The organism is Streptomyces sp. NPDC031497, assembly GCF_055580905.1.
Map to the genome: position 1 here is coordinate 1 of NZ_JBVIKO010000043.1, position 56,998 is coordinate 56,998.

The window sequence follows — 56,998 nt, forward strand, 5'->3', positions numbered from 1 at the left end:
AACCAGCTGGTGCCCCACGGAGCACCCCACCGGGCGCCCACCTCGATCGGTCCGGGCTCGGCCGCGAGCCCTTCGTCGACCGGCACGGGCTCGCCTGGCGCGTGCCACACGGCGACGTCGAGCGGCACGGACTCGGGGTACACGGCGGGACGGATGCGCTCGTCGAGGACGCGCTTGAGGCGGGCTTCAACCAGGCTACGGTCGTCATGCATGCGGGAAGCTCCACGGGTTGTACATGAGCGGGTGGTTACCAGAGTGGTGGACAGGCAGGGGCCGGGTCACTCCCGGCCGTCCCGGACCGGTGTGCGCAGCACCTGTTCGGCCGTGACGACCTCGGTGATGCCACGCGCGCGCAGCTGGCCGGGGTCTTCGGCACGGGCGTCGAGGACGGTGGTGGGGCGGGCGCCGTCGGCGGTCAGCCGGAAGAAGGCGTCGTACACTGAGCCTCCCGGGGCCAGCACCGAGCGGTGGGCCGGATCGGCGGGGACGACCAGTGCGGTGGTTCGCGGCGGCGGGGCGTAGGTGTTCTGGCGTGCGGCCCGGCCCAGGGCGTGCGCCAGCTCCTTGGGCTTGCGGTCGTTGGTCAGCAACCCCAGGCCGTACTCCAGCTCGGGGAAGTCGGCGAGGCCTCGGGAGACGTCGTGGGAGCACCACCAGGTCACGCCCCACAGGCCGGGGCAGTCCAGGACGTTCGCGACGGTCGCCTCGGTGAAGGCGGCGGCGTGTTCGGCCGGGATGAGCGGCGCTGGTGCGCCGACTTCCTGCAGCCACACCGGCCGGTGCGGATCGTCTGCCCAGGCTTTGCTCAGCTCGACCAGGTAGGCGGCGTGGTGCTCGGTGGGGACCGAGGTCCGGCCGTGGCGCTGTGCGGTGCCGTTGAACACCCAGGAGTGCACGGCGGTGACATCGCCGAGACGGGCGGAGTGAGCGGGGGTGAAGGGCTGGTCGTGCTGGTACCAGGCGGCGTCGTACTCGGCGTGCAGGTGCAGCCGGCCGGGCGCGCCCTCCTCGCAGGCCGCGAGCATGCGTTCCAGCCAGCTGTCGATCTGTTCCGGAGTGGCCCTGTCGGGGTCGGGGTGCGGGTCGGCGGAGAACTGGTTGACCTCGTTGCCGACGGTCATCCCGATGAAGTTCGGCCGGTCCGCGAGCGCGGCGGCGAGGGTACGCAGATAGGCGGCCTGGCCGTCGACGACGTCCGGGTCGGTGAAGAGGTTGCGCCGGTGCCAGGTGCGGGTCCAGGCGGGAAGGAAGTCGAAGCTGCTCAGATGCCCTTGCAGGCCGTCGACGTTGACGTCGAGGCCGCGTTCGGCGGCCGCGTCGGCGAGGGCGACCAACTGTTCCACGGCGCTGGGGCGGATCAGGGTGCGATTGGGCTGGAAGTAGGGCCACAGCGGGAAGACCCGGATGTGGTCCAGGCCGAGCGCGGCGATGGAGTCGAGATCGGCTCGCACGGAGTCCAGGTCGAAGTCGAGCCAGTGGTGGAACCATCCCTCGCTGGGCGTGTAGTTGACGCCGAAGCGCACGGATGAAGGCATGCGGAGTCCTAGGTGGTGCGGTATGTCGGGGCGGTTCGGGAGCGGAACGCTCAGCCCTTGACGGCGCCTTCCCCGACCCCACGGAAGAAGTAGCGCTGGAGGCAGGCGAAGAGCACGATGAGCGGCACGACGGCGATCACCGTGCCCGCGGCGACCAGCCGCTGGTCGTTGGCGAAGGTGCCGTGCAGATAGTTGAGGCCCACGGTCAGGGTGAACTTGGAGGAGTCGCTGAGCACGATCAGCGGCCAGAGGAAGTCGTCCCAGGCGCCCATGAAGGCGAAGATCGCGACGACGGCGAGAGTGCCCTTGACCGAGGGCAGCGCGATCCGCAGGAACCGTTGCCAGACGTTGGCGCCGTCGACGTAGGCCGCCTCCTCGATCTCGTAGGGCAGGTTGAGGAAGGCGTTGCGCATCAGTAGCACGTTCATGGCGGCGACGCAGCCGGGCAGCACCACGCCGATGAGCGTGTTGTTCAGCCCGAGTGAGCGCATGGTCGTGAACTGGGCGATGATGATGCTTTCGGCGGGCACCAGCATGGCCAGGATGAAGACCACGGTGGTGGTGCCGCGGCCCCGGTAGCGCAGCCGCGCCAGGGCGTAACCCGCCAGGGCTGAGCCGACGCAATTGGTGACCACGTTGCCGACGGCCACCTTCAGCGAGTTCAGCGCGTAGTCCCACACGGGGATGATGTCGGCCACCCGGCTGTAGTTGCGCAGTGTCGGATGCCCGGGCAGGAAGGACGGCGGTGAGGAGTAGATGTCGTCCGCCGGACCCTTCAGCGAGGTGGACAGCTGCCACAGGAACGGGCCGACCGTCAGCGCCAGTACGGCGAGGAGCAGCAGATAGCGCCCGACGAGTTCCCAAGCACGCAGGCGCCGGCCGTTCTCGTCGGTCCGCCACGAGCCGCGGTGCGGGGTACGGGTCTTCTCGCTCATGCCTGTACCTCGTCCTTCCGGTCCGCGCGCAGCACCAGCAGCATCAGGACGACGGTGATGACGAACACGACCACCGAGATCGCCGAGGAGTAGCCGACCCGGCCGGACAGGCCTGTACCGGTGCGCTGGACCAGCATCACCAGGGTGGTGTCCTCGCCGGCCGGACCGCCGTCCGGCCCGGCCATCAGGTACACCTCGGAGAAGACCTTGAACGCGGCAACCGAGGAGAGCGCGGCGACCAGGACCATCGTGGAGCGTACGGCGGGCACGGTGACAGTGAGGAAACGGCGTACCGCGCCGGCGCCGTCCACGGCGGCGGCCTCGTGCAGTTCGCGCGGCACATTGGCGAGCGCCGCAAGGTAAATGATCATGTAGTAGCCGAGGCCCTTCCAGACCGTGACCGCCATCGCGCTCAGCAGAAGCAGCCACTGGTCGCTGAGGAAGCCGACCGGCCCCGCGCCGAGCATGCCCAGCAGTGAGTTGACCAGCCCGCGCTCGTCCAGCAGCCACACCCAGATCAGGCCGACGACGACGATCGAGGCGACGACCGGGGTGTAGAAGGCCGAGCGGAAGAACGCGATGCCGGGGATGTTCTTCTGCACCAGCAGCGCCAGCAGCAGCGGCAGGACCACCAGCGCGGGCACCACCCCGAGCACATACAGAGTGCTGTTGCGCAGGGCGATCCAGAACATGTCGTCGTGCAGCAGCTCACGGAAGTTGGCGAGTCCGACGAACCGGCCCGGGATGAGGGTGCGCCGGTCGGTGAAGGAGTTCACCACTGTCGACACGAACGGGTACAGCACGAATGCGCCGGTGACGAGGAGACCCGGCGCGGCGAAGAGCCACGGGCTGGCGGCCAGCTGGCGCCGCACCCGGGAGCGGGCGGCTCGCGGCGCGGACGGTGTGGAAGGTGACCCGGCCATCGAGATCAGTCCTGCTGGAGGAGCTGGTCACACGCCTTGACAGCGTTGTCGAGAGCTGTCTTGGGGCTCTCCTTGCCCTGGAGTGCCTTGGCGACCTCGTTGCGCAGCGCGGTCTTCATCTGGTCGCTGAACAGTACCGGCGTGTAGTTCGCGGCTGTCTTCAGCGACTTGGCGGCCGCAATGCGCACCCGGGTCTCGTCGGTGCCGTCCTCCTTGGTGAAGTACGGGTCGTCCAGGGAGCCGGTGGTGCTCGGGAAGATGGCGACCTTCTTAGCGAAGGACATCTGGTTCTGCGCGTCGGTCACGAAGTGCGCGAACGCGACCGCGGCGGGCTTCTGCTTCGACTGCGAGTTCACCAGCAGGCCCATGACGTACATGTTGACGTGGCCGGTGCTGGTGATCTGGTCGGTGATGCCGATGTTCTTGTACAGGTTCGGCGCCTGGGTCTTGAAGTTCTTCAGGTCCAGCGCGCTGCCGGGGTTCATGGCGACCGCGCCCGTGAGGAACTTCTGGCCGGAGGACTCCGGAGTGGCGGTCAGCGCCTGAGGGTCCAGTGCCTTGGCGTCGTACAACTTCTTGTACTCGGCGAGGAGTTGCACACCCTTCGAGTCGTTGAAGGTGAAGGCGGTGCCCTGCTTGTTCATCAGCTCGACGCCGTAGCGGCCGAAGTCCTCGATGGTGGGGATGTTGGCGAGGGTGGCGACCTTGCCGTCGGTCTTCTTCGCGATCTCCAGGCCGTCCTGGAACAGCTCGTCGTACGTCGTGGGCGGCTGATCGGGGTCGAGCCCGGCCTTCTTGAAGAGGGCCTTGTTGTAGAACAGCGGCCCGGTGTTGAGGTACCAGGGGAAGGCGTACGTGCCGGACAGGCCGGGCAGCTCGGTACTCGCCCATGCGCCGGGCAGGTACTCACTCTTGAACTTCGCCGCGGCCTTGTCCTTGCCCAGGTCGAGGGCGAGGCCCGCCTTGGCCAGTGGGGCCGCGAGGTCGGGGGATACGTTGACGACATCGGGGAGGGTGCCGCCGGCCGCATCGGCGCTGATCTTGTCCGCGTAACCCTCGGCGGGCTGGTCGACCCACTTCACGTGGGTGTCGGGGTACTTCTTCTCGAAGTCCGCGATCAGGCCCTCGAAGTAGGACTTGAAGTTGGCACGCAGGTTCCAGGTCTGGAAGGTGATGTCGCCTTCGATCTTGCCCGAGCCGTCGCTGGACGAACCGCCGCCGCCTCCGGAGCCGCAGGCGGTCAGCGGCAGCAGGACCGCGGTCACGGCAGCAGTGGCGAGGGCTCTGCGGGATATGCGCACGGCTGGGGCTCCTTCACACGACGGGCCGCGGCGACGATGCCGGCCACGGGGGTACAGGCGCAGACCTTGCAACGCCTCGGTCGTAAAAGTCAATGGATTTCTACTTGATTTGTGCGACAGATTGCTGAACAAGCAGGTCAGGGCGTTGGTGGAGTCACTTGCACATCTTGGCTAATGCGCTTTAGTCTTGGTCCGCTCAAGCGCATTAGTTGTTATAGTCACGAGAGGTGGGGGCAGTGACGGCCAAGCGGTCCGCGGCGCGCAGGCCGACGATGAAGGACATCGCCTTGCGTGCCGGGGTCTCCGAGAGCGCTGTCTCCTTCGCCCTGAATGACCGGCCGGGTGTCTCGGAGGTCACCCGTGCCCGGGTGCGCAGGGTGGCCGAGCAACTTGGCTGGCGGCCGAGCACCGCCGCCCGCCAGCTCTCCGGCGAGGGCGCCGCCACCGTCGGCTTTGTGCTGGCCCGTCCCGCGCACACGCTCGGCGTCGACTCGTTCTTTCTTCAGCTGGTCGCGGGCATCCAGGAAGTGCTGGCGGAGCGGCATCTCGGGCTGCTGTTCCAGGTGGTGGAGGACATCCCGGACGAGTGCGCCGTGTACCGGGCCTGGTGGGCGGAACACCGGGTGGACGGCGTTCTGATGGTCGATCCCCGTTCCGAGGATCCGCGGCCGGAGCTGCTGGAGCACCTCGGGCTGCCCGCTGTGGTCATCGGCGGAGGACCGCAGGAACTGGTTTCCGGTCTGTCGGCGGTGTGGGCGGACGACGCCGGCGCCATGGCCGCCGTCATCGACACGCTCTACCGGCTGGGCCACCGCCGGATCGCGCACATCGCCGGGCTGCCGGACCTCGCGCACACCCAACGCCGTGTGCGCAGTCTGCGGGACGAGGCTGAGCGGCGTCATCTGACCGAGGTGCGTTCGCTGACCACCGACTACTCGGACGTCGAGGGCGCGGCCGTCACCCGGCGAGTGCTCGCCGGTTCCGAACCGCCCACGGCACTGATCTACGACAACGACGTGATGGCGCTGGCCGGCATCGCCGCGGCGGCCGGTCTCGGCTTCGCGGTGCCGCGTGATCTTTCGGTGGTCGCCTGGGAGGACTCCGCGTTGTGCCGCATGGTGACACCGCAGTTGTCGGCGCTTTCCCGCGACAGCGTGATGTTCGGGCGCAGTGCCGCGCGCGAACTGGTCCGGCTGCTGGACGGGGCGGATCCGCGTACGGTGCGCGTTCCGCTGCCCGAACTCATCACGCGCGACAGCACGGCGGCCGTCGGCGGCTGAAGAAGGCCCGGGGTGTCTCTCGGGCACCGGGCACGGCACGCGGATGTCCCGCCGTCCCGGTCAGGAACGCACCTGTGAGCCGGTCGCACGACGCCAAGGGCCAACCGCCACCAGTTCGTCGACACCCCGGCCCCCTGAACCGCCGGGCCTCCTCCCGGTCACTCGTCCCGGCCTCAATCAGGCCAGCGGCTGCCGACCGGATTTGCTCACGCCCAAGTCGCTCCTCGGCCGTCAGGCCACCACCATCGGCGTACCTCATCCTCCCGGCACACGAGCGGGAGTAGTCGCGGTACAGACCGTGCCGTTCAGATGGCTCATGACCAGGCTGCAACCGAAGGTTCGGCGATCACATTATCCGCCGACACTTGCTTCACCCTCTTTTCCTTCCAAAACCCTCTCCTGCCAGTACGCAAGTTTGTGACGGGTGGCGAGGGTGTCGGGGTGGTCAGGACCCAACACCCGCAACCGGTCATCCAACAACTCCGCGAACACAGCGACAGCGCCGCCCGGATCCCCCGACTTCCCCCGCCAGCTGGCGAGGCTGTCACGGGTGGCGAGAGTGTGAGGGTGGTCAGGACCCAACACCCGCAACCGGTCATTCAACAACTCCGAAAACGCGACGGTGGCGCCGGCCGGATCTCCCACCTCCCCCCGCCAGTAAGCAAGATTGTGACGGGCGGTGAGTGTGCGCGGGTGGTCAGGACCCAACGTCCGCATGCAGTCGTTGAGCAACTCGGCGAACGCGGCGGCGGCGCCGGCCGGATCTCCCGCCTCCCCACGCCAGTAAGCAAGGTTGTGACGGGTGGCGAGGGTGTCGGGGTGGTCAGGACCCAACACCCGCAACCGGTCATCCAACAACTCCGAAAACGCGGAGGCGGCGCCGGCCGGATCTCCCACCTCCCCACGCCAGTAAGCAAGGCCGTGACGGGCGGTGAGTGTGTGGGAGTGGTTAGGACCCAACACCCGCATGCAGTCGTCCACCAGCTCAGCGAACGCAGCGACCGCACCAGCCGCATCCCCCGCATCCCCCCGCCACAGGGCGAGGTTGTTCCGGGTGATGAGGGTGTGGGGGTGGTCGGGGCCCAACATCAGCGTGAAGTCGTCCACCAGCTCAGAGCACGCGGCGGCGGCGCCGGCCGGATCTCCCGCCTCCCCCCGCCAGGAAGCAAGATTGTGACGGGCGGACAGGGTGTCGGGGTGATCGGGGCCCAGCCGGAAGGTCGTCGTGCGGGTGAGGTGATGGAAGTAGTCACGGGCAGCGGTGACCTGGCCCGCCTCTCCAAGACTGCGGCCAGCCCGGAACAACACAGCATGCGCCTGAGGCAGAAAGAGCGTGTCTTCGGCTCGGGCGGCAAGGGCAGTGGTGTTGGCGCGCAGGGCCTGGGCCAGCCCGGTGTCGTTCTCGATGCTGGGCCAGGCAGCGAGCAGAGCAGCGGCTGCAGCACGGACGATCTGTTCGTGCCGATCAGGAGCGAGGGCATCGCGGACCGTGCGCTGGATGAGCTGGTGAACCCGGACCGCCTGGTGCGAAGTAGCGGGGGTGTGGTCGATCAGGCTAAGCCTGTACAGCGCCCTCAACGCACGCCGAACCTCCGCAGGGGTGACCCGGCCAAGGTCATGGCCTGAGGCCATGGCCAAGAGGGCGAGAGTCGGCGGGCTGGTGAGGACAGAATCGGGGATGCCGCTGGGATCAAGGAACGCGGCGAGCTGAAGCAACGGCCGGGCAAGACCAACGGGTTTGAGGCTATTGGCGCGCTCAATGGAGACCGTCCAAGCAGCCGCCGCGGTGTGAGTCTGCCCGTCAGGCAGGGCATCGGGAGAGGCGTCGGCCAATTTCGTGGCGCGATCAGTGAGCAGGGTCCGGTAGTCGGCACAGTCCATGCCGGTGTCGATGAGATAGGCGGCAGCCTGCGACAGCGCAAGCGGCAGATAGCCGAATTCGCTCGCCAGAACAGCGAGCTGCCCGGCAGGCTCTATACGGTCACGGGTGGCCAGGGCGGCGGTGAGGTACTCCACCGACTCGCCTTCGGTGAACAAGCCGACCTCGATCAATCGCCGGCCATCGTTGGTGAGAGCAGCGTCCTTGCGACGGGTGGTGACCAAAATCCGCCCATGCGGACTGGCCGGTGGCCACAACCCATTCAAATCGCCAGGATCGGCAACATCGTCCAATACCACCAACCACCGCCACGACCGTCCCCCCGGTCCGGGCTCCAGCCAGGACAAGAACGCCTGCACCGCTTGTTCGGGTTCAGCACCAAGGATCTCCATGCCGGCCTGCGCATACCCCGACGCGGCTTGTGTGGCGTTGCTGGCGGTGATCCACACCAGCACGTCCAGCTCACCCGCCCGCCACGCGGAACGTGCGTAGTCAGCAGCCAACTGAGTCTTACCCACCCCGCCCATGCCTGACAGCACCCCACCCGCCAACACCCCATCCGCAGAACTGACGACCGTGGCCCCGCCCCCGTCCAGCGCTTGGCGCAGTCGAGCAGCTTCGGCCCGGTCCTGGAAACAACCGGCCTGAGACGGGATCACCCCGACCTGATGCGGCAACGCGGCCGGCACCCGGGACATCCCGAAGTAGATGTTCTGAGTCCCCTTGCCCTGCACCGGCCCACGAATCTCGCTGCCCCTGAAATCGACGTGGTCGCGGTCGCCAGTGTCGGGACGGTCTTCGGTGCCGCTCACTTCGATGGGCCCCCGTGGTTGTGCTGGGTGCCCTTGCCCTGGACCGGCCCGTGAAACGTGCCGTACCGGAAATCGATGTGATCCCCCGCCGGAACATCAGCCCCGGTGTCCGCAGCCCGCAATTGTTCAACGAGCTGCGCCAGCGCCGCCGCGAACTCCCCGTCCCGCTCGACAGCGTCCTCCAGAGAGTCCGTCAGCCTGCGCCGGGTACGCTCCGACAGCTCATCCTGCCCGCTCTCCGCTTCCTCCTGGGCCCGCTCCAACGCAGGGTCCGCACCCAGCTTGCGACTGACCAAGTCATGCAATCGATCCATCCCGGCATCCAGCGTCCGGTCGACCTCACCATCAGCCCGCCCCGCCACCCGACGCGCCTTACCCACCAACCACGCGCACATGTACCCGACCGCAACCTCAACACCCGTCACCTGCAGCCCCCTCCCAGCACGCACATGGCATTCCGACCATAACGGTGTGCTCCTGTCGGCACACTCCAAATCGGGAAGGCTCGCCCCATGGTCACGGCCGAGGCTGCACAACCAGACCCAAACGCAGCCCACGGCGGCCGTCACAACTCGCGCCGTAAAGACCTCAGCCCCGTCCGGCACATACCGGGCGAGGCTTTGTGATGCGGCGACTGCCAAGATCAGCCGAACTCCGAGGGATCACGCGATACAGTGCGGTTAACGAGCGCTCCCGGTCGGGACGGCGGGACATCCGCGGGAGCGTCAGGCGACGACGAGAACGGTCTTGCCGAGGGAGGGCTTGGTGGACTGGGCGGTGGCGGCCTGGTCTAGCGGGAACGTGGCGGTGACGGTCGGGACGAGGCGCCCCTCGGCGGCCAGCGCGGCCAGCGCCGACATGCCGCCCCTGTCCGCCTCGACGAATATGCCGGCCAGCCGCACGCCGCGCTCGGCGGCCGCTGCGACGGCGGGAGCGAGTGTGGGCGGCAGGGTGGAGACCAGGATCCCGCCGGGCTTGAGGACCGAGACGGCCTGGACGGGGTAGTCGCCCCCGATGCTCTCCAGCACCGCGTCCAGGTCCTTGGTGGCATCGGTGATGCTGGTGGTCGTGTAGTCGATTACCTCGTCAGCGCCGAGGGACCGTACGAAGTCGGCGTTGGCTGCGGAGGCCACCGCGATGACGTAGGCGCCGTGAGCCTTCGCGATCTGGACGGCGAGGTGACCCACGCCCCCTGCGGCTCCGTTGATCAGCACCCGGCTTCCCTCGCCGATGTGGGCGGTGTCGACCAGGGCCTGCCAGGCCGTGAGACCGGCCATGGGCAGAGCGGCCGCCTGAACGTGGTCGAGACGCTCTGGCTTTGCCACGAATGCGCGGGCTGGCGCGATCACGTACTCGGCGTAGCCGCCGGGGCCGTGGGGGAACGGCAGCATGCCGAAGACCTGATCGCCTGCCTTGTGCACGGTCACGCCCGGGCCGACGGCCTCGACGGTGCCGGAGACGTCCCAGCCGAGGACGAACGGCGGCTTGCCGGTGAACAGCCCCGACGTGCGGTTCATGATGTCGGCCGGGTTCACCCCCGCGGCATGTACCCGCACGAGGATCTCACCGATGCGAGGAGTGGGTCGCGCGGCGGTGCCCTGCCGGAGAACCTCGGGGCCGCCGAGTTCGTCCTGGGTGATGGTCTGCATGGTGGTGGACTGAGTGCTGTCGTTCATGACGTCCATGGTGGACGCGCCCTTGGGGCGCGGCCACGGCTGAGAGGCCAAGAGGCGATGGAAAACGGCCACGGCCGAGGCTGCCGAAGTGACCGGGACCGTTCTCAACAATCGTGCAAAACTAACGTGTCAACCCGGCGAATGATCAAGCGCGTTAGTAAGGTAGCGTCATGACTATGTCAGCCACTGCGAACGACCGCGAGAAGGTCGTGTCCAAACTTCCCGGATGGCTCCGGCAGAGCCTGAAGATCAGAACCGCCCAGCTCGGTATCGAGATCCAGACCGCCGTCGAACAGGGAATCGACGCCTGGTGCGGCCTCGCCTCTGCCATCGCGTCGGTCGAGACCGGAGGGGCCGAGTCGTTCTCGACCTTCCTGCCCGCCGGACAGTGGGAGAGCTTCCGCGGTATCACGGAAGACCGCCGGATCTCTCTGATCCAGGGACTCGCCCAGTCCGTCCAGCTCTGGCTCGACACCAACCCGGCCCCCGAGACGCAACGCCCGGACATCACACGCCGTATCGTCGTGTGCAACCAGAAGGGCGGTGTGGGCAAGACCGCCATCACGGCCGGTGTGGGCGAAGCCCTCTCGGAGAGTCCCGAGCGCCTCTATCCCGTCCGGGTCGCCAAGGCGCTGGCCACCGCGCTGCGAGCCAGCGAGTCCGGCGGCGAAGCGGACAGCGGCACCTCGGACTCGCTCGAGGTCGAAAAGCTTCCCGGCCTCGGACTGCGCGTCCTCCTTGTCGACTTCGACCCCCAGTCCCACCTCACCAACCAGCTCGGCGCGGCTCCGCTGGCGATGAACGGGGACAGCCTGACCAATCACATGGCCGGCGACCCCAAGGGCAATCTGCGCGACCTGATTGTCTCCGTCGACGACGACCACTTCGGCGGCCGACTGCATCTGCTGCCCTCGTGCCACGACGCGTTCCTGCTCGACGTCCGTCTGTCCGCCGTACGGGCCCGCGAGGCCGCTCTGGAACGAGCCCTGCTGCCGCTCGAAGCGGACTACGATGTGATCATCGTGGACTGTCCGCCCAGCCTCGGCCTCAGCATGGACGCCGCCGCCTACTACGGCCGTCGGCGTGACGGTGAACTGCCCGGCCAGTCCGGGGCCCTCATCGTCGTCCAGGCGGAGGACAGTTCTGCGGACGCGTACGACCTGCTGACCAACCAGATCGAGGACCTGCGCAACGACCTCGGCCTGGACATCGACTACTTGGGTATCGTCGTGAACCTGTACGACGGCCGCCGTGGCTACATCGCCACGTCGTCCTTGCAGGGGTGGATCGACATAAAGGATCCGCGGGTCGTGGGTCTGGTCAGTGACCTCAAGGAACAGAAGGAAGCCGTCCGGATGAAGCAACCGCTCCTGAGCTACGCCCCCTCCTCGCAGCAGGCCGTGGGCATGCGTGCCCTGGCGCGGGAGATCTCATGAGCAAGGCAGATCAGCTGGGTTCCGGACGGTTCGGGGGCGCCGCCCGGCCGGTCAGCGCCCGTCGGACCGCCATCGGCGCCGCCACCGGCGTTCCCACCGAAGGCGTCGCCCCTCCGGCCCGGCTTCCGGTCACCCGCATCAGCCCCAACCCAGATAACCCGCGAACCACGCTGGGCGACCTGAGTGAACTTGCCGCCAGCCTCAAGGAACACGGGCAGAAGCAGGCCATCACGGTCATGAACCGTGACGCCTTCGTCAAGGCCAACCCCCGACTCGAACCGGATCTCGACCCCGACGCCACCTACGTGGTGGTGGATGGCAGCAGCCGCCTGGCTGCCGCACGCGAGGCCGGCTTGACGCATCTCAACGTCATGGTCGACGACGACCAGGGCGCCGACGGCGACGGCATCCTGGAATCCGCGCTCGTGGCCAACATCCACCGTAATGACCTCGATCCCCTCGACGAGGCCCGCGCACTGCGGCGCCTGCTCGGCATCCACGGCTCTCAGGTCAAGCTCGCCAAGCGGCTGCGGAAGTCCCAGGGATGGGTCTCCCAGCGCCTGGCCCTGCTGAACCTGACACCCGAACTCCAGGCTGTGGTCGGCGAGGAACCCGTCGAACTCCTGCGCTCGGTCGCCAAGGAACCCGAGGAACACCAGCAGGCAGCCCTCGAACGACTCAAGTCCGAACGGGCGCGCAAGGAAGCCGAACGGAGAGAACCCGTCCAGGCCCCTGCACCGGCGGCGGAACCTGAGGCCGAGCCCGTCTCCCCGGCCTACGCGGCTCCCGAGGCCGCGCTGCCTGTCGAGCCCCGTCCGGCCGAGGCTGAGGTGCCGGGCATCGAGGAGTCCGAGCCGAGTGCGTTCACGGCCATCGCCGCCGAGACGGCCGTCCCGGTCGCACCCGCCTCCAAGCCCCCCGTCCGCCAGGCTCCCCGGGTGGCGGCCGACCGGAACGACACCGTCCCCGAACCCCGGACGGACGTCGAAGCCATGGCCGCAGGCAGCTGGCCGGTAGACGGCGAGCTGCCCTACGACGACGGGGCTTTTCTCGCCCTGCACCTCATCCGTGAGATGAGCGACCTCGAGTTCGACCGGATGCTGGAGATCCTCAACAAGCACCACGACGGCCGCCGCCAGGGCCGGACGAGCGGTCACTGAACCCCGGCCGCCGCCTTCGGAACGGTACTGGAGCCAGCAAGCCCGTGGCGTTCGGCTATTACGGCGCAATAGCCTGACCTCCGATCGGGACAACCCCGGCCGCCTTCCTGGACTGCGGCCGGCCCCGCCCGGGTCGCGAACAGCGACCCAAGCGACCGGAAATCGGACAACGGTCCGCGTCCGGGCCCGACCGCCGCTCTGGACTACCGCTCCGTGCTGTCGCCGAATTCGCTGCGAGGGAACCTCCGTCCCCGCTTGACGGTCAGAGTGATGCTGCGCAGATGTTCGATGTCATCGAGCGGGTTCTGGGCGAAGACCGCGAAGTCGGCCTGTCTGCCGGGCTGGACCGTGCCCGTGACGTGCTCCACGCCGGCGCTCCGCGCGCCGATCGATGTGGCCGAACGCAGTACGTCCTGGGCGGGGATGCGGCACCGCTGCGCCAGGAAGGAGAGTTCCTCGTAGAGCGCGGGGAACGGCTCGTGGGGGAGGGTCTCGTAGTCGGTGCCCGTGGCCAGGGCCACTCCGGCGCGATACGCCTGGGCCGTCAGGGCTGTCGACAACTCCGTTCCGAGGGCGGAGCGCGTTCGGGACGCGGCGTCGTGACCGGTGAACTCGGGGCTCTCCCAGAGCCTGGCGGTCGCGTCCAGCACGACGCCCTGCTCCCGCATACGGGCGAAGAGTGCCACCATCCGCGGGTCCGTGCCGGTGACCAGGCTGTCGTGGTCCACATCCGGCATGTCCTCGAAGGCGGTTAGGGGGCCGGTGGCTGCCTCGTAGCCCAGCAGTGTCACATGGGAGACCGTGTCCACTCCGGCTGCGAGGACCTCGCCCGGCGTCGCCGGAAAGACAGCCGCGTGGGCCCACACGGCGATGCCCTGCCGGTGTGCCTCGGTGGTGATGGCCTTCAGCAGGTCCGCGTCGAGGTCCGCGTAGGCCTTGATGGCACGGGCGTACGTCCCTCTTGCCATGGCCACGGCCAGGGGAAGGTCGGTGGCCTTCGTGACGGACTGCATCCAGGGCACTGCGCCGGGGACGGCGCCCTGTGTCGCCTGATGGGTGCGGGGGTCGTCGAAGAAGCCCGGTCCCGCCATGAGAGCCGCGTAGTGGATGTCGGGGGCCGGGATCTCCCCGACCCGTGCGGCACGCGTGAGATCGCCGATCTGGCGGAGGTCGTCCGCCATGTCCCGTATCGCGGTGACTCCGCTGTACACGAGACGGCGCAGTACGGCCTCGGCGGTCCGGCGGTTCGGTGGGGTGGCGAGGTGCTGATGGGCGTCGACCAGCCCCGGGGTGATGAAGTGGCCGCTGAGATCGACCACCTCGGCCTTGCCCGTGTGTAGAGCGGGCATTTCCGTATCGTCCGCGACCGCCCGGACGACGGAGCCGTCCACGACGACGGACGTCGCGGGTCGGAGCGGTGCACCCGTTCCGTCGAACAGCGTGGCGCCGCGATAGACGACCACGGTTCCGGACTCGGGAGGGGCATAGGGGGTTTCCGCCCCGCCGCTGTAGTTCGTCAAGATCGCCTCATTCTGTCCGGTCCGGCTTGCAGGAGTACACGGTGGATGTGCATGCTGCTCGCCAGGTTGCTCCAGTCACTAAGGTCATATGAAACCTCAAATCAGAAACATGTTTTGTAAAGGGGTGATACGTGTTTGTGTGTCATGAGTGTCGGCAGGTATGTTTGTGCATCACCTGGGCCGGCCGGGAAGCAGTACTGAAGGAAGCGGCTTGAGGATTGATACGGCTCGGCGCACGGAGAAGCCTGTGACCCCACCACGTGACGAGTCTGCATCCAACGCGCCGAGCTTCGACCTGATCACGCGGCCCTGGATCGGCGTCCTGCGGGCCGACGGGCGGCAGGACGAGCTGTCGTTGCGGCAGCTTTTCGGCCAGGCCAGTGAGCTGCGAAGGCTCGTGGGCGATCTCGCCACCCAGGAATTCGCCCTCTTGCGGCTGCTGCTGGCCATTGTCCACGACGCTCTCGGCGGGCCGCAGGACATCGAGGACTGGAAGCACCTGTGGGCTGACGAGAAGTGCTTCAGCCCTGTCGGCCCCTACCTGGACAGACACCGGGACCGGTTCGACCTCCTTCACCCGGCGGAGCCGTTTTTTCAGACCGCGGAACTGCGTACGGCGAAGAACGAAGTGTTCTCATTGAACCGGTTGGTGGCCGATGTGCCCAACGGGGAACCGTTCTTCTCCTCCCGGATGCCATCGGTCGAGCGTCTCACCTTTGCCGAGGCCGCCCGATGGCTCGTCCACGCGCATGCCTATGACACGTCCGGGATCAAGTCGGGTGCGGTGGGCGACGAGCGGGTGAAGGCGGGCAAGGGGTACCCCATGGGTACCGGCTGGGCCGGCAATCTGGGCGGTGTCTTCGTCGAGGGCGCCACGCTGCGCGAGACGCTCCTGCTGAACCTGATCGCCGCCGACAGCAGGTCCGCGGAAGCGGCGGCCGATCGGCCGACCTGGCGGGCGGAGCCCTGCGGCCCCGAAGGCACTGAACGCACACCGACGGGGTTGCTGGACCTCTACACGTGGCAGACACGGCGGGTGCGCCTGCACCACAACGGCGATCACGTGTATGGCGTCGTCCTCAGCTACGGAGATCCGCTGACGCCGCGCGACCGTTACCGTCTTGAACCGATGACAGCCTGGCGACGCAGCCCAGAACAGGAGAGGAAGTTGGGCCGGTCCCCGGTATATCTGCCGCGGGAACACGAACCTGCGAGACCGGCCTGGTGGGGCGGCAGCGTCCTTGTGGTCGACTCGGCAGGGCCGGAGCGCGACGGGGAAGCGGCGCCCCTTCTGAGGCCGGCCGTCCTGGAGTGGCTCGGTCGGCTCGTCAGCGACGGCGCTGTGCCGCGTGACCGGCTTGTCAGAGTCCGTCTGATGGGTGTCAAGTACGGGACCCAGCAGTCCGTCGTCGACGAGGTCATCGACGACCACCTGGACCTTCCGGTGGCGCTGCTGGACAGGCTCGACTGCGGTCCGGCCGAGGAAGCTGCCGGAGCGGTCCGCAGTGCCGAACTGGGGCTGCGGGCCCTGGGAAATCTCGGCGGCGATCTGGCCCGGGCAGTCGGCCGGGACGCAGACGAGGCCCGGTCGTCCGCCAAGGAGCGTGGGCTCGCCGCGCTCGACAGCGCCTACCGGGCCTGGCTCGTCACGCTGGATGACACCGGCGACCCGGCCAAACGCCGACGGGACTGGGACCAGGTGGCCCACCGCCTCCTCACCGGGGTCGGAAAACTGCTCGTTGAAACTGCTGGAACGGCGGCCTGGCGGGGCCGGACCGTGGCCGGTACCCAGGGCGTGTACTGGCTGACCGCGGGACTGGCCGAGAGGTGGTTCCGCGAGCGCCTGGCCGAGGTCTTCGGTTCTCCGCCCGGCTCGGCGCCGGTTACCGGTGAGCAGCTGGACACCCCCGATTCCCGCGAGCGCACCGCTTCGGCGCCGGCGTTCACCGACTTGAAGGTGCCCGTATGACCACCACGCCCCCCCTGGACACGGATTCCGGGCGCATCGCTCAGCTCGCCGGATCGCTGATCGCGGACCGTCAACGCGGCTACTTTCTCGGTGTCGCCAAGGACGTTGAAGCGGTGGCCCGTCTGCGTCGCGGCGCGGGCAGGAACCCCGCGGACACGCCCGACCTGTGGGATCTGATCGACACCAGCTCGCTGTACGCGCCATCGGAGGGCCAACGCCGATGGCGCGAAGCGGAGCTGTGGCGTGCGGGTGAGGCGCTGCACGCGGCGCTCACGTTGTGGGCGTTTCACCAGTGGGGGCGTGTCTGGCGCATGCACCGTCCCACCAGTTTGGGGTGGCCCACGGGACTCGGCGCCGCCGCCCGGCGCCTGATGTCGGCCGGCGAGGTCGACGAGGGCGTCCGCAAGAGGCTCGTGCGGGCCGGATCGGCCCCCGATCTGACGGTTCTGGCACAGCAGCTGCGCGGTCTTGTCGTCCTGCTTCGTGCTGCCGGTGTCTCGCTGGACTACGGGCTGCTCGCCGGCCAGATGTATGCCTGGCAGACGCCCGAGGGTCCCGACAGCGTTCGCCGCGAATGGACTCGGTCCTTCCATAGCCCCTGGTACACCGCGGACTAGGACGCGCGGGACCCGACACCACCTGTTCCTCGGACTCCGAGAAGGACTTTTTGTGAACCGCATTTTCCTGGACGTGCACGCGCTGCAGACTGTTCCGCCCAGCAATCTGAACAGGGACGACACTGGCGCGCCCAAGACGGCCCTCTACGGTGGAGTGTCGCGCGCCCGGGTCTCCAGCCAGGCGTGGAAGCGCGCCACGCGCACCTACTTCGGTGACGCACACCTGCTGGAGCCGGACGAGCTCGGGGTGCGGACGAGGAAAGTCGTCGAAGTGCTGGCCACGCGGATCGTCTCCCTCGACGACTCCATCAGCGCCGAGGTGGCACTTCAGCTGGCCGACGGAATGATCAAGGCGGCCCGTTTCAAGACGGAAGTCCCCAAGCGGAAGGCGGACCAGGCCAAGGAAGCGGGGAGCGCGCCGATTCCGGAGTCGAAATACCTTGTCTTCCTGAGCGCGCAGCAGCTGGACGGTCTGGCCCGGCTCGCCCTCGATGGTGCGGGGGATGTCGCCGCGCATCTGAAGAGCAAGCAGACCAAGGAACTGGTCAAGGAGATCGCGGACAGCCGCCACTCGGTGGACATCGCCCTGTTCGGCCGTATGGTCGCGGACGCCGCCGACTACAACGTCGACGCCGCGGTGCAGGTCGCCCACGCCCTCAGCGTGCACCGGGCGGAAACCGAGTCGGACTACTACACAGCGGTGGACGACGAGAACACCGAGGACGAAACGGGTGCCGGAATGATCGGCTTCATCGACTTCAATTCCGCCACTCTGTACCGCTACGCGGCGCTCAGCGTGCATCAACTGGCCGCCAATCTGGGCCAGGGCCTGCGCGCGGACGCACCGCGTACCGAGCCCGTGCGAAGGGCCGTCGAAGCTTTCGTGCACAGCTTCATCGCCTCTCTGCCAAGCGGGAAGGTCAATACCTTCGGGCATCACACCCTGCCGGACGCCGTCGTCGTCAAACTGCGCACCACCCGCCCGATCAGCTTCGTGGCCGCCTTCGAAGAGCCCGTCCGCAGCGATCAGGGCGGCCATGTGCGCGCTGCGTCCGACCGGCTCGCCGCCTTCGTGCCCGATATCGAACGTGCCTACGCGGACGACGAGTCCACCCTGACCTGGGTACTGCGCGTCGGTCCCAACACCCTCGCGCTGGCCGACCTCGGTTCCGAAGCGGACAGTCTCGGCGAGCTGGTCGCCGCCGTCGGCGCGGCGGTGGCGGAACGGTTGGAGATGACCGCGTGAGCGTTCTGCTGCTCCGCCTCGCGGGGCCCTTGCAGTCGTGGGGCGCGTCATCTCACTTCGCCCGCCGCACGACAGGACCGGCCCCCACCAAGAGCGCCGTGATCGGGCTGCTTGCGGCGGCCGCAGGAATCGAACGCGACGACGACACCCGGCTCGAGCCGTTGGCGGCCCTGCGCTTCGGCGTCCGCATCGACCAGCCCGGCACTCCGGTCAGGGACTTCCAGACCGCCCACCACCCGCGGACTGGCAAGGCCATGCCGCTGTCCGAGCGGTACTACCTCGCGGACGCCGTTTTTGTCGCCGCGCTCGAAGGGGACCGCGACCTCCTCGCCGGATTGCACGCCGCTCTGAAGACGCCGGTGCATCCGCCGTTTCTCGGGCGCCGGTCCTGCCCGCCGGCAGCCCCCGTCGAGCTGGGCCTTCATGACGCGGGGCCGTTGGAGGATGTGCTGGCCGGCGTGGCGTGGCAGGCCTCCGACTGGTACCGAAGAAGCTACCCGGAGCCGAGAGCCGACGGCCTGGTCATCCTGCGGGAAGCCGCAGCGGACGAACAGCACGGGGCGGAGTGGCAACGGGATCAGCCGGTGAGCTTCAGCGCCGCACACCGGCGGCACGCCTGGCGCGCGCTGGTCGCCTCCACGGTGCCCGTCCCGGGTGCCACGGTTGTATCGACGCCCCACGAACCGTTCGACGCCCTGGAGGAGGAGAGCGCCTGATGTCCTTCCTCACCCGCTTTCGCATGAACACCGCACGCGCCGGCGCCCGTCGCCTCCTGTCCTCGCCGCAGGCCATGCACGCGGCGGTCATGGCCTCCTTCCCCGCACTGATGCCCACGGACGCCCCGGCCCCCGCAGGACCCCGTGTGCTGTGGCGTCTGGATCACCGAGCACGCGCCGAGGTGCTGCTTTACGTCGTCAGTCCTCACCGGCCGGATCTGACCCACCTGGTCGAGCAATCGGGCTGGCCTGCGGTGGCCTCCCCGGACAGTCCCGGCTGGCAGACCCGGCCCTACGACCCGTTCCTGGAACGCCTTGGCCAGGGCGACCACTGGGCCTTCCGGCTGACCGCGAATCCCGTTCACACTGTGCGCCGCGCCGGTGACGAAGCAGGCAAGATCACTGCGCATGTGACCCCCGCGCACCAGAAGCGCTGGCTGCTCGAACGGCAGGAGAAGTGTGGGTTTCGCGTCGTGGAGAAGGACGAGAACCTAGGAGAGAGTCACGAACTGTCCGTCGGCGCCCCGAGGACTCTGGCCTTCGACAAGTCACCGGGCGCCCGTCGGCCACGGGGCAACGCGGTCACCATCTTCACCGTCACCTACGGCGGCCGTCTGGAGATCACCGACCCCGTCCTCCTGCGCCGCACTCTCACTCAAGGGGTCGGCCGGGCCAAGGCCTATGGATGCGGGCTGCTCACCCTGGCGCCGCTTCCCGGTATCCCGGCCACGGTGTCGCGGACGTAGACACCGGCCGCGTCGTACGCATGGTCCTCTCAGCGCGACCGGAACCCGGCTCAGTAGGCTGGCTCCTCATAAATGAGGATGATCCTCGCGCCAAGGTGGGAGGAAGCGTGAGCACCGCCTGCTCCTCCGCCCGGGGGATCGAAGAAGAAGACACCACGACCACACACCAGGGAGCATGCGTCACATGCCGTCGCTCTTTTCGCGGATTCTCGCCGGCGACGTGCCCGCGCGGTTCGTCTGGCAGGACTCCGAAGCAGCTGCTTTCCTCAGCATCGCCCCGCTGACGCCCGGCCACACGCTGGTGGTGCCCCGGCAGGAAGTGGATCAGTGGACCGATATGGACAGCGGTCTGCTCGCCCACTGTGTCACTGTGGCGCAGGCGATCGGCCTCGGAGTACGTTTCGCGTGGCGCGCACCGCGCGCCGCCCTGGTCATCGCCGGTTTCGAAGTACCCCATCTGCACATCCACGTCGCTCCCGTGTGGGACATGTCCGACCTGGACTTCACCCAGGCCGGGATCGGAGACGAAGCCGCTCTGGACGATGCGGCGGAGCGGCTTCGTAGCGCACTGCGGCAGCTGGGCTTCGCTGACAACGTCGCGCCGATGTGACCGAGCCCGGCGCCCGAGGCCGTCCGATATTCTTGAGCCCCCGGCGGGACCGGCGGGCGAGAGGGGGTCGGTCCCGCACGGCTGAGGAGACATCGGTGCCGGAGAGGAACAACGAGTCGGCAAGTACGGGGCCAGCGGCGCCAAAGGGTATGAAGCGGTGGCCCGTCGGCTGGACGCATTGGCCGGCTTCGTCGCCACGCCGATCACACAGCGCCGCGGACTACTGGCACGGCTGCACTTCTGACCCGAACCGACCGCGCCCGGCAGGCGGCCCGAGAGGCGGGTCTGTCGGTCACCGACCGTACGATTAGGGCCTGGCTGGACGGCAGACGGAACCCGTCGACGAAGAACCTCCAGCTCATCGATACGGTGTACCGTGTGGTGCGGCGTCAAAATGTCGCCCGCTATCTTGTCGCCCGCCTCAATCGCCAGGGCCGCGGTACCCGCGTCGAGTTCCACCCGATCAACCAATCGCAGGTGCTCCGACCGCGGCAGCGCGACGTGTCGTTCCGCACCCTCAATGTGCGCCACTGGGATCGAGTGGTCGGCGCCTGGGCCAATGACGACCGCGATGCCCTGGACGATGCTTGGTTCAACGACATCACCGTCGAACTGGGCTCGCAGTACGGGCAGTACGAATACGTCACCAGCATCGGGTTCGCTGCCTGACACGGTCGAGTGAGGACCGTGTTATGGATGGAAGGCCGATGCCGCCCCACCAAGGAGCAGTCGTGTCTCCCCGCCGCACCACCCCCCGGATAGTGCCCCACCCCGAGATGGCACAGGTATCTCTTCAGCAGGTCATGGAGGCCTTGACGGATCCGGTGCGTCGTGAGGTGGTGCTGCAGCTGATACTGGCGGGTGAGGACATGACCTGCGGGGCATTCGACGTGCCGGTGTCGCTGTCGACGCTCACGCATCACCTCAGTGTGCTGCGCGAAGCGGGCGTCATCCGTCAGCACTACAGGGGGACGGCGAAGCTCAATACGCCCCGAACCGAGGAACTGGAAGAGCGTTTCCCGGGGCTGCTCACGGCGGTGCTCGCCGCGAGTGCGGAGCAGTACCCGGCAGGCATCCGCCGACCGGGCAGCGCCTGTTCCCGAGTACCGGGAGAACTGGCGGGCTAGCAGCATGACTGGTTTGGGATGCGGCACACGTTGCTGTGCCGATGCCTTAGTCCTTGAGTGTCAGCTCCAGGATCAACGTGGGGCGCCGTCCGGTCAGAGCGCAGCTGAAACCAGCGGGAACATAGAGCACCTCGCCCGGCAGGAGCCGAAGACGGAGCTCGCCCATCTCGGCGAGCCAGCCGGGGCCCAGCGGTGAGAGCTGCACATCAACGGCGCCACGCAGAGCCACGAAAAAGGTGTCGGCACTTGTGCGAGGCTCCTCCTCGACGTACTCGAAAGGGGCGGGGCGATACTTGATGCCCACCCGCCGGTCGAGCATGGAAACCAGCTGTTCGGCCAAGGCGCGGGCGGGGTGCTCCTCGCCTTCCTCCTCCTGATGAGCGGTTTCGAGGGCCGCCACCACCGCCTCGTCTCCTTGCGGCCAGACCACGGCGGCGCTGCGATCACCGTAGGTGTTGAAGGTCAAGACCATGTCGGCGACGAAGTTCTCCAGGTCGACCTGGAAGGGTGCTGTCACATTCATACATCTCTCCTGCGTGGGTGCGATTCCCGGAGGCACCCGCCGGTACATCGGAGTGCCGTTCTCCTCGTCGGGTACGTGATGCTACGTTCCCCCGTGCACCGTTGCCGCCGTGCAGGGAGAGACATGCCTCTCAACCCCTGTGGGAGAAACCTGTCTTAGCCACGAACGGCCAAAAGTGGCCGACTCGGGTGCACACACTGGCGGTTGTGAGGGACTCGGGTCAAGATTTCCACCAAACACATGGATTGCGCACACCGCGTGGAAGCAGCCGCCACGTTTCAGCACTACTGGACCAGATTAGGGTCTCGCATGCGACTGATGACAACACTCGACGCACAGTGCTCGGCGGGGCCGCGGCAGGAGGTGCGGCACGGTCGGTGTGCACCTGTCGCTCGGAACGCCGTCGTGATCCGTCCCTAGGAGAGCCGCCATGCCCACCCTCGACCGCCACGACGACATCTTCGTCCTCGACCTCGGTGACAGCGAGAACCTGTTCCATCCAGGCTGGATCGCCGCCCTGGACATCGCTTTGGCGGAAGTGGAGAAGGCTCAGGGTCCGCGGGCTCTGATCACCACTGCCACTGGGAAGTTCTACTCCAACGGCCTGGACCTGGCGTGGCTGTCCACCCATACCGAGACGCGCCGGGAGTACACGGAACGGGTGCATGAGGTCTTCACACGCCTCTTGTGTCTGCCCGCCGTCACGGTGGCCGCGGTGCAAGGCCACGCCTTCGGTGCCGGGGCCATCTTCGCCCTCGCCCACGATTTCCGGGTGATGCGTGCCGACCGAGGTTACTGGTGCCTGCCCGAGCTCGCCATGGGTCTCCCCTTTCCGCACGGCATGGCCGCCCTGGTCCAGGCACGCCTGACACCGCAGACCGCTCATGAAGCCATGATCACCGGTCGCCGCTACGGCGGCACGGAGGCCGAGGCCGACCGCATCGCCGACCGCGCCGTGCCCCTGGACGCCGTACGCGACACGGCACTGGAGATCGCCCGCGCTCAAACGGCCAAGGCCGGTGACGCCCTGGGCACCACCAAGGCCCGGATGTTCGCCGACGTCGTGGCCGCCCTCCGGGGCTCGTCGGCCTCGCCGGAGTGACCTGACGGAACGGATCGGCTGCTCCCTGTGGACGGGGAGCAGCCGACGCAGACATGAAGAGGAGACACCCGGATAGAGACCATCCCCGTGCCGGGAGGGGGACTAACGGGGAGCAAGGACGCGGCCTCACCCGTTCTCAGGGTACGGAGGGTGAGATCGTGTGAGACCGGGTTCCTCCGTGCGCAACATTCCCGAAGGGGCAGGTCTTCAGAACCTTTGGGTAAAACATGGCGGCGATGTACCCACGGAATGTGACGGGCCGTCGGTCCCCGGAGTGTGTGCATGTATCTGATGGAACGTGTATGCCCAGATCGTCCGGTCGGCTTTACGGGTATCTTCAACAACCAGTCACCAACCACAGGTTTCGACGAGGCTGACATGTGTCTCGACATGTCGCTGACACGAAGTAACATCCTTGCCGTTAGGAAGCGGGCCTCCGTCGGCGGATTCCTCCCCTGGCCGACGGAGGCCCCGTGGCGTGTTGCCCCGCTGATGTGACGCCCTGGAGATAGGCGATATGAACCGCAGAAGACTGGTGTTGCCGACGGTGGCCGGGCTGCTGGCCCCGTTGCTCGCCGCCTGTGGTGCCTCTGGCGGCGGTAGTGGGAGCTCCATTGTCGTCGGCACCACGGATCGGTTTACGGCGTCCGAGGACGCTCCCGCACCGCTCGATCCGGCATATGCCTACGACATCGGCACCTGGAACATTCTCAGGCAGACCGTCCAGACGCTGATGACCGAACCCAAGGGCGACGGCGCCCCGGTCCCCGACGCGGCGCAGAGCTGCGCCTTCACCGACCGCGACAGTGAACGCTATGTCTGCATGTTGCGCCGTGGGCTGACGTTCTCCGACGGCACCCCCGTCACCGCCGGCGATGTGAAGTACTCGATCAACCGTGCCCGGGCGATCAAAGCGGACAGCGGTGTCTTCGCTCTCCTGTCGACCATCGACACCGTAGAGGCCGTCGGCGACCAGGAGGTCGTCTTTCATCTGACCACGCCCGACGCCACCTTCCCGTACAAGCTCTCGACGCCTGTTGCGGGGATCGTGAGCCGTAAGTACTACCAAAGGGACGGGCTGCGCGACGGCTTCCGGGTGGACGGGTCCGGTCCCTACAGCATGCAGCCGGTGGTCAAGAACGATGAGCTGGTAGACGCTGTCTTCACCAAGAACCCTTCCTACAAGGGCGCGTACCGCCTCGGCAACGACAAGACCGAACTGCGTTCCTTTCCTGACGCGGACGCCATGGGCGACGCGCTCGCGAAGGGCGACATCGACGTCATGACGCGAACCATGTCACCGCAGCAGATCCGGAAGCTCTCCGAGACCGCCGACGGCGACATCGACCTCGTCGAGATGGCGGGCCTGGAGATCCGGTACCTGGCCTTCAACACCGACGCCCCTTCGGTACGCGACCGGGCGGTCCGGCAGGCGATGGCTCAGCTCGTCGACCGTGCTCGACTCGTCTCCGAGGTCTACGGCGACCAGGCCGAGCCGCTCTACTCCATGGTCCCGGCCACGGTGACCGGTCACTCCAACTCCTTCTACAACAAGTACGGTGACCCCAGTGTTTCGGCCGCCAGGAAGATCCTCCTTGAAGCGGGCATCACGGCACCCGTGAAACTGACTCTGCACTACACGACCGACCACTACGGCGCGGCTACCGCGAAAGAGTTCGCGATTCTGCGTCAGCAGCTCAACGCGAGCGGTCTGTTCGACGTCCGTGTGCAGGGCAGGCCGTGGTCGGCCTTCAGGCCGGCGGCCCGCGACGGTGCCTTCGATGTCTACGGTATGGGCTGGTTCCCTGACTTCCCGGATGCCGACAGCTTCATCACCCCGTTCCTCGACAAGGACAACACCCTCAACACCCCCTATGCCAATGGGGAAATCCGCAACGAACTGATTCCCCAGTCCTTGCGTACAGCGAACCGGGGCGAGGCTGTGGCCTCCCTGACGGCTATCCAGGACATTGTGGCAACCGACGTACCGGTCCTCCCGCTGTGGCAGGGGAAGCAGTTCGTGGCTGCTCGCGACGACATCACAGGGATCTCCTATGTCGTCAACTCGTCGGCGACCCTGCAGCTATGGGAGCTGGGAAGAGGACTGGGCGGCTAATACTCCAGTCGCAGTTCTCCATTTCCGCTGGTCACGGTGCCTGTTTCGAGCGTAATCGCCTGACAGCCCGTCAGGGTGACGGTGGTTCGTGACTCACCCGATCGGGGTGTGTGCGGCGCTTGTAGTGGAAGCAGCGGGCGACAGCCTGGTGGAGGCGTCTCCAGCGGGACCAGCGGAGCCCGTGTTCATGGCGCGGAAAGAGGGCTGCTGGAGAAGGGGCAAGATCCATGAGCCGCCGCACTTCTGCCAGGGAGAGGGGCACGAGGGTGCTTGAACCGTTTCTTCCACCCCCCTTTCGAGTGCCTGGGCAGCCATCGCGGCGAGGAATGAGTGGGCGAGCATGGCCAGGGTGATGTGGCGATACCAGCCGACGTAGCGCCGGACCTCGTACTGGTCCAGGCCGCACTCGTTCTTCGCGGCCTGGAAGCACCCCTCGATCGCCCAGCGGGTGCCGGCCACGCGGACCAACTCAGCAACGGCTGCCTCCTGCGGTGCGTAGGCGAGGTAGTAGGCGATCTCTTCGGGGCGGACCAGACTCCGGCGGGCCAGGACCCAGCGATGGTGCGTGGACGAGGCACCGCTGGCATCCTCGATCACAGGCATTCGCGCTGCCGCCCAGTCGTAGATCCGTGGACCCTTCGCGCCGTCCCCGCAGGAGATCTGCTCCCACGCATCGTCCGGGGCGCCGGCCAGGACGTGATCGAAGGCGCCAGCTCCCCGCAGCCGTCTTGACCTGCTATGACTTGGGCACCGCCAGGACGTAGCCCTCGCCGGCCTCTTCCAGCGTCTGCCGGAAACGCCCTTTCTGCCCGTAGGCCGCATCCGCGGTCACCCAGGCGGTGGGCAGCGCGGAGTCCAGCGCGCGCTGGACCATCGTCCGCGCCAGTTCCGGCTTTGTCGCGAAGGCTTTGCCCTCGGGGATCCTCGCCGTCCGGCACCGATCCGGGTCGTCGGTCCAGGACTTGGGCAGATACAGCTCCCGGTCCACCAACGCACGACCACGGGTCGAGGCGTAGGCGGCGAACACACCGGTCTGGCAATTCTCGGTGCGGCCCGGGGCCCGTAATTGAATAACTGTCAGCGAAGGGGCTCGATGGGAGTCGCCCGGGCATGCAGTTGTTCCAACGTGCGGGCTGCCGAGCCGGGTAGAGGCGCGACGACAACTCGGTGCAGGTCCAGGAGCCGGTTTCCGTCTTGGAACTGGTTGGACAAGTTGGTGCGGGTGACGCCCAGCAACTGTGCCAGGAATGTACTGGTCACCGCTTTGCGGCGGCGCAAGATGGCTGCCAGGAGTCGGTGGGAGTGGTCCAGGCTGCTGGTTTGCGGGTGGAGGTAGCTGCGTGGGCGGTGGAACCGTCGCTGGAATGCCGCCTCGGCCATGGCGTCCCAGTATGGTTCCGAGATCGCCACCAGGTGTTCGAAGTCGGTCCGTGGCATGCCGGTCAGGGCCGGATTGGTGAGCATCGTGATCAGGTCTGGGTCGATCCGGCGGCCGACTGTCAGCACCTCTGGCGTTCAAGGTGGGACAGGAGCCAGTGAGTAGTTCCAGTCGCCGTGGAAGGCCTTGGTTGTGATCGCCAGGGCGTGGAATTCAGCAGGTGTGACACTGACGCCCAGGTCGTAACTTCCTGTGTCGAGCTCGGCCCCGATGGTCAGCCCGGTCTTGGTGGTTGTGGCGGCGATGGTCTCGATGACGACCTGGTAGCTGGTCAGTGGTCGCCCCCGCCAGTTCGCGGTGATGTGGCAGAACATTCGATGTTCTATTTTGTTCCACTTCGAAGTCCCGGGAGGTAGGTGGCAGACCGTGATCTCCAGGCCGCTCTCCCGTGCGAATGCGGCCAGGTTGTTCTTCCATGTCCAGCGGCGGGGGTCGTTGGAGCCGCCGGCGTCGGCGGTGATCAGGAGCCGGGTGGCATTCGGGTGGTCTGCTCGCCCGCGGTTCCGCCACCAACGGCGGATGGATTCCACCGCGAACTCGGCGGTGTCGTGGTCGGTTCCGACGTTGACCCATCCGGTGTTGTTGGCGACGTCATAGATCCCGTAAGGGATGGCCATCGGCTGGTCGTTGGTGGTGAACGTGTGGCAGTCCACCTTGATGGCATCTTTGCCCGGACGCCAGGTGCGACCGGGCCCTCACCGGTTCCCGAGCCATTCCTGGGCCTTGGTGTCGACGCTGATCACCGGCTGGATGTCGTTGGGGAAGGCGGTGGCGGTGGCGTTCAGGTGGGCGAACTGGGCATCGCGGTCCGGATGCCTGACGCCCTCGGTCGTCTTCGCGGTTCCCTGCAGGCTGTAGCCCATGGCGTGCAGCAGGTGCCCCACGGTTGAAGCGCTAACCGGGTGGCCCTGTGCGGCAAGGGTCGAGGCCAGTGCTCGAAGTGGCAAAGTGGTCCAGCGCAACGGAGAGACGGGATCACCTTGGGTGTGCGGCTCGATCAGTACCTCCAGTGCCGGAAGCAGACCGGAGTCGGTGTCCGTCAGCCGCTTACGGCCAGCGCCCGGAGCCCGGATCCGTAAGGTCGGCGCGGTGCAACCGGCCAACTCGGCGATACCACGCGCGATGGTGGCGGTGCTGGTGCCAGAGGCAGCGGCGACTCGGGCGATCCCGCCGCGGCCGATAGCGATGGCCTCGCTGGCCAGGTACAACCGACGGCGACGCTCATCGAAGTGCGGCAGGATCTGATCGAACTTGGCCCGCAGCGCCTGTGCAACGAGGCGGCCTGGCAGACACGCAGTCATATCTCAGACTCCCACCAACACCCCGCTACCGAGCACTTATTGAAATGCGGGCCCCCGGCCGGATCGAGAACAGCCAGGTCGGCGTCTTCCTCGCCTACGCCTCCAACAAGGGACGGGCGTTGATCGACCGTCGGCTCTACCTGCCCGACACCGCCTGGCGTCAGGACTCGCAGCGCCGCACTCGTGCCGGGGTGCCCGACCAGACGCAGTTCGCAAGCGAGCCCATGCTGGCCGGGCAGATGATCGCGGCAGCGCTGGACGCCGGGATCGACGCCTCATGGGTGACCGGCGACGAGGCATACGGCCAAGACCCGGGCCTGAGTGCCCTGTTGGAGTCCCGCCGGATGCAGCTACGTCCTGGCCGTCGCCTGCAGCATGCGAGTACGGATCAACCAGGGACGAACCGCTGTTCGCGCGGACGCCGTGGCCGACCGCCTGCCCGCCTCGGCCTGGCACCGGCAGAGCGCCGGAGCCGGAGCGAAGGGACCGCGCTACTACGACTGGGCCTGGATCGAGATCAGGCCGACCGGCACCGGCACCTGCTGATCCGCCACAACCCGGGCAGCAGCGAACTCGCCTTCAACCTGGGCTGGTCACCGAGGCGGGTCCCGCTGTCCGGGCTGGTCAAGGTGGCCGGGACCAGGTGGTCGTTGCGGCTGCCGGGCAGTGGCGTGCCGATCGCCACGACCAGGCGGCTGTTGGCGTCGATGACGACCCGGACGTCGGTCGAGTAGCGGTAGTTCTTGCTGGACGCGGCGACGGAGCGGTCGCGGATGGGCGCCAAAGTGCCGTCGACGATGTACACGGTGTCCTAGCGAGGCCGGCGGCCCGGCGAGAGCGCCAAAAGCGGCGCGAGGTGATAGAGGATGCGGTCAGCCGCCGACTTCGACACCCCGAACAACGGCCCTACCTGCCGCAACGTCAGGTTTGTGCGCCTGTACGTCGCTACGAGCAGCACGCGGTCCTCCAGCGACAGCCGCCAGGGGCGGCCACGCTGGACGTCACGTCACCGCCACGGCGCCACCAGCCTGGCGAACTGCACCTCGGACAACCCGGAGAACGGCTCGATCCACCTCGGATTGCCTAGAAGGCAGGCAAGGACGACCTCTGTCGACCCATCGGACAGGCTCTAGACTCGGCTGAGGTCGGCTGGCGGCGTCCTCGGCGGACGGTATCTCGACCCTGCCGATGTACACGTCGAGCGCGTAGGTCCCCCGGTCTGGGTCGGCTCGCCTATGATGCCGCGCCGGTCAGCACGCTGCTTGTCCCTGCTCGAACCGGAGGAGCGGTTGCTGGTCAACCCAGCCGGGTCAGTTTGCACCCTGCTAGAGTCCGAGGCGCTGGCCGGAACGGCGGCAGGAGACCGGCCTCCGGCGGAGAATGAGCAGCCCGCAGGCTGAGTCACCATCTCTCAGCAGCGGAGATTTGGTCAGAAGCTGAACCTTCGTTCAGGAAGGGGTGCTCCGCTTTCAGGGATGATCCGAAGTGGCTGGAGGATTCGGCCGTGCTCCCCGTTTCTACGGGGATGATCGCCCAGTGTGCTTTAAGGAGACGAATTTTGCAGGGTGGGCTGCGCGGCAATTTTCGCGTCGGCATCCTGTCCGAAGAACTCCCGCACATGACACCGATGATGAATCGCTGTTCTCGTGTGTGATTAACGATTGGCGGAGCAGCAGGCGCCCTGCTTGCTGTTGATCGTCCGGTTTCTCTTGACGGCGTTGTGAGCTGCAGGAGTTGTTCCGGGGCCCCTATGTCCTTGGTCAAGGGAAACGGGGGTGCGTTGGTTCTGGGAGCTGGGCAGCATGGCGGGGTGGCTGATCTGTTGTGGGATGACGTGAGCTGCTTCTTCGACCCGTCGCACACCACCTAAAAAAGCAGGTCAGGAGCCCTTTGCGGCAGGCTCATGGATTGCGACACACTCAACGTGGTGCGTCATCGGAAAGATGTCGACCTGAGCGCAAGCAAGGAAACGAGCAGGTCAGAGGCCATATCCTGCACCGGCAAAGAACACGTGAGGCGCTCGGGCGTCAAACGAGCGTCATTTCCGGTTGGGTGTATTTCATGCTCACTGCCTCTCTCCGGCGGCAAACGTGGCGGGGAGCAACGGTGCCATGACCACAGGGTCGCCTGGGGAAGCCACAGACCACAGTCCACCATCGAGCTCCACGACCGGCCTGCTGCCCGATGGCGCGGCCGGTGCGACCCGAGCGCTTACGAACTCCCCCTCCAGGGGAACAACGAGGCCAAGCTGACGGGCGACCTCCTGGTGCGCACTGTTGTCGCCCATGATAATGATTCCCTCGTTCCGAAGTATCGAGCGCGCCCCGCCGTTTCCACGGACGCGCTTCATGTAGTCCTGTTGCTGAACCACGGTGCGGACCACGTTGCGTCCGATCCGACGCTGCTGGACTCGGCGGAACAGTTCGTTGATCCGGGCCTGTCCGGAAGAACTCTCGAAAACCGCGTCGCGGTCAGCGGCCGGCATGTGCAGCAGGACGTTCTCCGGAAGATCCACGTCACGCCAGAGCCAAAAAATCTTGTCGCGATGCTGGGCCTTGATCGTCAACTTCAGGTCCCGGTTGCTACCAGCATTGAGCCATTCCCTCCTGATGCGCAGCAGACCAGCACTCCAGAGGCCCTTGTAGTCGTCTGCCCAGACCAGCAGACATATGTGTCCCTGGACTTCGGGCGGAATCATCCATCCACCAAACTGCTGCGAGTACTTGCAATCCACCTCCACCCCACCGATCCGGTAGTCCATCTCGGTTCCGTCCATGAACCTGAACTCGCGCTGGATGGCGATCTCCACCTGGGTTCCGAAGTGCACCTTCTCCGTCTTGAAAAGGGTCGTCCAGTCGTAACGGCCAGTACGGGGGCCATCGAGCGCCGCGTCGATGGTGTCCCTCAGGACATTCCCCATGCGGATGCCGCCCGGGTCCAGAGCCAGCACGGCTTGGGCGACCGCGGTGAGCTCCTCGTCGTCTGCACTGGTGCCCACCAGTCTGTTGAGCACGTCTTCCGCGTCAGCCGGCCGGTCCGTGGGATTTGCGGCGAGCAGTTCGGTGACGAGCACGTCGAACGCGGGAGGAAGACCCGACCGGAGGTCTGGGCGGAGGTGCCGCATGCCGTGCGCCCACGCATTGCGCAGTGCGCGGGCGTCCGGGGCGGGTGGGGCGCCGGTGGCCATCGCGTAGAGTAGGCAGCCGAGCGAGTACAGGTCACTGCGATGGTCGGCTGACGCGCCGAAAAGCTGCTCGGGCGCCCGATAAGCGAGGAGTGGGCCGGACAGGTCGAAGGCGCTCCTCCGGTAGTCGACACCTTTCATGTCCGGCAGAGCGTGGATGCCCAGGCCGGGATCGGTGACGGCCACTGTCCCGTCCCGGTGCACTACCAGGGCCGACGGACTGAGGTCGAGGTGCAGCAGGCCGTTCAGGTGCAGCTTGGCAAGCGTCCCAGCGATCTGTCCGCCGATCGCCCTGACCGTCTCCGGAGGCAGTCCCCCGGGGGCGAGCGTCAGCCGTTGCTCAAGGCTCTCTCCGTCGACCAGATCCGTCACGACGTAGGGACGGCCGTTGTGGAACCCGAAGCCACCGACCCGTGCCAGCCCCTGGATGTCGAGCCCGGCCAGTCGGTCCGCGTCGGCGAGGAACCTGCGCCTCCTGGCGTCATCCGTCATCGGTGCGTGGAAGAGCTTGAGGGTTGCTTCCCGGTCCAGTTGCTCGTCCATCACCCGCCAAATATCGGACGTCGGTCCTGCGTGGCGTCGCTCGTCCAAACGGTAGCGTCCGTCAACGAGGGTGCTCATGCCGCTGGCGGCCGAGTCTGTCTCGTCTGGTCTCCTGCCGGAGCCGCCGCCCAGCCTCCGTAGCGTCTCCTCGGTCACCACCGCCAGGGGCTCACCAGAGGGGCGGCTTCCCGCTTCTTCGAGGCTCCCGGTCGGCACTACGACAGGGAGCTCTCCCGCCCGGTAGCCGGCGTGGTGCTGAATGACGGCGCCGATGCGCGCGACCGTCGACCGGGGCAGAGCGCGCAAGAGCACTTCCCGCACACCCGGGCGGAACGCGTAGTGGCCCGAGGCGGCCGCCTTCCCGGGGGCTGTCGTGAGCAGGCCGCTGAGCACCACCTCGGCCAGGTGCTGCGGCTCCGGCCGTTCTTCCGTGGCAGCCTGGATCAACCGCATGACAGGGAGGCTCGGTTCACTCGTGGCCAAGTGCGCGGCGAGACGAAGCGCTTGTGGTGAGGCGTAGGCGCGAAAGTTGAGGATCAGTTCCTCGGACGAGAACGACTCGGACGTGCTTCCCGGCGGTACGAGAGGGGCTGTTGACAGATCGGCGGACAGCGTCGCGGCCACCCCCGGCACCTTGGCACCAGGGTGTCCCGCCACGAGCTCCGCCCAGTGTGTGAACCAGCGAGCGGAGGGCGCCAGCAGCGGCAGCGGCAGCCCGGTCACCTCTGCCTCAGGTGTGTCGTACGGCGTGAATCGCAGTGCCGTGTTGGCTGCGGCAGGTGCGCCCGCGGTCAGCAGACCCGCCGAACCGGGAAGTGCGGTACGCCGCCAGAGTCGCTCCGGGAGTGGCTGGACGACCGCCACCGGCATCGTGCGGGCCCATCGGTCCAGCACTCGGTACCAGTGCGCGGTCGCCTCGCTGCCGGTGTACCAATGGGGGCCGCTGCAGTCGCTGAGGACGAGCGTCACGGAACGGCCGTCACGCGGGGGCAGAGCGGCTGGCCGTCCGCCGGGGGACTTCCGCAACTGCCCCTCCTGGGTGAGGGTCAGCAACCTGATCTCGCGGAATGCGCCTGCCTGGCCGATGACGCGGTGCAGCTCCCGCCACAGCGGGTGCCAGATGGGCATCGTCGGCCCCGCGTCGTAAACGAGGTACAGGGTGAGCCAGCGCTCGGGCTTCGCACGGAGTACGGGTAGCCAGGTGCCTGGCAATGCTCCGTGACGGGCGATTCGGTACGCCGTGCTCCGCTCGTCCAGCTCCGTCTTCCGGTGCGACGGCACCCGCCGTCGCAGCGACGCAGGGCCCGCTGGAGCGGGAGCGGGTGCGCCAGCATGGGTGGCAGCGGGGCCAGCAGGGACGCATATGGGCCACGCTCCAGCGACTCGGCGTCGGACCGATGAGACAGCGGAAGGCCAGGACGTCCCGGCGCCGGTGGCGGGTCCGGATGGCTGACGGGGGGCGCGGACTGCGCGGCGTCAGCAGATACGGAGGGGGATGCTTCACCCGCCTGCTGCGAAGCACGCACGGGCGTGCTGCTGTGGCGCGCCAGCCAGATCAGCTCGGCAAGCTCAGTCGCGTTCGTCTCGCCATCGCCCGCCCGGCCAAGGACGCCGAGGAGGCGCCTCACTTCAGAGGGGGACGACGGCTGAGCCGGATCAGAAGTCATGGAACTCCGCGGCCGGGCCGAGATGGGTCATGAGGCTGGCGGCCAACGCCTCGCGGGATCTGGCCTCCAAACCGGGGATCCTCGAGAGGTAGATGGCGTTGAGCAGCTGGTCGGTTGCCAGCTCGCCTGTGCTGCTGCGCTCCAGGAACGTCGTGATCATCCGTTTCGTGTCCCCATCCAGCTCGCCGAGGTGCGCTCGCACGATCGCTTCCAGGTGGTCCGGCTCGGGCCGGCGGAGGTGCAGGGGCACGCATCGGCGCAGGAACGCGGGCGGAAACTCCCGCTCGCCGTTGCTGGTGAGCACAATGAACGGGAACGCGCGGCAGCGCACGAGCCCCCGGTCGACAGTGGCACGGTCCGCACTGCCTGAGACCATCAACCGCGCCGCGGGCGCATGCTCGGCGGAGCGGACCAGCTCCGGGATCTCGAACTGCCCTTCCTCCAGTACATTCAACAAGTCGTTCGGTAGATCGAGGTCACTCTTGTCGATCTCGTCGATGAGCAGTACGCGAGGCCGCTCATAGGGGAGCAGCGCGGTCCCCAACGGGCCGAGCCGCAGGTGGTCCTCGATGGCGGCGCCCGCGGATTCCCCTTCGCGGACCTCCTCCGGCCGCTTGTGCCCCGCACCTTTACTGGCCGCGTAGAGGCGGGCCATCGGGTCGTACTGGTACAGGCCATCCTGGAGAGTACTGCGGCTGGTGATGTTCCAGCGCAGTACGGGGCCCAGCTTCAGCTCTCTGGCCACGGCATACGGCAACGACGACTTACCACTGCCCGGAGGACCGGTGACCAGCAGCGGCCTGCGCAGGACCAGGGCGGCATTCACCAACTCAATGCTTTCCTGGGTTGCCTGGTACGTGCCCGCGCGGTGTTTCCGGTCTGGCGACGCGGAGCCGTCCTCCTGCGGCGGCAGGGGCAGCGGCGGTCCGCCGTCGAAGGCCCGCCAAGGCGGGGGGTCGGGCAGCTGGGACACACCGTCGTGTGGCCCTTCCGTACCGGTGTACACAGGCCACATGGGCATGGGAGTTCTCCAGATCATTCAACTGCCGCTCAGCCGACCGGGGACTGCGGGTAGATGCTCGCTGCCGGGAACCATCGCGGGTCCTCCCAGATCAGGGCCAGGCCAGCGGCCCAGTGCGGTTCCTCGGCCAGATACGCCTCGCTCCGCAAGTCACGGACGTAAAGCGGGAGATCTGCCAAGGGCAGCGACGCCAGACGCCCCTTCAGGGCGTCAAGGAAGTGAGCACCAGTGCAGGAGTGTTCGGCCGTGCTGTCACCGTCATGCCGGCTCGAACAGCCCGAACGTGGCCAGACGATGACCGGCGCCGCCGCGTTGAGGCCGGCCTGCAGCAGCCCGCGCGCCTGGTCCGTCTCAGGGGGCGACCCGTATCCCACGGCCGTCGGGACTCCTCTGAGCCGGACAGTGAGCTTGGCCGGGTCCTCAGGACTGCCGCACTTGACCAAGTGCCAGTCGGTACCTGGCCGGCCGTCGAGCTTCTGCCAGACCTTCTCAAGTTTAAACTGGAGCCTTGACTCCCGACGTCGAGCGAGATCCATCACCACGACAGGTGAGGAACATCCGAGCGGAGTGGCGTCGTCTGCACCGGCGTGCCATTCGTCGACGGGTTCGCCAAGCCAGTCTCTCGGCAACGCGAAGGCTATGAGCTCGTCCCCGCTTCGATCGATCTGCCGGAAGGCATGGTCGAGGCGTTCTCTCACGTACTCCTGCATGTGCTGCCTCGCAAGGGTGTTGCTGGCCACGAGCTGCGCGCGTCCATCGCGGATTGCGTAGACCGAGACCAGGTAAGCATCACGCTCGGCTCCGCTGCGTTCGATCTCGACAAGGATCGGGGACCACTTCGTGACCCCGTCTGCTACCAGGCGGGTCTCCCGCCCCTGACGCGTCGTTCCCGACCTGTGGTCTCCGGCCCATGCGTACAGCGCGCGCCGGACGGCCGCGTCCTGGGCACGGTCGGCGAGGTATGCGGCGAAGTCGGCCCAAGGCGCGGTGCCCGGCATCGGGTCGACCTCTGTCAGCAGGAACCAGGCGACGTCCCACAAGGACAGGAAGCCGCCGGCAGGCGGGAGCGGGGGCAGCGGAGTCAGTGGTTCCATGACACCGCGATACACGTCCTCCGGGGTGCAGTCGTCCGCGTACCGCTGGACGAGGTCACGCAGCCGGGCCACCAATCCAGGGCTGTGATCGGGTACGGGCACCAGGTCCGCCGCATCTGGCCAGTATCGGACCAGCGCCCGGGAGGGGAGCATCCTCCCGCCCCCACCTGCCGAGTACCTGGCGGTGACCATGCCCACTACCTCACCGGTGTCCTCCCGTACGACCGCCGCACCGCTGAACCCCTCTTCCAAGGGTGAGCCGTGGCTCGTCCACGCCTCCAGCTGAAGCCACTCGCCCGCGATCAGCTGGTCGCTGGTGCTCCGGAATTCGCCGAGGATCCCCTCGTCGTAGCCGCGGGGAAAGCCGTACGCGGTCAGCTTGGCCGCCGGATTCGCGTACGACGCGTCGACGGCGGCGAACCTGGCCGGCGGTACGCCCACGGGTCTGTCGAGCTCAAGCACTGCGACATCGCCCCGGCTCTGATCGGCTCCACTCCAGCCGCCTCCGGCGATCACAGTCGCTTCGAGCTGGCCAAGGTCTGGGTACTGGGCGAACATCACCTCAGCGCGCTCCGCACCGTCCACGACGTGGGCGCAAGTCATCACATGACGGTCAGTCACCAGGAAGCCGGAACCGACACCGAGCGCAGAAACCCGGACCTGCCAGGACTGGGAGCCCATCAGACTGTCGAGGTCCCCCCAGCAGCGCTCGGCGTCCAACTGAGCTTCACCACCAGGTGGCCTTCCATCGAGGTCTTGGCAATGACCGCCCCTGCCTCGGCGGTGAGTTTCACGCCGAACTCGATCTCGACGGCGTCAGGCTTGAGCTGACCGTCGCGAAAGACACGCAGTGCCGACTCGGCCGCGGTGTGGATGCTCTCCAGGGCGCCGTTGAAAGTCTGCCCCGCCTGTCGCAAGACCCCGTCCCCGCGAGACACAGGCTGGGCTCCGCGACGCTCTTCGTCAATGGCGACCACGACGGAAGCACCGCTGTCCGTCTTGAACTCGACCAGTTCGTCCATGTATCCCCCCGTGCCCCTCTTCGGTACAGCAGCATCAGTCTAGGACCTCCGCCACCAGGCGAGCCGAGCACTCCTCCACTGGCTGTCGGCGTGAGAATCCCGACCCGGAAACACCGCATCAGCGCTCGGGCACCAGTCGGGCACCCGTCCCCCAACCGTCCTCGCCCCGCAGCAAGCCGGGCGTCCGCCGATAACCGGCAATGACCGGGGGACACGCGCGCGACTCAGCTCTTGCGAGCCGTTCCCTCGGGCCAGACCATGTCCACGGGGATGCCCGCTGCCTGCGCTTCGAGGACCGTGTCCGCGGTGCCGCCGCCCTTACCCGTCGGGGGTTCGCCGTTCCATACCGCGACGAGCCGGTCGGCGCGTTCGATGAGGACGGTGTTCGCGGCTTCGTATGCCTGCCGGTTGGCGGTTTCGTGGGGGAGGACGAGCACCTCTTCGGCGGCTTCGACGAGGTGGTTGAAAAGGGCGGCGTGGTCGGGTTTGACCTTGTTGTGGCGGTAGTCCTGGGAGGGGATGACGATGGTCAGGCGTCCGCCGGCGGCGAGGACGGCTTCGGCGAAGAGGGAGTCGGCGCCCTTGGCGATGCAGGAGACGCCGACGAGATCGTCGGCGTACTGCTTGAGCAGGTCGTCCAGGGCGGTGCGGACCAGAGGGATGCTGTCCTCGGTCAGGTCCATGTGCCCGGTCACCGCGATGGTCGTCACGGTCGTCGTTCTCCTTCTCAGGCCGACAGCAGGTCGCGGATCCTATCGGGAGCCTCGCGCACGGGGCGGGCCGCGCTGTTGCCCACGGTGTACGGGTACAGCTCGCCCAGCTGGGCACGGACCCTGTTCGAGCGGGTCCCGCTCGCCGCGTCCACCGCTCGGTGGGTCTCCGCCACGGCACCGGTCAGGTCACCGAGGAGGAAGTGGCACTGGGCCAGGCCGATGGGGTCGAGGGCATGGCTGCGGCCGGCTTCGGGACCGCGCCGGGCGAGGGCGTGGCGGATCTCTCCGGCTGCGGCTTCGGCGTGTTTCTTCGGGTTCTGGCGGGCGAGTTCGAGGAGCCTGCCGCCGGTGGTGCCGGCGAGTTCGGCCTCGTTGAAGTAGGCGATCCAGTACGGCTCTTTGGCCGCTTGGCATCTGTCAGCGCCTCGGTGGCCTGGGTGGTGGCGCGGTGGAAGGCGGCGGTGCGGCCCATCGCCGTGTACGCCCATGCCTCGCGAGTGTGGAGCATGGCGCGCACTCTGGGGCGGGCGACCGCGCGGGCTCCATCCTGGGCCAGACGGACCAGTTCGAGGGCGTCCTGGGGCTGCTCCCGGTAGAGCATCTGGCGGGCCATGCCCGCAAGGACGTTGGCACCGAAGACCATGTCGCCGCCGGCGTGGGAGGCGCGAAGGGCCAGGAGGTAGTAGCTCTGGGCTCGGCGCTGGAGTCCTTTGTCCCGGGCCATGGTGGCTGCTGTGCCTGCCAGTTGGGCCATGACCTGGTACAGGCGCCGTTCGACCTTGGATACCTGGTATTCGTTGAGATGAGCGGCGACCTCACTGAGCTGGCCCAGGACCGTCTTGCGGCGTAGGCCACCGCCGTACTTGTGGTCCCAGGCACGGAAGGTACGAGCGGTGGACTCCAGTTCCTCGACCTCCCGTACGCCCAGTCGGCCTCGGTGGCGCGGCCGTGCGGTGGGAGCCGTTGGCTGGAGCCAGCCCTCCAGCGGGTCGAGTAGGGCGGCGCCGGTGATGGCGGCCCCGGCCAGGGCGCGGGTCGCCGCGCGTCGGTCCATCACAAGATCGCTCCTCGTCAGATGTGCGGCCAGGTTCACTTCGTTGTGCGTGGCGACTGATCGTCCGCTTCGGGGAGTTCGCTGACACGGCCCTGCTCCGGGACACGCTGACGTCCTGAGTGAGCCCGGGTTGCGTGATCGATGGGCCGGGGCTACTGGTTGCGGGTGCGCGGGCCGTTGTACTGCTGGTCGGTGACCGGCTCGGCCCAGGTGGTCTCGGGGCTGGCGTCGCCTGTGCCCTCCCACATGGCGATGTGCTCCATGAACCGGTCGGGGGCGGCGCCGTGCCAGTGTTCCTCGTTCGGCGGGCAGGCGACGGTCTCGCCGGGGTGGGCCTCGAAGACGGTGCCGTCCCGGGTGCCGATTAGGGCGATGCCGGAAACGATGTGCAGGGTCTGACCCACAGCGTGGGAGTGCCAGTTGGTGCGGGCACCCGGGGAGAAGCGGACCAGGTTGGCGCGCATCCGGGACGGCTCCTGGCCGGCCACGATGACGTCCCACCACACGTCGCCGGTGAACCAGTTGGCCGGGGCCTTGCTGCTGGGCTGCTGCTTGACGAATTCCATGATGTCTTTCTCCAGTCTCTGTCGTGCGTGAGCTGTCCCTAGCGGGCGACGTAGCCGCCGTCGACGGGGAGGGCGACGCCGACGACGAAACCCGCTCCGGGGCTGCACAGCCACAGGACCGCCTGGGCGATCTCCCCGGAGGTGCCGAGCCGGTTGATGGGCTGGTTGGCCTCGGCCTCGGCGCGGTCGATCTCCCCCTTGTCAATCATGTCGCTGGCCATGGGGGTGTCGACGGTGCCGGGGCAGACGGCGTTGATGCGGATGCCACGCGGGGCGTATTCGAGGGCAGCGCTGGAGGTCAGACCGATCACACCGTGCTTGGAGGCGTGGTAGGAGGCGCGGCCCGGGAGACCGACGAGGCCGCCAAGGGAGGAGCAGTTGATGATGGCGCCGCTGCCCTGGGCGCGCATGTGCCGCAGTTCGTGCTTCATGCACGCCCAGACACCGTGGAGGTTGATGGCGTTGACGCGGTCGAACCGTTCGGCGGGTTCGTCGGCGGCGTCGCTGGGCGGGATCTGGATGCCGGCGTTGTTGTAGGCCGTGTCGAGGCGGCCGAAGGTCTTCACGGTGCGGTCGACGGCGGCGGCGACCTGGTCCTCGTCGCTGACGTCGCAGGTGAAGGCGAGGACCTGGTGGCTGGCGTCGGTGAGTTCCTTCGCGGCTGCGTTCAGGGCTGCTTCGTCGATGTCGGCGAGGGCGACGGCGGCTCCGGAGGCGGCGAAGGCTCGGGAGGTCGCCAGGCCCATACCGGCCCCGGCCCCGGTGACGAGGGCGACCTGGCCGGTGAAGTTGTAGCTGGGGTTCATGTCGCGTTGTCCCTTCGAGCGCTGGGGTGTGGCGGTGCGAGTGGTACTGGGGTATTGAGGCTGCTTGATGAGCTGCGGCGGCACGGCGCCTTGGCGGGCCGCCGTCAGACGGTTTGGCCGCCGTCGACGACCAGGGCGTGGCCAGTGCCGATGACACGGTCCCACTCGTCCTTCGCGATGTCCGCGGCTGGCTTGACCGGCTGCTCGACGCCCGCGTTGTTGAAGGCGGCGTCTATTCGTCCGAACACCTGGAGGGTATTGCCCGGGGCGGACTTCACGTCGTCTTCACGGGTGACGTCGCAGGTGAGGGCCAGGGCCTGGCCGCCCGCTTCCTCGATGAGGCGTGCGGTCTCCCGCAGGCCGTTCGGGGACCGGTCGGCGAGGGCGACGCGGGCGCCCGCGCGGGCGAAGGCGACGGTGGTCGTGCGGCCGATGCCGGAGCCGGCTCCGGTCACGAAGGCCACCTTGCCGGTGAAGGCTGCGCTGCTCACGGTCATGGGCAGGGTCCTCTTGCTTGCTGGTACGTCCATGGGTACGTGTCGGCAGTACGCGGATCCGGGCTTGAGTCAGTGCTGCGAGGGCACCTGCGCGGGTTCGTCGCGTCGCACGTGCGTGGGGGCGGTGCGCTGGGCGACGATCCGCGTCCTGCGCGGCGTGCCGTGGACGGCGAGGACGATCAGGGGGAGGAGGGTGAGGGCCGCGATGACGGTGCCGATCAGGGGCGGTCCGGTCAGGCCGAGGGAGGAGTCCAGGGCCGCACCGGCGATCGCCGAGCCAGCGGCGACGCCGACGTTGAAGGCGGAGGTGGTCAGTGCCGAGGTGAGGGTGGGGGCGTCACCCGCGAAGCGCATAGCGAGGGCGGTGACAACCGGGTTGACCGTGAAGCCGGTCAGGCCCATGAGGAAGACGAGAAGGGTGGCTGTCACCGGGTTGGTGGACAGCGGGATCATCAGGAGCAGGACCAGGGCGGTGGCCGCGGCGGCGGTGAGGGTGGTGGCCATCGGGCGGCGGTCGCCCAGGCGGCCCCCGGTGGTCGTGCCGCCCAGGGCGCCGACACCGAAGGCGATGAGGACGAGCGGGACGGCGCCCTCGGGGATCCCGGCGCGGTCGGTCAGCAACGGGGTGACATAGGTGTACGTCGCCAGGACACCGCCCATGATCAGCATCGCGGCGCCGAGCGCCAGCCACAGCCGACCCTGACGGAGAGCCCGGACCTCGGCCCGGATGGACACCTCGGCGCGATGCTCCCGGGCCGGGATCAAGCGGCCGATGAACGCCGCGGCGATGCCGGAGAGGGCGGCCAGGGCCCAGAAGGGGCCACGCCAGCCGGTGAACTGGCCGGCGAAGGAACCGATCGGCACGCCGACGACGTTGGCCATGGTCAGACCGCCGATCATGACGCCCGTGGCGCGGGTGGCGTTGTGCGGCCCGCCGGCGGTGGTGGCGACGACAAAGCCGACGGACCAGAACGCTCCGGTGGCCAGGGCCGTGACGACGCGGGCGAGGAGGACGATCGTGAAGGAGGTACTCAGGGCTGTGACGAGGTGTCCGAGGCAGAACACGGACAGGGCCAGGATCAGTGTCTGGCACTGAGGAAGGCGCAGGGTCGCCATGGCCATGGTCGGCGCGCCGATGATCATGCCGATGGCGAAGGCGGTGATCAGCAGGCCGGCGTGGGAGACGCTGACTCCGAGGTCACCGGCCAGCTCCGGCAGCAGGCCGGCGACGACGAATTCGGTAGTCCCCATCAGGAACGTGCCGGCGGCGAGCACCCAGACGACGAAGGGAAGCCTGCCGGGGGTGGTCCCGGATGCGGAAGGCATACGTGTGTTCTCTCCTTGAGTGGAAATCGGCGGATCATGATGGCGGCTGGGCCGTCGCGGCGGACAGCGTGAAGGGGCAGCCACGTCTTTCACGGTTCCATGGACAGAACCGGCCGGAAAGGGGAGGATCTCCTCCCCCTTCTCGCGTGGGCGTCCGCGTGAGGCCAGCGGTGCGGTCGGGCGGGTCAGGGCGCGGCTTCGATGGTGATGCGGTCGGCCCCGGAAAGCCGGTCGGTGTCGGTGTCGATGTGGCCGAGGCTGAGCAGGTCGGCGTTGGCGGAGTCGCCGTCGCGGTAGAAGAGGGCCAGGTTGCCCCAGGGCGCGTAGTAGGCCAGGTCGCCGACCTTGGGCGCGGCCGGCTCGGGAGCCCCGGAGGTGGTCAGCCTGCGGGGCAGGTCGGCGATCCGCTCCGTCTGATGGAAGTCCTCCAGGTCCAGGGTGAGCGGAAGCAACTCGGCGATGTCACGGGCGGCAGGGCTGTCGTTCAAGGTGGCGTCGACGGGGCGGCCATCAAGGGTGACCCGGATGTCCATGGCGGTGTTCCTGTCGGAGGGTGCGGTTGGTGCTTCGGCCGTCGGTATCTGCTGGCGGGCGGAGGCTGACGCACGGGGGAGGCCGGCGAGGTGTCGGTGCAGGCCGCCACGGTCAGCAGGACAGCGGTGGCCGTGGCGACGCGGGCGAGGACACGGAGGGCGGCCGGGTTCATGGGCGTCGTCCAGTGGCTAGTCGGGCAGGGGCTCGGCGTAGTGGCGGAATCCGTCCCGCTGCAGGTGGATGTCGTACAGCCGTTGTGCCAGCACCTCGGGGCTGCTGTGCTCGGCGTCGGGCCGGATAGCTCCGGGGATGATCAGCTGCGCGGCGTGGATGTTCTCCCCGGCGAGCGTGTCGTGCAGCATGCTGGCGTAGGCGCTTTCGGCGGCGAACGCGATCGAGGTACCGGCGACGTTCGGGTTCGGGCGTACGGCGCTGGAGCCGTTGACGAACAGCACGGTGCCGCGGCCGAGGGCACGCATGCCGGGCAGGACCGCGTTCACGGCGGTGACGGAGAAGGCGAGCGGGGCGTCGAGGTCGTCGGCGCTGCTGTCGAGGACCGGCTTCATGAAGTCGGCGCGCGGCACCGGGCTGTACTGGAGGATCTCGATGGGGCCCAGATCGGCCGCAGCCGCGTGCAGGGCCGTGGTCAGGGACTCGATGTCGAGGACGTCGGCGGTAAAGCCGCGAGCCTGGATGCCGTCACGGGCCAGCTCGGCGGTCATCTCCTCCAGGCGCTCGGCGTTGCGGGCGATGAGGGCGACGGCGTGGCCGGCGACGCCGAAGCGGCGGGCGGTGGCCAGCCCGAGATCGGGGCCGGCGCCGATGAGCACGAAGGTCGTCATGGGATTCGTCGTTCCTTGTGTGAGGCGGTGGCTTCCGCCCGCAGACGCGCTGCCGGTGATGCGGCCCAACGATGTGGGTGCACGGCGGGAGGGGGCTGAGGGCCGGTGACGATGTGCGCCAGGCGCCGTCCGGTGCGGCCGTACGCGGTGCGCGGCGTGCGATCAGGCCAGGTGATTGCTGAAGAACTCCTCCAGCTTGTCGAACGGGATCAGGTCCGTCTTGTCGTAAAGATCCGTGGCCGGCGTTCGGGACGACGTGGAACTCCTTCGGCTCGGCCGCGAGTTCGTAGGCATCCTCGCTGAAGTACCGCGAGTGGGCGTTCTCGCCGACGACGAACAGGATGGGCCGCGGCGAGATCCACTCGATCTTCGACAGCAGCGGGAAGTTCATCAGCGACATGCCGCTCGTGCGTGAACTGGGTGATGGAGTTCGGGTGGTAGCCACGAGGAGTGGAGTAGAACTCGCCGAACTCACGGCCGATCGGGTTGGTGTTCTCGTCGAACCCGATGGGCGCGCCGCGCGGGGTCAGGGCGGGGGTGTGGGCCTCGAAGTCCGCGTACCGCTGCTCGGCGATCGCGTCGAGCATGGCGCCTCGCTCCTCCGCGGTGAGGGAGCCCTGCCAGCCCTCGGTGGAGATCCGGGCGATGTCGTAGATGACGACCGTGGCGACCGCCGTGATGCGCCGGTCGACCTGGGCCGCGCTGAGCGCGAAGCCGACGCTGCCGCACATGCCGACGACGCCGATGTGGTCCCGGTCCACGAAGTCACGCGTGCCCAGGTAGTCGACGGCCGCGCTGACGTCCTCGGTGAAGACGTCGGCGGAGGAGACGTGTCGCGGGCCGCCGCCGCTGTAGCCGTTGTAGGAGGGGTCGAAGGCGGGTGCCACGAAGCCGCGCCGGGCCAGGTTCTGGGCGTAGACGCCCGGGCCCTGCTCCTTCACGCCGCCGTACGGCGCGCCGACGATGAGCGCGGGGTGTTCCTGGGAGGCGTCGAAGTCATTCGGCTGGTAGAGGTCTGCCGAGAGGGTGATCCCGTACCTGTTCTCGTACGACACCGGCTTCCGGGTGACGTTCTCGTCCAGGCCGAAGATGTAGTTGTCTATTGCAGGCATTTCTTGTCTCGCTTCTGTGGTGCTCGCCAGGGGCAGCCGGTCACCGGGCTGGGGTCAAGGCTTGAGGAGTGCCTTGATGGCACGGCGCTCGTCCATCGCCTTGTAGCCCTCGGCGATCTGCTCCAGGGGCAGGGTGAGGTCGAAGACCTTGCCCGGGTTGATGCGGCCGGAGAGGACCCGGTCGATCAGGTCGGGCAGGTAGCCGCGTACGGGGGCGGGGCCGCCGCGCAGGCCGACGTGGGAGAAGAACAGCTCCTGGCCGTCGACGGCCACATCGTGGGGTACGCCGACGAAGCCGACGTTGCCGCCGGGCCGGGTCGAGTGCAGGGCCTGCCGCATTGATTCGGCGGTGCCCACGCACTCCAGCACGGAGTCCGCGCCGATGCCGCCGGTGAGGTCCTTGACGCGGGCGATGCCTTCGTTGCCGCGTTCGCTGACGATGTCGGTGGCGCCGAACTCCAGGGCGAGCTTCTGCCGGGATTCGTGGCGGCTCATGGCGATGATCCGCTCGGCGCCGAGTTCCTTCGCGGCGATGACACCGCACAGGCCGACCGCTCCGTCGCCGACGATCACGGCGGTGGAGCCGGGCTTGACCTCGGCGGCGAGGGCGGCGTACCAGCCGGTGCCCATCACGTCGGAGACGGCCAGCAGGCCGGGCACCATCTCGGCGTTCGGGTGCTCGTCGGTGGCGACCAGGGTGCCGTGGGCGTTGGGGATGCGCACGTAGTCGGCCTGACAGGTGCTCATGAACTCGCGGTGCAGGCAGTTGGACTGCCAGCCGTTGCGGCAGTTGGCGCAGGTGGTGTCCGAGGTGGCGAAGGAACCGACCACGAACTGGCCCGGCCTGACGTTGGCGACCTCGCTGCCCACCTCCTCGACGATGCCGACGTACTCGTGCCCCATCGGGTGCGGGTCGCCGATGGGTTCCGCGCCCCGGTACGGCCACAGGTCCGAGCCGCACACACAGGTGGCGACCGTGCGGATCACCGCGTCGGTCGGTCGGAGGATCTTCGGGTCGTCGAGGTTCTCGAAGCGCACGTCGCCGGGGGCGTAGATGACTGCTCCGCGCATGGGGGTGCTTCCTTCGGTGCGAGGGTCGGTGTGCCACAGCCGTTGGTCATGATCGGCTGCTCGATATCGAGCCTCACAGGCGAGGGCGGGCGCGAAAAGCGGAGAAATCCATCCCGGGAGGGGAACATCCTGGGACTAAATTCTCCCCCCTTTCCCAGGTGCGACTGGTGTCATGCTGGGAAGCATGACCAGCAACGTTCCCCTCAATGAGCTGGGAGAATTCCTCAAGAAGCGCCGCTCCGAGCTGAGCCCGCGCACGGTCGGACTGCCGGAGACCGACAGGCCCCGTCGGGTGGACGGCCTGCGCCGCGAGGAGGTCGCCCAGCTCGCTAGCATCAGCACCGACTACTACACCCGCCTCGAACAGGGCCGCATGCAGGCATCGGCGCCCGTGCTGGACGTCCTCGCCCGGGTACTCCACCTGGATGACGACGAACGCGGCTACCTCTTCCAGCTCGCCGGAAAGACCACCACCCGCACCCGCCGCCGCGGCCGGCAGAAGGTCCAGCCGCAACTGCAGCGGGTCCTGGACGACCTCACCGCCACGCCAGCCATCGTGCAGGGCCGGCGCGGCGACATCCTGGCCTGGAACGCGCTGGCCGCTGCCCTGGTCACCGATTTCTCCCGCATCCCGGAAATGCACCGCAACTATCCCCGGATCCAGTTCACCGATCCGGCGATGCGCACCCTGTACGCCGACTGGGAGACGGCCGCGCAGATCTCCGTTGCCCAGCTGCGTATGGAGGCCGCGAAGTATCCGGAGGACCCCCGCTTGATCGAGCTGGTCGGTGAACTGTCCCTGCGGGACAAGCAGTTCGCCCGGTGGTGGGGCGATCATCACGTCGCCGCCCGCACCGTGGGCACGAAGACCCTCAACCATCCGGTCGTCGGCGAACTCGTCCTGGACTGGGACACCCTCACCGCCAATACCGACCCTGATCAGAACCTGACCGTCTGGACCGCAGCCCCGGGCTCCCCTACCCACGATCGGCTGCGCATTCTGGCCTCCTGGGCCGCCGACCAGAACCTGCCGGCCTCCTCCCCCCACAGTTGACCGCGACGGGCCGCGGCCATGGGAGGCGGCCGGTGGACCGTGCCGGTGCCCTGAGGCAGGCCCGTGCCATGGTTTCCGTCCTCGGCACCAGGCGGTGCGCCTCGACGTCGAGGAGCCGTTGAGGGACATGGTCAGGACCGGGCCGTCGTAGCACTCGTCCGATGTGGTCACCGAACCGGCGCTGCCCTCAGGGGAATCGGAGCAGGGCGTGAACTCCTGTGCCACGGAGGAGTCCTGGGTGGTCCAGCCGTCACCCACCCAGGACGACTGGGCCTGGGTGTTGGCCGTCTTCCCGTCCACGTTGCCGGAGTCGTAGGACAGCGACGCGTCCGGTGCAAGTGACGTCGAAGCCGCCGGTGACTCCACCTTGTAGGTGTAGGTGAAGTCGCCCGAGGAGCCCGACTGGCCCCAGGAGCCCGCGGACGACAGGGTCGAGGCGTAGTTTCCTCCGGCCCCGCCCTCCTGACTGGTCGAGTCGGTGGATGCGATCACGGTGGCCGCGCCGGACGTCGAGGCCGTCTGCGCCGTTGTCGACGCGGGGCCTGAACCGGTGTAGACAGCCGAGACCGCCGCCCCGGCGGACACGACGAGGAGCCCGGAACTCCGGTCCCCTTCAGAGGCGTTCACGGCGGCAATGCATGCCCGGGAGTCAGGCTGACGGCTCCTCGTGTAGGCCGCCTCCGGCGAGGCGGGCGATCAGTGCGCGTCGGTCGATCTTGCCGTTCGGATTGAGCGGGATGCGTTTGACCAGCCGGAACTCGTCGGGCGACTGAGGTCCCAACTGGCTCCGGAGGTGTTGGCGCAGCTCCGTCAGCGGCAGCTCACCGTCGGTTTCCAGCGCGAGGACCACGGTCGCGCCTGCCTCCGGGGCCAACTGGAAGCAGCAGGCCAGGCGCACCGAGGGCAGGGCGAGCGCGGACTGTTCGATCCCTGCCAGGTCGACGAAGACTCCTCGCCGCTTGACCTGTGAGTCCATCCTGCCCTTGATGAAAAGGTCTCCGTTTTCGTCGATCTCACCGATGTCCTGGCTGGTGAAGGTGGTCAGGCCCGCGGTGCGGCGCAGTGCGGCATGGTCGGCCTCCGTCGCCGTGCCGTCGAGATAGCCCAGGGAGCCGTGCGGTGTCTCGATGGCCACCTGGAACGACGCGCCGTTGCCGGACTCGTCTGTGCCGCGCAGGGGCAGCTTCCGCAACCGGGCTTGGGGCAGCGGCCGTCCAACCGGCTGCGGACCGGGAGCCGGATCCGGGGGTACGGCGTACCAGAACTTCGCCAGGGTCGTCTCCGAGGGACCGTAGAGGTTGATCACCCTCGAATGCGGTGCCACATTCCGCCACGCCTCGACGTGGTGGGAGTGCAGGGGTTCGCCGGCAAACAACGTCCACCGGAGCCGGTCCGCCCGCCGCTGTGCCGCGGCCGCCCACCGGGCCGCGAGACTGGGCACCACGTGCACCACGTCGACGTCCTGGTCGGCCAGCCAGGCGACCACGGCTGCCGGATCTACCCGAGTCACCGTCGGCGCGACGACCAGCTCACCGCCGCCGCACAGCGCCAGTCCCAGTTCGCGGAAGATGACCTCGAACGACGACGGACTGATCATCGCCACCCGCTGGCCCGGTTCCAGGTCCAGCAGTTGACGTTCCCACTCCACGAAGTGCAACACGCCAGCTTCCTGGGAGACGATGCCCTTGGGCGGTCCCTGAGTGCCGGAGGTGAAACCGAGGTAGCCCGCGGCCTCCGGCAGGCTCCGCGGGTCGAACTCGGTGGGCGCGTACTCGGGCGTCTCCTCGACTCGCATCATGAGCGCTGGCCGGGCGGCGCGCAGTACCTGCGTGCGCCGTTCCACTGGCAGGTGGGGGTCCAGCATCAGCGGAACCAGACCGGCGGCCCGGGCGGCCAGGTAGGCGGGAGCGAGATAGGCGGGATCGGCCACACTCAGCGCGACCACGGTGCCGGGCCGGCCGCCGTGGCGACGGAGATCGTCGCTCCAGCCGATCAGCCGGTCATCGAGTTCGCCGTAGGTCATCGAGGTCTTCGCACCGGAGACCGCGCGGGCCTCCGGCCGCTGCGCCGCCACCTCGCGGACCCTCCGCACGAGAGCGGATTCGACGCTCGCACACGGATCAACGGTCCGGTCGTGTTCCGAAGCTGTCTGGCTCATGTTCATCCTTCTCGGCAGGAGGCGGTGGAGTGCAGGCCCGGTCCGGCGGAACGGTCCGCGACGTAGGAGAGTGCGGCCAGGAGACGCGTCGAGGACATTGCCGAGTCGTGGCCGGGCTGCGGGCGGACCGGCATGGCCCCGGCCCGCGACCAGGCCAGCCTTCCGCGCGCGTCGATGAACGACCGGGAGTTCCCGGCGTTGTCCGGGTGCAGGCAGTACGGCACGTCGAGCAGTCCTCCTCGCATGGCCTCGACGAGCGCCCGGCCGATGTCCTCCGACAGTTCGAGGACCGCTTCGACGAGGTCACATGCTTCTCGCAGCACCTCGTTGCCGTCGCCCATCGGCTCCGGCGCGTCGGCGGGCCGGCCCTCCGCGTCGGACCAGTGAGCCGCGGCGCGCAGCGCCTGGACGTTGTCCGCGACGGAGGGGATGCGATGCGCCTCGGCGACCGTCTTCACGATGAGCCGCTCGGCACTGCCCTCCGCCGCCAGCCGGACGGACTGTTCGGCCAGCCGCATGGCACCTGGCCGCGTACGCGGGAACAGTCCCATGTAGGTGTAGAGCACGATGTGCCAGTCCACGTCGGACAGGTGTCTCCCGGCGAGTGTCCGCAGTGCCGCCAGCGCCTGGAGATCCTGGTGGTGGTCCGTCTGCTGGGCATAACTCAACGACACACTGCGCAGTCCGTGCTGGCGGAAGAACAGGGCTTCCAGCACGCTGACGGCGACCAGCAGGGACGGCGGGCACAACTGGCCCAGCAGACACCCGCCGAACGTCTCCAGATGCGGCTCGGCACCGGGCCGGCGCAGTGCGGCGAGCGCCTCGCAGCCACGGCGCCAGTTGTCGACCGCACGGCGTACAGGGAGCCGGCCGTACGGAAGGCAGTAGGACAGCGGGCCGCCTTCCGTCGCGTAGAGCTCGACTCGTGACATCGCCCGGACGATGTCCAGCGGGTCGGGACTGCCGTGTCTGACCTGGATCTGGAAATCCGCGCCGGCCAGCCCCCGTGTGACGCCCAGGGTCACGTCCGGGTGGAGACTGACGATCGGATATCCGTTCAGCGGCTCGCCGTCCGCCAGGGCGGCCTCGATCGACCGGTAGTCACCCACCCTGGTGTAACTGTCCAGGGTGATCGTTCCCGCCGTCGCGGCAGGCAGCCGAGCGACTGCCGTCAGCCCCTCTCGCATGAGGGCGGGATCGCCGAAGCCCATCCGGGGCTGGACGACCAGTCGCCCCTGGGCATGAGCACGCCTGACGAAAGCACCGAAGTCATGTTTGGGCGCTGCCATATCGTTCGGTGCGCTCATCGGGCTTCCTTCCTGTTGCCGTGATGACGGCCCTCCGGATGCCGGCGGCGAAGGCCAGGAACGGAGAGAGGTCGGTGGCGTCTTCGAAAACGGCGGTAAAGCCGGCGGAGAGGAGGAGCTGCTCTCGCTCGGCCGCACCGGCCGTCCCGTCGGTTCCGAGCTTCCCGCCGATGACCACCGGGGTCCCGGCGAGAGCGGCATCGGCGCGGATCCGCTGGATGAGGCGTGCTCCGTCACCGGCACCGTGGCCGTTCACCGAGCTGATCACGATCAGGTCCGGTTGGTCCCGCCGGCCGTTCTCGATCAGCAACTCGTCCGGCACACAGGGGCCGAGGTTGCGGACGTCGTAGCCCGCCTCGGCAAGCACCAGTTCCAGGTAGACGAGGTTCCACGTATGGGAATCCGAGGACACCGAACCGAGCAGTGCGGTGGGATTCCGCCGCGGGTAGCTGTTGTCAGTGATCATGTTGACGTCTGCCCATCGGGTAGTCGCACAGGACGCGTGGGCTCGCTGGCCGGCCGGGGAAAGCCGATGGAGCCGGGGACGGGGTCGGTATCGCGGTCACGGGCCCGTCATCCGCGGCCACTTCCTGTTGGATCCGCCGGGCCGATCATCCGGCCCAGCTGAGCACGGGTACGGGCTGCCGAGCGGAACGTGATCGCCCGGCCACCGAGCTGGCGAACCGCCGAGGTGTTGCGCTGCTTGTCGTCGACGAGCAGGAGATCCGCCGGTGCTGCGCCGTGCTCGGCACACAGTTTCGTGAAGTAGGCCGACGACGGCTTGCGGACACCGTGCCGGTAGGACGGAAACCATCCGACGTCCAGTCCGTCGAGGACCTCGGCGCGGAGCTGTTCGGCCCAGGCCGGGCAGTTGGACGCGATGACGGTCCGATGTGTCCGCGCGTACTCGGCGCACAACGCGCGCATCCCGGGCAGCCAGCGGTATCCGGCCACACGCACGCGGTGGAAGGCGGCCTCGTCCACGCGCAGTCCCCGTGCCCGCAGCCGCTGCCAGTACTGCGGTAACGTCAACTCGGCGGTCTCCAGACGGTGGTAGAGCGGCATCAGTCCCGCCGCACGCAGGCTCTCCATCGGCTGGCCGGTCGCCGCCTCGTGCGCCGCCTCGAAGGGGTCGGTGAGCAGGGTGCCCATCAGGTCGAACGCCAGCAGCACCGTCATAGCTGGCCGGCCCGGAACTCGTCGAACAGTTCTCTGGCCCCCCGGTGTATCCAGTTCTGGTCGATGTGCGCCAGTGCCGGCAGCGCTGCGCGCAGTTTCGTGAGGTCGGCACCGGTCCAGTACTGGTACCGGTCGGAGAGCGGATTGGCCACCAGGTGAACAGCTAGCGGTGACCGGACGAACGAGGCGGACCATTCCAGCAGGGTCGCGAAGCTGACCGGTGCGCCGGATCCGAGGTTGTACACCCCGGAGGGGACCGGGGTGTCGATCAACGCGAGGCAGGTACGTGCCACCACCTCGACCGGAATGTAGTCGCGACTGGCGGTCAGGGAGTCCGCGAACAGCCTGAGCGGCACGTCAGCGGCGGCCTGACGCACGAGTTGGGAGAGGATAGAGGCCATCTTCCCCTTGTGTTCCTCGCCGCTGCCGAAGACGTTCGTGTACCGCAGCCCGACCCAGTTCAGGTGCGCCGGCGCCTGCGCCATTTCCCGGTCGAGCCGGAGCTTGGACTCGGCGTAGGCGTTGAGCGGACCGGAGCACAGGTCGGCGCCGGCGTCCTCGGCGATCAGTGTCCCCCGAGGAAAGCTGCCGTAGACACTGTGTGAGGAGGCGTAGACGAACCGTGTGCCGGATGACGCGCAGGCCGCGGCGAGCGCGACGGGAGCGTCGACGTTGACCCGTTGCAACCGCTCCCGGTCCTGTTCGACGGTGCTGCTGATGCCGGCCTGGCTGACGACCGCGGCGAACCGGCCGGAGCGGACCTCGTCCAGCACGCGCTGATCGGCCAGATCGGTGCACAGGACCCGGGCGCGCAGCGCCACGTCTTTCGGTGCCGGTCTGAGGTCCAGCGCGGTCACCTGCCGTCCTGCGTCGGCGAAGGTGATCGCGCAGTGCCGGCCGATGAACCCTGACGTACCGGTGATCAGAATCTCGTCAGGCATCCTCAGTACCCCGTCCGATCGCGCGCATCAGTTGTCCCCGAACGGGTCGGCAGAGTGACCGAACACTTGCGCAGGTGTGCGATCTGGGCGCGGAGCCAGTCCGCGGCCTGGGCGAAGGCGGCTGTGCGGTGCTCTCGCCGGGCATGCGGCTCCAGGGTCAGCGGACCGGAGTAGCCGTCGGCGGCCAGACGGGCCAGCAGACCGGGCCAGTTGACGGCCCCGGTACCCAGCGCCGTGGTCTCATAGGCCCGGTCGTAGTCGTGGTAGCGAACCCACGGCCCGTCCGCCTCGGGCCGGGTGGAGTCGGCGGACCGGATGTCCTTGACGTGCAGGTACTCGACGTGTTCGGCGAGAACGTCGAACGCGTACGGGAAGGGCTCGACGCCCGCACAGTAGAAGTTCGCCGCGTCGAAGTTGAGCCGCAGCCGCGGGCTGCCTATCTGGCGCACCGCGGCGCGCAGGGCGTTCGGGCGCCGCGTGAGGTCACCCTGGTAGCGGTCGCGGCCGAACGCGTCGAACTCGTTTTCCAGCACCAGGGTCACCCCCAGGGATTCCGCCCGCCCCAGCACCGGTTCCAGGTTGTGGGCAAGCACCTCGCCCGTGCGCCGGTCGTCGCGATATCCCGGCGCGCCGAAGTACGAGTTGACCAGGGGTGCGCCGATCCGGTCGGCCAGCTCCAGCGCTTCGATCAGCCGGGCCCGGCTGCCGGGCACGTCCGCGGTCTCCGCGTTCTCGACCCCGACCGACACCGCCACGACCCGTCCGGACCAGGCGGCCAGGCGCGCCAGCGCGGTGCCGCCGTCGTCGTCGGTCCGGAGGTTCTCCGGGCACCACAGCTCGATCGCCGCTACCCCGACCTCGTCGGCGGTGCGCAACAGCGTGTCGATCGGTTCGTCCCGGAACTCGGTCCCGCTGATCGCGATCGTCGGGTCGAACATCACGTCGTCGGTCATGACTGAACCGCCGGTATGCCGGGTCCCACGACGGCCTCCTCGATCGTGGGCGGCGGTCCGAACGCGACGCCCTGGGCGAGCAGCCGGGCCAGTTCGTCGGTCTTCTGTGGGGTCAGGAAGCCCAGCCAGCTGGTCAGTTCGAACACGAGGCGGTCGCCGTGATCGACGACGCGCAGGTCGAGCGGGGAACTGGATTCCTTGGCCGCGGGGACCGACCGTATCCGTGCCGGGCCGGAGGGGAAGTCCAGCTCCAGCTGGTACAGGTTGACGCCGAGGAACAGCCACGGCCTCCAGCCGGCGTCGAACCGCGCGCTCCGCCCACCCAGCACCAGCGTCGGCGGGGTCATCTGCCAGCCGAATCCGTCGAGCAGGCGTTGCTGGAAGGCAGCCGCCGCCTGCTCGGGTGTGCCGCGCTCCGAGACGTCCACGGACAACCACAGCTCGCGCACCGGTGAGGCGACCAGCTCAGAGGTGCCCAGCATGTCCCGGTTGATGGACCACAGGCAGATCGGCACCTGGTCGACGCCCAGGACCGTTCGGACCGCGTTCAGCAGGTGGCCGCCGAAAAGCGCGAACGGAGTCACTCCCTCGGCCGCCGCGCTCTCCAGCAGCCGGCGACGGGCCTCGGCTCCGACCTCGAACCCGCGGTGGGTCACCTGGTCCGGCGCGGTGTCCGGCGCGGTGACCGCGTCCGTCGCCGACCAGTGAGGTTCGAGCATCTCGCACCAGAACTCCGCGGCCTTCTTGCTCGTGTCGGCCATCAACCGGCTCTCCACCGAACACCATTGGGAGAGGGTCAGGCCGGTGGGCTCTGCCAGCGGCAGGCCCGCGGACAGCCGGCCGATCTCCAGCAGCAGCATGCGCAGCGACACCAGATCGCTCACGTTGTGGTCGACGACCAGGCACAGCAGGTCGACATCCGCTCCCCGGATCAGAGAGGCCGCCGCGAGCGGGGCCCGGGTGCGGTCGAACAAGTGCTCCCGGAGGAGCAGCACCATCCGGTCGAGCTCTCGATCGTCGGCATCGGGAGCGTCCACCACCTCTAGTGGGATCGAGGCCGCCGGGTCGAGTCGTGCGAAGATCCCGTCCTCGCGCCGGTGCAGCGAGACGCGCAGTGCCTCGTGCCGCTGGACCAGCGTGTCCAGGGCCGAACGCAGAGCGCCGGCGTCCATCGTTCCGGCCGGCAGCTCGACGGCGGCCCAGGCCGGGTCCGGCGTCCGCTCCCAGTCCTGGCCCATACGGCGGGCCAGGTGGTTGGTCATCGCCGACGCCGGAAAGCACTCACCCAACTGCGCGGGCCGGGGCGGCCGCGGCGCCACGGCCCGCGTCGGATCGTCCAGGAAACCGGCCAGATCGCCGATGGTGGAGTGCTCGAACGCCGCGGCCAGCGGCACGTCGAAACCCAGCCGCTCCTGCAACCGGGCCACCATCGAGGCGACCGCCATCGAGTCGAGGCCGACGGCGAAGAAGTCGGTCCGGTCGTCGATCTCTTCCAGACCGGCCCGGCCGGTCAGCTCGTTCACCACCGCGCGGACCGCGGCTCTGATCGTCTCGTGGGTCATGGAACCGTCGGTTGGTCGGACGTTCATCGCAGTCATGTTCCGTTTCAGAGTCGTCGTTCTCGGTACACCGGCGCGGCGCGACGCCGCGCCGGTGAACTGTCCAGTCGGCGTGGTCCCGGTGTCAGACCGCGAAGTCGTTGCCGGTGCGCCGGGCCCGCGCCGTCTGGACCCTGAAGGCCGCTGCGGCCAGGACGGCCCAGGCCGCGCCGACCGCCGCCTCCCGGACGACGTCCGGGAGGAAGGGAGCACCGGCGGCGAACGCGCGAACGGCGGCGACGCCGTGCGTCATCGGCAGCACCGTGCCGAGCGTGCCCAGGACCGGCAGCCGCACCACCGCGGTGACCAGGCTGCCGGCCGCGAGCATCAGCCAGGTCAGCGCGTTGCCCAGCAGCACGTTGGTGTGCAACCGGGCGGACAGGGCGGCCACGGCCAGTCCTGCCGCAGCGCTGGACAGAATCATCAGCAGGAAGATCGGGAAGGCGCGCAGCAGCCACACTGTCGACGCGCCCAGGCCCGCCAACGGCCCGACGGTCACCACGCACAGCAGGTAGACCACCACCGCGTCCACGAGCCACGGGATGCCCCGGGCTGCGTTCAGGCAGGTGATCGACAGGTTGGCCATCCGCACTCGGGAGGACGTGCCCCACCGCTGGTCGAGTGTGGACACGTCGGACAGCCCGATGATGGTGGAGAGGGTGAGGCTCAACGCCACCGCCCCGGGGAACGCGTACGCCGCGCCGCTACCGCTGACCTGGCCGATCAGCACCCAGAACAGGCACTGGAGCACGGCTCGGGGCCAGGTGGTGACCAGGGAGAGCCGCCACGGATTCGCCACGAGGTGGTCGACGTAGGACAGTCGGGCCACCGTCACATAATTCACCACAGCTACTCCAGATCCAGTGTGCCGTCGACCCGGGCGCGCCGGGACACGTAGGCGAAGACCCGGTGCCCCAGGACGGCGTAGCCGGCGCTGAGCAGGATCGTCAGGCCGAAGTACCGCAGGTTGGGTGTTCGTGCGGCGCAGGAGACAAAGAACTCCATCGCCCACCGGAAACTGATCAGCCAGGAGAGGAAGCGGACCGGCCGGGGAATCAGGCTGAGGGGAATCAACAGGCCGCTGAGGAGGAACACGGGGTACATCAGCGCGCCGGAGATCTGCGAACCGAACCGGCTCACCAGGAAGACGCAGGACAGCAGCACGCCCAGTGCGGTGCCGGAGAGCAGTACCACGACCAGGCCGGCGACTATCCACACCGGCGGGCCGGGATCGATCGGCTGGCGCAGGACAACCAGCGTCGCGCCGACCGTGGCCAGTACCGATCCCGCCGACAGCAGGCTCGACCCGACCGACTTGCCGATCAGCACGACGAGCGCGGACCGGAGCCCGAACAGTCCCGCCGCCAGCACGCCCTCGACCCGCTCCAGCTGCAGGATGCTGGCGCCATTCCAGACCGTATTGGTCCAGAGCGACATCAGCACGACGCCGGACACCACGCGTCCGGCCGACACCGGGTCGGTGATCGAGTTCAGGTTCACCAGCAGCAATACCGCCGGCTGCACGACGCCGAAGACCACGGTGAACTTCCACGCCGCCGCGTAGATCAGGATCTGGTGGCGAGCGGTGCCCGCGAGCGCCGCCGCCGTCCCTGTGCCGCGCATCACGCCGGCCGTCCGCTCACCTGCTCGCCGATGGCGGTCACACCGGCCAGGCGCGCGAACGCCTCCTCCAGACGCATGTCGTCGACGCGTACCTCCCGCACCGTGACACCGCCGAACAGGCGGCCGATCTCGGTGAACACATCCGCGTCCCACTCCCGCAGACGCAGAGCGACCTCCCAGCTGTCCGCCTCGCGGCGCACCGCCGTGTCGACCATTTGCGACGCGGACAGGTCGGGCAGCGGCCCCTCACCCCGGACCACGATGGTGGCGACGTGCTCGGCCAGGGAGATGAACTCGCCCAGTTCGCTCTCGTGCTGAACCGTCCCCTCCCGCAACAGCACGACGCGCTGGGCGAGACGCTCGACATCGAGCAGGTAGTGACTGGTGAGCAGGACCGCGACCCCCTCGTCGCGCAGTGCCAGCACGGTGTCGCGCAGGCTCTGCGCCTCGTACGGGTCGAGGCCGACGGTCGGCTCGTCGAGCATCAGCACCGAGGGGCGGCCCAGCAGGCCGATCGCCAGGTGCAGCCGCTGGCGCATGCCCTTGGAGTAGGTTTCGACGCGCCGACCGGCCACCTCCGTCAGATGCACCTGCTCCAGCACCTCCGCGATGCGCGCGGTCAGCGCGCGGCCGCCGAGTTCGCACAGCGTCCCGAAGTAGCGCAGGTTCTCTCGCGCGCTCAGCCTCCCGTACAGGCCGCGGTCCCCGCCGAAGGACACCCCCAGCGCCCCGCGGGCCTGGCGGGCCTGGGCAGCGACGTCGAACCCCTGGATCCGGGCCGCTCCCCGGTCGGGTGTCAGCACCGTGGACAGGATTCTCAGCAGGGTGGTCTTGCCCGCGCCGTTGCCGCCCAGCAGGGCCATGATCTCGCCCGGCGCCACGGTGAAGGTCACGTCACGCAGGACCGTGACCTCCGCGCCGGCACGGCCGAACGACCGCCCGATGCCGTCCACTTCGATCGCCGGCCTCACGAGCTGCCTTCCTCGTCCGGCCGCACGCGCAGGTCATGCTGGATACGGCGGAACTCGTCGTGGTCGGCCTCCACCTGGTCGAGGTCGCGGTGTGCCAGCAGCGCCCAGCCCTGGTTCATCGTGGACATCAGCCCGGTGGACCGCTCGACGCGGTCCCCGTCGCGCAGGGGCAGCTGGACATGCCGGCAGCTGCG

49 protein-coding genes and 6 pseudogenes (1 of these 55 cut by a window edge) are annotated in these 56,998 nt (G+C 68.3%); 15 read left to right on the top strand and 40 right to left on the bottom strand.

Annotated features, from left to right (window positions below):
- The 5 genes from ACZ5K7_RS45960 to ACZ5K7_RS45980 form a co-directional block, all read right to left on the bottom strand.
- A partial coding sequence (locus ACZ5K7_RS45960; protein WP_468924127.1) for a hypothetical protein occupies positions 1-212 on the bottom strand: 212 nt, incomplete at its 3' end.
- A 66-nt stretch (positions 213-278) separates the two neighbouring features.
- Complete coding sequence (locus tag ACZ5K7_RS45965) at positions 279-1,535, bottom strand: glycoside hydrolase 5 family protein (protein WP_468924130.1); 1,257 nt, start codon at positions 1,533-1,535, stop codon at positions 279-281.
- A gap of 50 nt (positions 1,536-1,585) precedes the next feature.
- A complete protein-coding gene (locus ACZ5K7_RS45970) occupies positions 1,586-2,470 on the bottom strand; it encodes a carbohydrate ABC transporter permease (protein WP_468924132.1) in 885 nt (294 codons plus the stop codon).
- The gene (locus ACZ5K7_RS45975; RefSeq protein WP_468924134.1) at positions 2,467-3,393 is read right to left on the bottom strand and encodes a carbohydrate ABC transporter permease; all 927 of its coding nucleotides are present in this window, start codon (positions 3,391-3,393) and stop codon (positions 2,467-2,469) included. Before ACZ5K7_RS45975 ends, ACZ5K7_RS45970 begins: the two co-directional genes overlap by 4 nt.
- A gap of 5 nt (positions 3,394-3,398) precedes the next feature.
- The gene (locus tag ACZ5K7_RS45980) at positions 3,399-4,694 is read right to left on the bottom strand and encodes an extracellular solute-binding protein (RefSeq protein WP_468924136.1); all 1,296 of its coding nucleotides are present in this window, start codon (positions 4,692-4,694) and stop codon (positions 3,399-3,401) included.
- Positions 4,695-4,930: 236 nt separating this feature from the next.
- Between ACZ5K7_RS45980 and ACZ5K7_RS45985 the strand changes: the two genes are divergently transcribed.
- Positions 4,931-5,974 carry a LacI family DNA-binding transcriptional regulator gene (locus ACZ5K7_RS45985; RefSeq protein WP_468924287.1) on the top strand — a complete coding sequence of 348 codons (1,044 nt, stop codon included), beginning with the start codon at positions 4,931-4,933 and terminating at the stop codon, positions 5,972-5,974.
- Positions 5,975-6,069: 95 nt separating this feature from the next.
- On the opposite strand, the pseudogene ACZ5K7_RS45990 reads toward ACZ5K7_RS45985, so the two are convergent.
- From ACZ5K7_RS45990 to ACZ5K7_RS46005, 4 genes and pseudogenes are all read right to left on the bottom strand, one after another.
- Positions 6,070-6,233 (bottom strand): annotated as a pseudogene (locus ACZ5K7_RS45990) (IS630 family transposase); the annotation flags it as partial.
- Positions 6,234-6,325: 92 nt separating this feature from the next.
- Positions 6,326-8,665, bottom strand: coding sequence for a tetratricopeptide repeat protein (locus ACZ5K7_RS45995; protein WP_468924138.1), 2,340 nt, complete (start codon positions 8,663-8,665; stop codon positions 6,326-6,328).
- Positions 8,662-9,090: a hypothetical protein gene (locus tag ACZ5K7_RS46000; RefSeq protein WP_468924140.1), complete on the bottom strand. Its 429-nt coding sequence runs from the start codon at positions 9,088-9,090 to the stop codon at positions 8,662-8,664. Before ACZ5K7_RS46000 ends, ACZ5K7_RS45995 begins: the two co-directional genes overlap by 4 nt.
- Before the next feature lie 300 nt (positions 9,091-9,390).
- The gene (locus ACZ5K7_RS46005) at positions 9,391-10,341 is read right to left on the bottom strand and encodes an NADP-dependent oxidoreductase (RefSeq protein WP_468924143.1); all 951 of its coding nucleotides are present in this window, start codon (positions 10,339-10,341) and stop codon (positions 9,391-9,393) included.
- Between the two features lie 170 nt (positions 10,342-10,511).
- On the opposite strand from ACZ5K7_RS46005, the gene ACZ5K7_RS46010 reads away from it, so the two are divergent.
- Both ACZ5K7_RS46010 and ACZ5K7_RS46015 read left to right on the top strand, forming a co-directional pair.
- On the top strand, positions 10,512-11,777 hold the full coding sequence (locus tag ACZ5K7_RS46010) for an AAA family ATPase (RefSeq protein ID WP_468924144.1): 1,266 nt from the start codon (positions 10,512-10,514) through the stop codon (positions 11,775-11,777).
- Positions 11,774-12,937, top strand: a complete 1,164-nt coding sequence (locus tag ACZ5K7_RS46015) for a ParB/RepB/Spo0J family partition protein (RefSeq protein ID WP_468924147.1) — start codon at positions 11,774-11,776, stop codon at positions 12,935-12,937. The genes ACZ5K7_RS46010 and ACZ5K7_RS46015 overlap by 4 nt, the downstream gene beginning before the upstream one ends.
- 203 nt (positions 12,938-13,140) lie before the next feature.
- On the opposite strand, the gene ACZ5K7_RS46020 is transcribed toward ACZ5K7_RS46015, so the two are convergent.
- Positions 13,141-14,457, bottom strand: a complete 1,317-nt coding sequence (locus ACZ5K7_RS46020) for an amidohydrolase family protein (RefSeq protein ID WP_468924150.1) — start codon at positions 14,455-14,457, stop codon at positions 13,141-13,143.
- 211 nt (positions 14,458-14,668) lie between these two features.
- On the opposite strand from ACZ5K7_RS46020, the gene casA reads away from it, so the two are divergent.
- The 8 genes and pseudogenes from casA (at position 14,669) to ACZ5K7_RS46060 (ending at position 21,488) form a co-directional block, all read left to right on the top strand.
- Positions 14,669-16,426 (top strand): type I-E CRISPR-associated protein Cse1/CasA, encoded by a 1,758-nt coding sequence (gene casA, locus ACZ5K7_RS46025; RefSeq protein ID WP_468924153.1) that lies wholly within the window; start codon positions 14,669-14,671, stop codon positions 16,424-16,426.
- Complete coding sequence (gene casB, locus ACZ5K7_RS46030) at positions 16,423-17,043, top strand: type I-E CRISPR-associated protein Cse2/CasB (RefSeq protein WP_468924156.1); 621 nt, start codon at positions 16,423-16,425, stop codon at positions 17,041-17,043. Before casA ends, casB begins: the two co-directional genes overlap by 4 nt.
- Before the next feature lie 52 nt (positions 17,044-17,095).
- The gene (gene cas7e / locus ACZ5K7_RS46035; RefSeq protein ID WP_468924158.1) at positions 17,096-18,289 is read left to right on the top strand and encodes a type I-E CRISPR-associated protein Cas7/Cse4/CasC; all 1,194 of its coding nucleotides are present in this window, start codon (positions 17,096-17,098) and stop codon (positions 18,287-18,289) included.
- On the top strand, positions 18,286-19,005 hold the full coding sequence (gene cas5e / locus ACZ5K7_RS46040) for a type I-E CRISPR-associated protein Cas5/CasD (protein WP_468924161.1): 720 nt from the start codon (positions 18,286-18,288) through the stop codon (positions 19,003-19,005). The genes cas7e and cas5e overlap by 4 nt, the downstream gene beginning before the upstream one ends.
- Positions 19,005-19,751, top strand: coding sequence for a type I-E CRISPR-associated protein Cas6/Cse3/CasE (gene cas6e, locus ACZ5K7_RS46045; protein ID WP_468924164.1), 747 nt, complete (start codon positions 19,005-19,007; stop codon positions 19,749-19,751). Before cas5e ends, cas6e begins: the two co-directional genes overlap by 1 nt.
- A 184-nt stretch (positions 19,752-19,935) precedes the next feature.
- A complete protein-coding gene (locus ACZ5K7_RS46050; protein WP_468924166.1) occupies positions 19,936-20,361 on the top strand; it encodes an HIT family protein in 426 nt (141 codons plus the stop codon).
- Between the two features lie 95 nt (positions 20,362-20,456).
- Positions 20,457-21,030, top strand: a pseudogene (locus ACZ5K7_RS46055) (transcriptional regulator).
- 107 nt (positions 21,031-21,137) lie between these two features.
- A complete protein-coding gene (locus ACZ5K7_RS46060; protein ID WP_468924169.1) occupies positions 21,138-21,488 on the top strand; it encodes an ArsR/SmtB family transcription factor in 351 nt (116 codons plus the stop codon).
- A gap of 46 nt (positions 21,489-21,534) precedes the next feature.
- Here the strand turns inward: ACZ5K7_RS46060 and ACZ5K7_RS46065 are convergent, their stop codons facing one another.
- Positions 21,535-22,011, bottom strand: coding sequence for a hypothetical protein (locus ACZ5K7_RS46065; RefSeq protein WP_468924172.1), 477 nt, complete (start codon positions 22,009-22,011; stop codon positions 21,535-21,537).
- Positions 22,012-22,441: 430 nt separating this feature from the next.
- On the opposite strand from ACZ5K7_RS46065, the gene ACZ5K7_RS46070 reads away from it, so the two are divergent.
- Both ACZ5K7_RS46070 and ACZ5K7_RS46075 read left to right on the top strand, forming a co-directional pair.
- Positions 22,442-23,113: an enoyl-CoA hydratase/isomerase family protein gene (locus ACZ5K7_RS46070; protein ID WP_468924175.1), complete on the top strand. Its 672-nt coding sequence runs from the start codon at positions 22,442-22,444 to the stop codon at positions 23,111-23,113.
- Positions 23,114-23,630: 517 nt separating this feature from the next.
- Entirely contained in the window at positions 23,631-25,229 is a 1,599-nt protein-coding gene (locus ACZ5K7_RS46075; RefSeq protein WP_468924178.1) for an ABC transporter substrate-binding protein, read from the top strand.
- Between the two features lie 312 nt (positions 25,230-25,541).
- Here the strand turns inward: ACZ5K7_RS46075 and ACZ5K7_RS46080 are convergent.
- Together ACZ5K7_RS46080 and ACZ5K7_RS46085 are read right to left on the bottom strand one after the other, a co-directional pair.
- Positions 25,542-26,283: pseudogene (locus tag ACZ5K7_RS46080) on the bottom strand (IS701 family transposase); the annotation flags it as partial.
- Positions 26,284-26,286: 3 nt separating this feature from the next.
- Positions 26,287-27,968: pseudogene (locus tag ACZ5K7_RS46085) on the bottom strand (ISAzo13 family transposase); the annotation flags it as partial.
- Positions 27,969-28,012: 44 nt separating this feature from the next.
- Here ACZ5K7_RS46085 and ACZ5K7_RS46090 point away from each other — a divergent pair.
- Positions 28,013-28,414: pseudogene (locus tag ACZ5K7_RS46090) on the top strand (transposase); the annotation flags it as partial.
- Positions 28,415-28,575: 161 nt separating this feature from the next.
- On the opposite strand, the pseudogene ACZ5K7_RS46095 reads toward ACZ5K7_RS46090, so the two are convergent.
- The 16 genes and pseudogenes from ACZ5K7_RS46095 to ACZ5K7_RS46170 form a co-directional block, all read right to left on the bottom strand.
- Positions 28,576-29,094: pseudogene (locus ACZ5K7_RS46095) on the bottom strand (helix-turn-helix domain-containing protein); the annotation flags it as partial.
- Positions 29,095-30,033: 939 nt separating this feature from the next.
- Positions 30,034-33,060, bottom strand: coding sequence for a NaeI family type II restriction endonuclease (locus ACZ5K7_RS46100; RefSeq protein WP_468924289.1), 3,027 nt, complete (start codon positions 33,058-33,060; stop codon positions 30,034-30,036).
- Positions 33,061-33,351: 291 nt separating this feature from the next.
- Positions 33,352-34,383: an AAA family ATPase gene (locus ACZ5K7_RS46105; protein ID WP_468924181.1), complete on the bottom strand. Its 1,032-nt coding sequence runs from the start codon at positions 34,381-34,383 to the stop codon at positions 33,352-33,354.
- Positions 34,384-34,412: 29 nt separating this feature from the next.
- Positions 34,413-36,197 carry a VMAP-C domain-containing protein gene (locus tag ACZ5K7_RS46110; RefSeq protein ID WP_468924184.1) on the bottom strand — a complete coding sequence of 595 codons (1,785 nt, stop codon included), beginning with the start codon at positions 36,195-36,197 and terminating at the stop codon, positions 34,413-34,415.
- The gene (locus ACZ5K7_RS46115; RefSeq protein ID WP_468924187.1) at positions 36,158-36,499 is read right to left on the bottom strand and encodes a CU044_2847 family protein; all 342 of its coding nucleotides are present in this window, start codon (positions 36,497-36,499) and stop codon (positions 36,158-36,160) included. The genes ACZ5K7_RS46110 and ACZ5K7_RS46115 overlap by 40 nt, the downstream gene beginning before the upstream one ends.
- A 224-nt stretch (positions 36,500-36,723) precedes the next feature.
- Complete coding sequence (locus ACZ5K7_RS46120; RefSeq protein WP_468924189.1) at positions 36,724-37,209, bottom strand: hypothetical protein; 486 nt, start codon at positions 37,207-37,209, stop codon at positions 36,724-36,726.
- Positions 37,210-37,226: 17 nt separating this feature from the next.
- Positions 37,227-37,385, bottom strand: a complete 159-nt coding sequence (locus tag ACZ5K7_RS46125) for a hypothetical protein (protein ID WP_468924192.1) — start codon at positions 37,383-37,385, stop codon at positions 37,227-37,229.
- Positions 37,386-37,393: 8 nt separating this feature from the next.
- Positions 37,394-38,266, bottom strand: coding sequence for a hypothetical protein (locus ACZ5K7_RS46130; RefSeq protein ID WP_468924195.1), 873 nt, complete (start codon positions 38,264-38,266; stop codon positions 37,394-37,396).
- A 152-nt stretch (positions 38,267-38,418) separates the two neighbouring features.
- Positions 38,419-38,832 (bottom strand): (R)-mandelonitrile lyase, encoded by a 414-nt coding sequence (locus ACZ5K7_RS46135; protein ID WP_468924198.1) that lies wholly within the window; start codon positions 38,830-38,832, stop codon positions 38,419-38,421.
- A gap of 38 nt (positions 38,833-38,870) precedes the next feature.
- Positions 38,871-39,638 (bottom strand): glucose 1-dehydrogenase, encoded by a 768-nt coding sequence (locus ACZ5K7_RS46140; protein WP_468924201.1) that lies wholly within the window; start codon positions 39,636-39,638, stop codon positions 38,871-38,873.
- Positions 39,639-39,742: 104 nt separating this feature from the next.
- Positions 39,743-40,135: an SDR family NAD(P)-dependent oxidoreductase gene (locus ACZ5K7_RS46145; protein ID WP_468924204.1), complete on the bottom strand. Its 393-nt coding sequence runs from the start codon at positions 40,133-40,135 to the stop codon at positions 39,743-39,745.
- 69 nt (positions 40,136-40,204) lie between these two features.
- The gene (locus ACZ5K7_RS46150) at positions 40,205-41,461 is read right to left on the bottom strand and encodes an MFS transporter (RefSeq protein WP_468924207.1); all 1,257 of its coding nucleotides are present in this window, start codon (positions 41,459-41,461) and stop codon (positions 40,205-40,207) included.
- Positions 41,462-41,646: 185 nt separating this feature from the next.
- Positions 41,647-41,994, bottom strand: coding sequence for a cyclophilin-like fold protein (locus ACZ5K7_RS46155; protein WP_468924210.1), 348 nt, complete (start codon positions 41,992-41,994; stop codon positions 41,647-41,649).
- A 189-nt stretch (positions 41,995-42,183) separates the two neighbouring features.
- On the bottom strand, positions 42,184-42,837 hold the full coding sequence (locus ACZ5K7_RS46160) for an SDR family NAD(P)-dependent oxidoreductase (RefSeq protein WP_468924213.1): 654 nt from the start codon (positions 42,835-42,837) through the stop codon (positions 42,184-42,186).
- A gap of 209 nt (positions 42,838-43,046) precedes the next feature.
- Positions 43,047-43,949, bottom strand: coding sequence for an alpha/beta hydrolase (locus ACZ5K7_RS46165; protein ID WP_468924216.1), 903 nt, complete (start codon positions 43,947-43,949; stop codon positions 43,047-43,049).
- 54 nt (positions 43,950-44,003) lie between these two features.
- The gene (locus ACZ5K7_RS46170; RefSeq protein ID WP_468924219.1) at positions 44,004-45,020 is read right to left on the bottom strand and encodes a zinc-dependent alcohol dehydrogenase family protein; all 1,017 of its coding nucleotides are present in this window, start codon (positions 45,018-45,020) and stop codon (positions 44,004-44,006) included.
- A 172-nt stretch (positions 45,021-45,192) separates the two neighbouring features.
- Here ACZ5K7_RS46170 and ACZ5K7_RS46175 point away from each other — a divergent pair, with 172 nt between their 5' ends.
- Complete coding sequence (locus ACZ5K7_RS46175) at positions 45,193-46,074, top strand: helix-turn-helix domain-containing protein (RefSeq protein WP_468924222.1); 882 nt, start codon at positions 45,193-45,195, stop codon at positions 46,072-46,074.
- Between the two features lie 649 nt (positions 46,075-46,723).
- Here ACZ5K7_RS46175 and ACZ5K7_RS46180 read toward each other — a convergent pair.
- From ACZ5K7_RS46180 to ACZ5K7_RS46230, 11 genes are all read right to left on the bottom strand, one after another.
- Positions 46,724-48,232 carry an AMP-binding protein gene (locus ACZ5K7_RS46180; RefSeq protein ID WP_468924225.1) on the bottom strand — a complete coding sequence of 503 codons (1,509 nt, stop codon included), beginning with the start codon at positions 48,230-48,232 and terminating at the stop codon, positions 46,724-46,726.
- Positions 48,233-48,234: 2 nt separating this feature from the next.
- A complete protein-coding gene (locus ACZ5K7_RS46185) occupies positions 48,235-49,539 on the bottom strand; it encodes a methylaspartate mutase (protein WP_468924228.1) in 1,305 nt (434 codons plus the stop codon).
- The gene (locus ACZ5K7_RS46190) at positions 49,502-50,005 is read right to left on the bottom strand and encodes a cobalamin B12-binding domain-containing protein (RefSeq protein ID WP_468924231.1); all 504 of its coding nucleotides are present in this window, start codon (positions 50,003-50,005) and stop codon (positions 49,502-49,504) included. The genes ACZ5K7_RS46185 and ACZ5K7_RS46190 overlap by 38 nt, the downstream gene beginning before the upstream one ends.
- A gap of 107 nt (positions 50,006-50,112) precedes the next feature.
- Positions 50,113-50,718 carry an HAD family hydrolase gene (locus tag ACZ5K7_RS46195; protein WP_468924234.1) on the bottom strand — a complete coding sequence of 202 codons (606 nt, stop codon included), beginning with the start codon at positions 50,716-50,718 and terminating at the stop codon, positions 50,113-50,115.
- Positions 50,715-51,659 (bottom strand): NAD-dependent epimerase/dehydratase family protein, encoded by a 945-nt coding sequence (locus tag ACZ5K7_RS46200; RefSeq protein ID WP_468924237.1) that lies wholly within the window; start codon positions 51,657-51,659, stop codon positions 50,715-50,717. Before ACZ5K7_RS46200 ends, ACZ5K7_RS46195 begins: the two co-directional genes overlap by 4 nt.
- 2 nt (positions 51,660-51,661) lie before the next feature.
- A complete protein-coding gene (locus ACZ5K7_RS46205) occupies positions 51,662-52,612 on the bottom strand; it encodes a sugar phosphate isomerase/epimerase family protein (protein WP_468924240.1) in 951 nt (316 codons plus the stop codon).
- Positions 52,609-54,201, bottom strand: coding sequence for a phosphopantetheine-binding protein (locus tag ACZ5K7_RS46210; protein WP_468924243.1), 1,593 nt, complete (start codon positions 54,199-54,201; stop codon positions 52,609-52,611). Before ACZ5K7_RS46210 ends, ACZ5K7_RS46205 begins: the two co-directional genes overlap by 4 nt.
- Before the next feature lie 94 nt (positions 54,202-54,295).
- Positions 54,296-55,057 carry an ABC transporter permease gene (locus tag ACZ5K7_RS46215; RefSeq protein ID WP_468924246.1) on the bottom strand — a complete coding sequence of 254 codons (762 nt, stop codon included), beginning with the start codon at positions 55,055-55,057 and terminating at the stop codon, positions 54,296-54,298.
- A 2-nt stretch (positions 55,058-55,059) separates the two neighbouring features.
- On the bottom strand, positions 55,060-55,833 hold the full coding sequence (locus tag ACZ5K7_RS46220; protein ID WP_468924291.1) for an ABC transporter permease: 774 nt from the start codon (positions 55,831-55,833) through the stop codon (positions 55,060-55,062).
- The gene (locus tag ACZ5K7_RS46225; RefSeq protein WP_468924249.1) at positions 55,833-56,804 is read right to left on the bottom strand and encodes an ABC transporter ATP-binding protein; all 972 of its coding nucleotides are present in this window, start codon (positions 56,802-56,804) and stop codon (positions 55,833-55,835) included. Before ACZ5K7_RS46225 ends, ACZ5K7_RS46220 begins: the two co-directional genes overlap by 1 nt.
- Positions 56,801-56,998 carry the 3' portion of an ATP-grasp domain-containing protein gene (locus ACZ5K7_RS46230; RefSeq protein ID WP_468924252.1) on the bottom strand. It continues 1,089 nt past the right edge of the window, so 198 of the gene's 1,287 nt are visible here — the last part of the coding sequence; its start codon lies off the right edge, out of view; the stop codon is at positions 56,801-56,803. Before ACZ5K7_RS46230 ends, ACZ5K7_RS46225 begins: the two co-directional genes overlap by 4 nt.

Bases quoted from the DNA above. Each gene is read 5' to 3' on its own strand.
- ACZ5K7_RS45965 (WP_468924130.1), bottom strand. From the start codon at position 1,535: ATGCCTTCATCCGTGCGCTTCGGCGTCAACTACACGCCCAGCGAGGGA.
- ACZ5K7_RS45970 (WP_468924132.1), bottom strand. From the start codon at position 2,470: ATGAGCGAGAAGACCCGTACCCCGCACCGCGGCTCGTGGCGGACCGAC.
- ACZ5K7_RS45975 (WP_468924134.1), bottom strand. From the start codon at position 3,393: ATGGCCGGGTCACCTTCCACACCGTCCGCGCCGCGAGCCGCCCGCTCC.
- ACZ5K7_RS46005 (WP_468924143.1), bottom strand. From the start codon at position 10,341: ATGAACGACAGCACTCAGTCCACCACCATGCAGACCATCACCCAGGAC.
- ACZ5K7_RS46010 (WP_468924144.1), top strand. From the start codon at position 10,512: ATGACTATGTCAGCCACTGCGAACGACCGCGAGAAGGTCGTGTCCAAA.
- ACZ5K7_RS46015 (WP_468924147.1), top strand. From the start codon at position 11,774: ATGAGCAAGGCAGATCAGCTGGGTTCCGGACGGTTCGGGGGCGCCGCC.
- casB (WP_468924156.1), top strand. From the start codon at position 16,423: ATGACCACCACGCCCCCCCTGGACACGGATTCCGGGCGCATCGCTCAG.
- cas6e (WP_468924164.1), top strand. From the start codon at position 19,005: ATGTCCTTCCTCACCCGCTTTCGCATGAACACCGCACGCGCCGGCGCC.
- ACZ5K7_RS46050 (WP_468924166.1), top strand. From the start codon at position 19,936: ATGCCGTCGCTCTTTTCGCGGATTCTCGCCGGCGACGTGCCCGCGCGG.
- ACZ5K7_RS46060 (WP_468924169.1), top strand. From the start codon at position 21,138: ATGGCACAGGTATCTCTTCAGCAGGTCATGGAGGCCTTGACGGATCCG.
- ACZ5K7_RS46065 (WP_468924172.1), bottom strand. From the start codon at position 22,011: ATGAATGTGACAGCACCCTTCCAGGTCGACCTGGAGAACTTCGTCGCC.
- ACZ5K7_RS46070 (WP_468924175.1), top strand. From the start codon at position 22,442: ATGCCCACCCTCGACCGCCACGACGACATCTTCGTCCTCGACCTCGGT.
- ACZ5K7_RS46075 (WP_468924178.1), top strand. From the start codon at position 23,631: ATGAACCGCAGAAGACTGGTGTTGCCGACGGTGGCCGGGCTGCTGGCC.
- ACZ5K7_RS46105 (WP_468924181.1), bottom strand. From the start codon at position 34,383: ATGCCCATGTGGCCTGTGTACACCGGTACGGAAGGGCCACACGACGGT.
- ACZ5K7_RS46115 (WP_468924187.1), bottom strand. From the start codon at position 36,499: ATGGACGAACTGGTCGAGTTCAAGACGGACAGCGGTGCTTCCGTCGTG.
- ACZ5K7_RS46130 (WP_468924195.1), bottom strand. From the start codon at position 38,266: ATGGACCGACGCGCGGCGACCCGCGCCCTGGCCGGGGCCGCCATCACC.
- ACZ5K7_RS46135 (WP_468924198.1), bottom strand. From the start codon at position 38,832: ATGGAATTCGTCAAGCAGCAGCCCAGCAGCAAGGCCCCGGCCAACTGG.
- ACZ5K7_RS46140 (WP_468924201.1), bottom strand. From the start codon at position 39,638: ATGAACCCCAGCTACAACTTCACCGGCCAGGTCGCCCTCGTCACCGGG.
- ACZ5K7_RS46145 (WP_468924204.1), bottom strand. From the start codon at position 40,135: ATGACCGTGAGCAGCGCAGCCTTCACCGGCAAGGTGGCCTTCGTGACC.
- ACZ5K7_RS46150 (WP_468924207.1), bottom strand. From the start codon at position 41,461: ATGCCTTCCGCATCCGGGACCACCCCCGGCAGGCTTCCCTTCGTCGTC.
- ACZ5K7_RS46155 (WP_468924210.1), bottom strand. From the start codon at position 41,994: ATGGACATCCGGGTCACCCTTGATGGCCGCCCCGTCGACGCCACCTTG.
- ACZ5K7_RS46160 (WP_468924213.1), bottom strand. From the start codon at position 42,837: ATGACGACCTTCGTGCTCATCGGCGCCGGCCCCGATCTCGGGCTGGCC.
- ACZ5K7_RS46165 (WP_468924216.1), bottom strand. From the start codon at position 43,949: ATGCCTGCAATAGACAACTACATCTTCGGCCTGGACGAGAACGTCACC.
- ACZ5K7_RS46170 (WP_468924219.1), bottom strand. From the start codon at position 45,020: ATGCGCGGAGCAGTCATCTACGCCCCCGGCGACGTGCGCTTCGAGAAC.
- ACZ5K7_RS46175 (WP_468924222.1), top strand. From the start codon at position 45,193: ATGCTGGGAAGCATGACCAGCAACGTTCCCCTCAATGAGCTGGGAGAA.
- ACZ5K7_RS46180 (WP_468924225.1), bottom strand. From the start codon at position 48,232: ATGAGCCAGACAGCTTCGGAACACGACCGGACCGTTGATCCGTGTGCG.
- ACZ5K7_RS46185 (WP_468924228.1), bottom strand. From the start codon at position 49,539: ATGAGCGCACCGAACGATATGGCAGCGCCCAAACATGACTTCGGTGCT.
- ACZ5K7_RS46190 (WP_468924231.1), bottom strand. From the start codon at position 50,005: ATGATCACTGACAACAGCTACCCGCGGCGGAATCCCACCGCACTGCTC.
- ACZ5K7_RS46195 (WP_468924234.1), bottom strand. From the start codon at position 50,718: ATGACGGTGCTGCTGGCGTTCGACCTGATGGGCACCCTGCTCACCGAC.
- ACZ5K7_RS46200 (WP_468924237.1), bottom strand. From the start codon at position 51,659: ATGCCTGACGAGATTCTGATCACCGGTACGTCAGGGTTCATCGGCCGG.
- ACZ5K7_RS46205 (WP_468924240.1), bottom strand. From the start codon at position 52,612: ATGACCGACGACGTGATGTTCGACCCGACGATCGCGATCAGCGGGACC.
- ACZ5K7_RS46210 (WP_468924243.1), bottom strand. From the start codon at position 54,201: ATGAACGTCCGACCAACCGACGGTTCCATGACCCACGAGACGATCAGA.
- ACZ5K7_RS46220 (WP_468924291.1), bottom strand. From the start codon at position 55,833: ATGCGCGGCACAGGGACGGCGGCGGCGCTCGCGGGCACCGCTCGCCAC.